Raw genomic sequence first — 57,203 nt, forward strand, 5'->3', positions numbered from 1 at the left:
TCCGTCGTCGGCAGCGTCAGATGTGTATAAGAGACAGGTCCTTGACGGGGACGACGACCCGCCAGGGCCCGGTGGCGGGGGCGGCTGTCGAGGCGTCCGGGGCGGTTGTCATGCTGACGCCCATCGTCCCACTCGCCGCGAGGCCGCTCGACACCGCGCCGCGAGGTGGACAAGATGAAGCCCAGCCACGCCGAGGGGCGGGCACGACGAGGAGGACGTGACGACGTGACGGGTGCCCGACCGAGGCGGCTGCCGTGGGCCTATCGCCTCGCCGCCCTGCTCCTGCGCCGGCCGCTGCTGCTGCTGACGAGACGGGACTGGCGCGGCGTCGAGAACATCCCCCGGCAGGGCGGGTTCGTCGTCTCCCCGAACCACATCTCCTACGCGGACCCGCTGCCGTTCGCGCACTTCCTCTTCGACAACGGTCGCGAGACCTACTTCCTGGCCAAGGACAGCCTCTTCGACATCCCGGTCGTCGGCATGATCCTGCGCCGTTCCGGGCAGATCCCCGTCTACCGCAACTCCGTCGCCGCCACCGACGCCTACCGCGCCGCCGTGGACGGCGTCCGGGCCGGCAAGGCGCTCGGCATCTTCCCCGAGGGCACGATCACCCGCGATCCCGACCTGTGGCCGATGCGCGGCAAGACCGGTGCCGCGCGCGTGGCGCTCGAGACCCGCTGCCCGCTGATCCCCGTGGCGCAGTGGGGCGCCCAGGAGATCCTGCCGCCCTACGCCCACCGACCGTCGCTCTTCCCGCGCAAGACGATGCACGTCATCGCCGGGCCGCCCGTCGACCTGTCCGACCTCTACGACCGGCCGCTCGACACGCGGACGCTGCGCGAGGCCACCGACCGGCTCATGGACCGCATCACCGAGCTGCTCGAGGAGATCCGCGGTGAGCGGTCGCCGCACGAACGCTTCGACCCGCGCCGCCACGGCCTGACCGAGTACGGGGACCCGCACCGCGGCGACGACGTCGGCGGCCCGAGCCCGTCCGGCCGGTCGGGGAGCGTCGAGGAGGACCCGTCGTGACCCGCGTCGCCGTCATGGGCAGCGGCAACTGGGGCACCGCGTTCGCCGCGATCCTCGCCGACGCGGGCTGCGAGGTGCGGATGTGGGCGCGGCGCGCCGAGCTCGTCGCCGGCATCAACGCCGGCCGCAACGCCGAGTACCTGCCCGAGCTGCGGCTGCCGCCGACCGTTCGCGCCACCGTCGACGCCACCGAGGCCCTCGACGGCGCCGACGTCGTCGTGCTGGCCGTGCCCTCCCAGACGTTGCGCGGCAACCTCGCGCAGTGGGGCGCCGCCCTGCCGGCCCGGGCGCCGGTCGTGTCGCTGATGAAGGGTGTCGAGCTCGGCACGACGATGCGGATGAGCCAGGTGATCGCGGAGGCCGGGGTCGGTGAGGACCGCATCGTCGTCGTCTCCGGTCCCAACCTCGCGCCCGAGATCGCCCTGCGACAGCCGGCGGCCGGCGTCGTCGCGTGCAGCGACATGGGCACCGCCGAGCTCGTCGCGTCGGCGTGCGCCACCTCGTGGTTCCGGCCGTACACCGACACCGACGTCATCGGGGCGGAGGTCTGCGGCGCGACGAAGAACGTCGTGGCCCTGGCATCCGGCATGGCCGAGGGTCTGGGCTTCGGCGACAACACCAAGGCCACGATCATCACTCGGGGGCTGGCCGAGACCACGCGGCTGGGCCTGGCCCTCGGCGCCCACCCGCAGACCTTCATGGGCCTGGCCGGTGTCGGCGACCTCATCGCGACGTGCATGTCGCCGCTGTCGCGCAACCACTCCTTCGGCGTCCGTCTCGGACGGGGCATGAGCGTCGAGGAGGCCACCGCCGAGATGCGCACGACGACCGAGGGGGTCAAGTCGTGCGAGTCGATCCTCACCCTCGCCCGCGAGCACGACGTCGACATGCCGATCTGCGAGCAGGTCGTCGCGGTCATCCGAGACGGCCACCCGGCCAGCGAGGTCGGCCCGCGCCTCATGTCGCGCGACCTCAAGGCCGAGAAGCACTGAGCTCGCAGGGGCCCCGGGCCCCAGGGGCCCCGGTGGCCCGGCGTCGTCAGGCGGTGCGCAGCGCCTGGTCGAGGTCGGCCCAGAGGTCCTCGACGTGCTCGATCCCGACCGAGAGCCGCAGCAGGGTCTCGGGGACCGACGTCGGCTCGGACGGGTGGCGCCGGCGGCGCTCGACCTGCGACTCGACGCCGCCGAGGCTCGTCGAGTGCAGCCACAGCCGCGTCGCCTCGCACACCCGCTCGGCCGCGGCGACGTCACCGGCCACCTCGATCGAGACGATGGCGCCCGAACCCGGGTAGCGGACCCGCGTCACCGACGGGTGGGTCGCGAGCCGCGTGGCGAGGTCGGCAGCGTTCGTGCACGCACGCTCGAAGCGCAGCGCGAGGGTCCGCAGGCCGCGAAGCGCGAGAAAGACCTCGAGGGGCCCGGCGACGGCACCGTGCAGCGTCCGGTGCCGCAGCAGGCGCTCGCCGATCGAACGCCCGCGCTCGGTGTCGGCCACCACCGTCGCACCGAGGACGACGTCGCTGTGGCCGGACAGGTACTTGGTGACCGAGTGCACGACGACGTCCGCGCCCAGCCCGAGCGGCCGGCACAGCAGCGGCGTCGGCAAGGTGTTGTCGACGACGCTCGTCACACCGAGGTCTCGGGCCCGGCTGAGGACGACGTCGAGCTCCGTGACGTCGAGCAGCGGGTTCGTCGGCGACTCGAGCCACAGGAGGTCGGCCGAGGGGAGCGCGTCGAGGAAACCGGGTGTGTCCGTGGCGTGCACGCGCACGACCGTGCCGCCCGCCTTCTCGAACGCGTCGAGCAGGTCGACGGTGCCGTTGTACGTCTGGTCCGGCGCGAGCACCGTGCCGGTGGCCGGGACGAGCGACAGCGCGGCGGCGACGGCGCCCATCCCGGACGCGTGCACGAGCGCGCGGCCGCCCTCGAGCCCGCCGAGGGCCTCCTCGAACGCGGTCCACGTCGGGTTGCTGAAGCGCGCGTAGCCGACCGGCCCGTCGGCGACGTACGTCGAGGTCAGCTCGACGGCCGGGTTGGGCGAGGCGCCGCCCTCGCGCGGCGGTCTGCCGGCGGCGACGAGGTAGGTGTCGACGTGGGGGTCCGGATGCGCCTCGGTGGCCATGCCTCAGCGTACGAGGGGGTCCCGGAGGTCGGGATAGAGTCTCGTCTGATGACCACGGACCAGCCCCAGCCCGCCCAGGACAGCCGCCGCCCGCGCGTCGCCATCGTCTTCGGAGGCCGCTCCTCCGAGCACGCCGTCTCCTGCTCGACGGCGGCCAGCGTCCTGCGCTCCATCGACCGCGACAGGTACGAGGTCGTGCCCGTCGGCATCGCCCGCGACGGCCACTGGGTGCTCGTCGACGACGACCCGGAGCCGCTGCGCCTCCTGCCGGGGCAGACGCCCGAGGTCGACGGGCACGGCGCGTCGGTCGTCGTGCCGCTCAGCACCGGGGACCGCTCGCTGACGGTGCTCGAGCCCGGCAGCCCGCCGCGCGCCCTCGGGGACGTCGACGTCGTGTTCCCGCTCCTGCACGGCCCGTTCGGCGAGGACGGCACGATCCAGGGCCTGCTCGACCTCGCGGACGTGCGATACGTCGGCTCGGGTGTCACGGCCTCGGCCGTCATGATGGACAAGGCGATGATGAAGGTCGTCTTCGAGGCCGCCGGTCTCAAGGTCGGCCCGTACGTCGTCATCACCGACCGCGAGTGGAACCGCGACCCCGAGGCGGCGCTGTCCCGCGTCGAGCAGCTCGGCTGGCCGGTCTTCGTCAAGCCGGCCCGCGCCGGGTCGAGCATGGGCATCGCCAAGGTCGATGACGCGTCGGACCTGCGGGCGGCCGTCGAGGCCGCGCGCGAGCACGACCCCAAGGTCGTCATCGAGGCCGCCGTCGTGGGCCGCGAGATCGAGTGCGGCGTCCTCGACGGGCACGGCACCGACGCCCCGCGCACGAGCGAGCTCGGCGAGGCCGTCGTCGTGGCCAACCACGCCTTCTACGACTTCGAGGCCAAGTACCTCGCCGAGGACGACGTGCGGCTCGAGTGCCCGGCCGACGTGCCGGTAGAGGTGGCCGAGCGCGTCCGCGAGATGTCGGTGCTCGCCTTCGAGGCCGCCGGCTGCGAGGGCCTGGCCCGCGTCGACTTCTTCTACACGCCCTCGGGCGACGTCGTCATCAACGAGATCAACACGATGCCGGGGTTCACACCGCACTCGATGTACCCGCGGATGTGGGCGGCCTCCGGGCTGGCCTACCCGGACCTCATCGACGAGCTCATCTCGCTCGCCCTGGAGCGCCGCACCGGCCTGCGCTGAATCGGCTCAGCTGCAGCGGCGTCCGGTCGCGGGCAGCGAGCGGGCGAGCTCGTCGAAGGCGGGCAGCAGGAGCGGCACCGGCCCGTTCGCGTTCGGCGCGAGCACCTCGAGTGCCGGGTCGCGGCCGTAGGTCGTGGCCATCGAGCCGTCGGACAGGCGGCGGACGACCCAGTCGACGCCGTCCACGGACACGCACTCGTCGGTCGTCGGCCCGAGCGGGTCCAGACCGCAGCGGGCGATGAGCGCCGGGTCACCCCAGGCGGCGACCGACCTGTCGTCGGGTGACGTGCCGACCCGGGCGTGGCCGCTGACCGTCAGCGGCCAGGTCGCGTCGCGGCACACCGGTGCGGAGGCCTGGGGGGCGAGTGCGACCTCGACCGGGCGGCTGCACCCGGTCAGCGCGAGCACCGCCAGGCCGGCGAGGAACAGCGCGACGGCGGCGCCGCGAGGCGCCGCCGTCGGGCGGTCGGTGGTGGTGCCGGTCCTGGTCACGGTGGGCGCCGTGGGCGCTGTGGACGCTGTGGCCGGAGCCGTCGGGACGGGACTGCTCAGGGTCGTCAGGCCTCAGACGTGCACGACGGTGCAGGTCAACGTCCGGGTGATGCCGGGGACGTCCTGCAGCTTGGCGATGACGAGCCGGCCGAGGTCGTCGACGTTCTGGGCCTCGACGCGCGCGATGACGTCGTAGGGACCGGTGACGTCCTCGGCGAGCGTCACCCCCGAGATGCCGGCGATCTGCTCCGCGACGCTGGCGGCCTTGCCGACCTCGGTCTGGATCAGGATGTAGGCCTGGACCACGTGTCACCTCACTGTGTTGGACGCATTGTGGCGGGGTGCCGCGGCACGCGGCGTGCAGGGCACCCTCGGTGTGACGGTGCCGCTGCCCAGACGCTACCTTGCCATGGGACCCACGTCCCGGGGAAAGCCGGCCCCTGCCCGGCGGTGAGACCGAGCGCCACGGCGCAGGGACGCCGGCGCGACGCCGGAGGACGAGGAGGGGTCGGGTGAGCGACCTGCACGCGAGCGCGCAGCCCGGGCGGCCGACCGTCGCCTCCGTGCCACCGGCCGCCGACCGCGCGGCTCGCGGCCCGATGCTGACCGGTGGCACCCCATTGCGCACGCTCGACGAGGACACGCTCCTCGAGCGCATCCTGCCGCTGTTCCCGGCAGGCCCCGACCTCGACGTCGCGCCGGGCGACGACGCCGCCGTGCTGCGCACCACGCCGCGGACGATCGCCACGACCGACACCATGGTCCTGGGCCGCGACTGGCTCGACGCGTGGTCCTCCGGGGCCGATGTGGGGCACAAGGTCGTGGCCCAGAACCTCGCCGACGTCGCGGCAATGGGCGGCCGGTCCACCGGTGTGCTCGTGACGCTCGTCGTCGACCCCGACGTCGGCGTCGAGTGGGTCCTCGACCACGCGCGGGGGATCGCCGACGCGTGCCGCGCGGCCGGCGTCGACGTGCTCGGCGGAGACCTCTCCTCGGCCCCCGCCGGGGTCGTCATGGCGTCGGTGACGGCGCTCGGCGCCCTCGACGGCGACCCGGTGCTGCGCTCCGGTGCGCGCCCGGGCGGCGAGCTGGCCGTGTGCGGCTCCCTCGGCCTGGCCGGCGCCGGGTTCCTCCTGCTGGGTCGGGGAGCCGGCGACCGGCTGCCGGAGGCCGTGGAGCGGCAGCGGCGTCCGCGGCCGCCGCTCGACGCGGGCCCGGCCGCCGCGCGTGCCGGTGCCACCGCGATGCTCGACCTGTCCGACGGGCTGCTGCGTGACGGCGGCCGAGTCGCCCGCGCGAGCGGCGTCGTCGTCGACCTCGACCCGGTCCTGCTCGAGCCGCACGTCGGTCTGCTGGAGGCGGTCCTGGGTCGCGAGGCCGCGCTCGACTGCGTCCTCGCCGGCGGCGAGGAGCACTCGCTGCTCGCCGCGTTCCCGCCCGGCGGGGTGCCGGACGGCTGGCACCGGCTCGGCGGCATCCGCACCCCGGCGCCGGGGGAGCGGCCGGGCATCCTCGTCGCCGGCCGCGCCGTGTCGCACACCGGCTGGGACCACTTCCGCGGCGAGCCGAGCTGACGCGTCCGGGGTACGCGCGTCCCCTCCGCATCCTCTCCGCCGCGTCGCGACCTCCCGGCGCCCCGGCGTCAGGGACCCGACCGCGGCCCCCTCCGAACGGCAACACACCGAGCAGCTGCCAACCACGGCAGGTGTACCCCGCACCGGTTGGCAGCTGCTCGGTGTGTTGCGGCGTCGGGTAGCGGACGCATCGGGTCGGGTGGCGGACGCATCGGGTCGGGTTGCGGACGCGTCGGGTACACGAAAGGCCGGCACCCGAGGGGGTACCGGCCTTCAGCGTTTGGGGTGTCGTGCGCTCAGCGCGCGACCTTGCCCGCCTTGAGGCAGGACGTGCACACGTTGAGGCGCTTCGGCGTCACACCGTTCACCAGCGTCCGAACGCGCTGGATGTTGGGGTTCCAGCGGCGCTTCGTGCGGCGGTGCGAGTGCGAGATGTTGTGACCGAAGCCCGGCCCCTTGCCGCAGACGTCGCAGTTGGCAGCCACGGGTATCTCCTGAAAGCTCGATGATGAGGAAGTGCTGACTCCGGCCCGTCCGCGGTGGACGCGCGAGAGCGCGCGTCACCCCGGTCGATGGACGGGGGAACCGGTCAAGAGTAGCCGACGACGTGGGCGGACGACAAAACGGCGCCGGCAGCGGCCGCCGCCCGCTCACGAGAGGGCACGCGCTGTCTCGACGAGCTGCGCGGCGTAGGCCCGTCCGTGCGAGGACGCGTGGGTGGCGAGCGGGTGCAGCTGGTGCAGCTCGATGCGGTTGCGCCAGCCGCGCTCGAGTCCGGCCGCCTCGGCATACGCGGCGGTGACGCGGTCCAGGCCCGGGCAGCCGAAGAGGGCGAGCATGGCGAGGTCGGTGAGCCCGTGGCCCCCGTGCGCCGCAGGGTCGATGACGACGGGACCCTCGACCGTGAACACGACGTTGCCCGACCAGAGGTCGCCGTGGATGCGGGCCGGCGGCCGGTCGTCGTCGAGCTCGCCCGCGGCGATCCGGTCGCACAGCCGCTCGACGATGCGCGCGCCGTCCTCGTCGAGGTGGCCGGCCCGCACCGCGCTGCGGACGAACGGCCGCACCCGCTGCTCGGCGTAGAACAGGCCCCAGGTCGGCGTGGGGTCGTTGGACTGCACCTGCCGGCCGATCCACGCGTCGCCCGTCCAGCCCGCTGGCGGCGCCCCGAAGGCCGGGGCTCCCGCGGCGTGCGTCGTCGCCAGGCCCCGGCCCAGGGCCTCGGCCGCCGCTGCCGACGGCGCGGCGGGGTGCAGGCGGGCGAGGTCGATGTGGTGCGGTCCGACCGAGCGGACCTCGACGACCCTGACCCCGCCGGCGGGCTCGGCCTCCGCGAGCCACCGCAGCCCGGCCGCCTCGACCGCGTAGAAGCCGTCGGGGGCGCCGTCCCAGGACTTGCGGTGGACGGCGGCGGAGGCACTCGACACAACGGCCAAGGTAGCCGGAGGCGGGGGCGCGGTGCATGCGACGGTCGGGGTGAACCGCTAGCCTGCCGAGCACGGTGGGGACGGTGGACGGGCCCGCCGGACGAGCACACCCACGAGCACACCCACGAGCACACCGACGACCACCACGAGATGGACCACGACGAGCACCAGCACGAGGACGAGCAGGAGGACCGTTTGTCCGGCGCCGAGCCGCAGCCCGACGGGCCGTTGACGCTCCTCGACCTCGTCGCGGTGCGCCGTTGGGCCGTGCTGACCCGGTCCCTCTACGCTGCCCGACGCGCCGAGATCGACGCGCTCAACGTCTTCCCGGTGCCCGACGGCGACACCGGCACCAACCTCTACCTCACCTTCGACGGTGCCGTCGAGCGCACGCTGTCCGGAGGCCAGGCCGACACGGCCGCGGCGCTGCTCGACACGTTCGCGCGCCACCTGCTCTGGACCGCACGCGGCAACTCCGGCGTCATCCTCAGCCAGCTGGCCCGGGGACTCGCCGAGGGCTGTGCGTCGGCCGAGCGCATCGACGGCGTCGTGCTCGCCGCCGGTCTGCGCCGCGCCGAGGAACGGGCCCGCCAGGCGGTGACCGACCCGAAGGAGGGCACGATCCTCACGGTGGCCAGCGCGATGGCCGATGCCGCGGACGCTGCCGCACGCGCCGTCGACGCGGGCTGCGGCGAGGATCCGGTGCCGGTCCACGTCGTGGCGACCGGCGCGCTCGGGGCCGCGCGCGTGGCTCTCGCGGCCACCCCCGACCAGCTCGAGGTGCTGGCGCGGGCCGGGGTGGTCGACGCCGGCGGGGCCGGGCTCGTCGTCCTGCTCGAGGCGCTCGAGCGGGTCTGTGCGGGGCAGCGCGGCCGACCGGAGCTGGACGCGTCCGAGCGGCGCTCGCGACTGCGACCCGGCCGCGCGCACCCGGTGCTGTCCGGCGCTGCAGACGACCAGCATGGCGCCGAGGGCTCCCCGCAGTACGAGGTCATGTACCTGTTGCGCGACACCGACGACGCGGCCGTCGACGCCCTGCGTTCCCGCCTCCTCGAGCTCGGCGACTCCGTCATCGTCGTCGGCGGTGACGACGAGTGGAACGTCCATGCGCACGTCGACGACGCGGGGGCCGCCGTCGAAGCCGGCATCGAGGCGGGCCGGCCGCACCGGGTGCGCATCACGTCCCTGGCCGATGCTCACCCCCATCACAGCGGGGCCGCCCCCGGCGAGACCGTGAGCGCGCGCGGATCCGCGCCGGCACACGCCGGGCCGCACGGGTCGGCGTCCGGGATCGTCGCGTGCGCGGCGGGCTCCGGGCTGGAGTCGCTCTTCGAGAGGGCCGGAGCCGTGGTCGTGCGCTCCGGGCCGGGCCGCCGTGCCTCGACCGGGGGCCTCATCGACGCCATCCGCTCCCAGCACGCGCGCGGTGCCGGCGGTGTCGTCGTGCTGCCCAACGACGGGGACACGCTGCTCGCCGCCGCGGCTGCCGTCCGGGCCGCCGCCGACGACGGCATCGAGGCCCACCTCGTCCACGTGCGCACCGCCGTCCAGGGCATCGCCGCGGTCGCGGTCTTCGAGCCCGACGCGGCCGCCTCCGAGAACGTCCTGGCGATGCAGGCGGCAGCCTCGGCCACCCGGCACGGCGCGGTCACCCTCGCCAACCGGGCCGCGCTGACCAGCGGGGGACCGTGCCGTCCGGGCGACGTGCTCGGTGTCGTCGACGGCGACGTCGTCATCGTCGGGTCCGACCAGCTGCGCGTGGCGCGGGAGGTCGTGCACCGCCTCCTCGCGAGCGGCGGCGAGCTCGTCACGGTCGTCGCCGGGGTCGACGCGCCCGAGGGCCTGCTCGAGGCCGTCACGGCCGAGGCCCGTGCCGCCCACCACGGCATCGAGGTCAGCCTCATCGACGGCGGCCAGCCCGTCTACAGCGTCCTGCTCGGGGTGGAGTGACGCCGTGGCCGCACTGACCGAGGACTCCCCGCTCACGAAGCTGCTCCAGAAGCCGGACGCCGCTCAGCTGGCGCGGACCAAGGGCCTGCACAGCGTCGGCGACCTCTTCGAGTTCGTGCCTCGGCGCTACGTGCGTCCCGGCCAGCTCACCGACCTCTCGTCGGTGCACGTCGGGGAGGACGTCCTCGTCGTCGCCGAGGTCAGGTCGGCCTCGACCCGGGCCATGCGCAACCGTCGGGGCAAGATGCTCACCGTCGTCATCGGCGACGACCTCGGCAACGAGCTCGACGTCACCTTCTTCAGCGCCTACGGGCACGAGAAGAAGCTGCTGCCCGGGGTCCGCGGCTTCTTCGTCGGCACGATCGGGGCCTACGGCCGCCGCCTGCAGCTGACGCATCCGGAGTACGAGCTCTTCGACGACGAGGACCAGGGCGAGGCGGCGGTGGAGTGGTACCGCACGCACCGGGTACCGGTCTACTCCACGACGGGGAAGCTCAACTCCCTGCGCCTGCGCAAGCTGGTCCACACCGCGCTCGACTCCGTCGACCGCGTCCGCGAGCCGGTGCCCGACGAGGTGCGCGACCGCCGCGGGCTCCTGTCGCGCCGGGAGGCGCTCGAGCTGGTCCACCGGCCGGCCTTGGAGGACCGGCCCTCCCGCGGGCTCGACCGCCTCAAGTACGACGAGGCGTTCGTGCTCCAGACCATCCTCGCCCAGCGCCGCAAGGCGGCCGAGGCCGAGCTGGCCACCCCGCGGCCGCCGCGCCCCGGCGGTCTGCTCGCCGCCTTCGACGAGCGGCTGCCCTTCGAGCTGACCCAGGGCCAGCGCGACGTCGGCGAGGTGCTCACGCGCGAGCTGGCCTCCGACCGGCCGATGCACCGCCTCCTCCAGGGCGAGGTCGGCTCGGGCAAGACCGTCGTGGCCCTGCGCGCGATGCTCGCGGCCATCGACGCCGGCGGCCAGGCCGCGCTGCTGGCCCCCACCGAGGTGCTCGCGGCCCAGCACCACCGCTCGATCACGGCCATGCTCGGCGACCTCGCCGAGGGCGGCCGGCTCGGCGGTGCGGAGCACGGCACGACGGTCGCCCTGCTCACCGGCAGCCAGAACGCCGCCACCCGTCGCAAGGCCCTCCTCGACGCGGCATCGGGGGAGGCCGGCATCGTCGTCGGCACCCACGCCCTCATCCAGAAGCACGTCCAGTTCGCCGACCTCGCCCTCGTCGTCGTCGACGAGCAGCACCGCTTCGGCGTCGAGCAGCGGGACGCCCTGCGCGAGAAGGGCATCCGGCCACCGCACGTGCTCGTCATGACCGCCACACCGATTCCGCGCACCGTCGCGATGACGGTCTTCGGCGACATGGAGACCTCGACCCTTCGCGAGCTGCCGCGGGGGCGGTCGCCCATCGCCACGCACGTCGTCGACGCCCAGCGGCCCGGCTGGGTCGAGCGGACGTGGCAACGGGTCGCCGAGGAGGTCGCCCGGGGCCACCAGGCCTACGTCGTGTGCCCCCGCATCGGAGGAGACGACGCCCCGTCGCGGGATGACGCCGGCGCGGACTCCGAGGACGCGTCCGACTGGGACACCGAGTGGGAGGGCGAGGGGGAGGACGCGGACGACACCCCCCGCCGCGAGCTCACCGGGGTCCACGAGATGCTCGACGAGCTCGCCTCCACCCCGGCGCTCGCGGGGCTGCGGCTCGGCCTGCTCCACGGCCGCCTCGACGCGGACACCAAGGACGCGACGATGCGCGCCTTCGCCGACGGCCAGGTAGACGTCCTCGTGGCGACGACCGTCATCGAGGTCGGCGTCGACGTGCCCAACGCGTCGGTCATGGTCGTCGTCGACGCCGACCGCTTCGGCATCTCGCAGCTGCACCAGCTGCGGGGGCGGGTCGGCCGCGGTGCCGTCCCGGGGCTGTGCCTCCTCATGACGAACGACCCCGGCGAGCGCGCCCTCGAGCGGCTCGAGCAGGTGGCGGCCACCAGCGACGGTTTCGAGCTGGCCCGGGTCGACCTCCAGCTGCGCCGCGAGGGCGACGTGCTCGGTTCGCGCCAGAGCGGGCGCGGCAGCTCGGTGCGCCACCTGCGACTCGGCCGGGTCGAGGACGAGCAGATCATCGCCGACGCGCGCGAGGACGCGTTCGCCCTCGTCGACGCCGACCCGCAGCTGCGCGAGCACCCGGCCCTCGCGGCCGCCGTGGCGATGCGACTCGACGACGAGCAGGCCGCCTGGCTCGAGAGGGGCTGACATGACGCGCGTCATCAGCGGCACGGCCGGCGGTCGGCGGCTGCGCACACCTGCGGGCTCGGGCACGCGTCCGACGTCCGACCGCGTCCGCGAGGCCCTCTTCAGCCGGCTCGAGCACCGTGGCCTCCTCGAGGGCAGGCGCGTCCTCGACCTCTATGCCGGTTCCGGTGCCCTCGGCCTCGAGGCCGCCAGCCGGGGAGCGTCGGTCGTCCTGCTCGTCGAGTCCAGCGCCGCGGCCGGCAAGGTCATCCGGGCCAACATCGGGGTCGTCGGGGCGCCCGGGGTCCGGCTGCTGCCGACGACCGTGGAGAAGGCCCTCGCCGCCGGACCGCCCGCCGGGGTCCGGATGGACCTCGTCCTGCTCGACCCGCCCTACGACGTCGCCGAACCCGCCCTCGCGGCCGTCCTGCGAGCCCTCGTCGACCACGGCTGGCTCGCCGATGACGCGTTCGTCGTCGTCGAGCGTTCGAGCCGGTCGCCGCAGCCGACGTGGCCCGACGGCCTCGAGCTGTCGGGCGAGAAGCGCTACGGGGAGACGACCGTCTGGTTCGCCGAGCCCCCCACCGGCGGCGCGGCCTGAGCCGGCACCCGTCCCGCCCCCGTCACGACGCCGGCCGGTAGGTTTGCCGCGTGAGCACCGTGACGCGTCGCTGTGTGTGCCCCGGTTCCTACGACCCCGTGACGAACGGGCACGTGGACGTCGTCACCCGCGCGAGCCGCCTCTTCGACGAGGTCGTCGTCGCGATCCTGCACAACCCCTCCAAGGAGGGCACCTTCTCGGTCCCGGAGCGCACCCGGCTGCTCGAGGCGTCGGTCGGTCACCTGCCGAACGTGCGCATCGGTGACTGGGCGGGCACACTCGTCGTCGACGTCTGCCGCGAGGTCGGGGCCGACGCCATGGTCAAGGGGCTGCGCGGCGGGACCGACTTCGCCTACGAGCTGCCGATGGCGCACATGAACCACCACCTCACCGGCGTCGAGACGCTCTTCCTGGCCTCCGACCCCACCCTCCAGCACGTGAGCAGCTCGCTGGTCAAGGAGGTCGTGCGCTACGGCGGCGACGTCACCGGCCTCGTCCCGGACGCCGTCCTCGAGGCGCTGCGCGGCCGTCTGGCCTGATTTGGGCGCCGGAGGAGCCTCCGGTAGCCTTGGACGTCGGTCCACGTCCGTCCTGGCGCGGACCGAACCTACGACCGTGCGCAGGAGACATGAGCCGCCCCGATCCCCGTTCACCGCTGGTGCTCGACACCAGGGACCTGAACAGGCGACCGGGGACGATGCATGAGCTCACGCGCACGGTGACGTTCTCCGACGACCTCGGCACCGACGTCATCGCGATCAAGGCCGGCACGCCGGTCGAGCTCGAGGTGCGGCTGGAGTCGGTCGTCGAGGGCGTCCTCGTCACGGGTTCGGTCGGCGGCACGGCGACCGGCGCCTGCGTGCGGTGCCTGGACCCCGTCGAGCTCGACGTCGACGGGACCTTCCAGGAGCTGTTCGCCTACGCCGACCGGGCGGCGCACCACCACGAGGTGGGAGCCGACTCGGACGAGGACGAGGTGCACGAGCTCGTCGGCGACCTCGTCGACCTGGAGCCCGTGCTCCGGGACGCGGTCGTACCGACGCTGCCGTTCAAGCCGGTGTGCCGGGAGGACTGCCCGGGCCTGTGCTCCGAGTGCGGAGCCAGGCTCGCGGACGACCCGGACCACCACCATGAAGTGATCGACCCGAGGTGGTCGGCTCTCGGCGGACTGCTGGGGGACGACCCGCAAGAGAAGAGGAACTGACGTGGCTGTCCCGAAGCGGAAGATGTCGCGCTCCAACACCCGTTCGCGTCGCGCGAACTGGAAGGCTACGCCGACCACGCTGACCACGTGCCCCCAGTGCGGTGCTGCCACGCAGCCCCACATCGCGTGCCCGTCGTGCGGCACCTACAAGGGCCGTCACTACGCCGCGGCCGAGCGCACCGAGCACCAGGCCTGACCTGCCCGTGAGCGGCCCCGTGAGCGACCTCGATGCCGGGGGTGTTCCGGCGGCGGTGACGCAGGAGCCGCAGCGGCCCGTCGACGCCCTGCTCGCCCACCTCGACGAGGTGGTCGGCCAGGGAGTCGACGAGCCGCTGCTCCTGCGTGCCTTGACGCACCGGTCCTACGCGTACGAGAACGGCGGGCTGCCGAACAACGAGCGCCTCGAGTTCCTCGGCGACTCCGTCCTGGGCCTCGTCGTCACCGAGACGCTCTACCGGGAGCACCCCGACCTCGCGGAGGGCCAGCTGGCCAAGCTGCGCGCGGCGGTCGTCAACATGCGAGCCCTCGCCGAGGTGGCGCGCACCTTCGACCTCGGCGGCTACGTCATGCTCGGCAAGGGTGAGGAGGCGACGGGCGGCCGCGACAAGGCCTCGATCCTCGCCGACACCCTCGAGGCCCTCATCGGCACCGTCTTCCTCAGCGTCGGCATCGAGCGGGCGGCCGTCTTCGTCCACCACCACTTCGACGCCCTCATCGAGGAGGCCGCGACCCTGGGCGCCGGCCTCGACTGGAAGACGAGCCTGCAGGAGATGGCCGCCGGCGCCGCGCTCGGGACTCCCGAGTACCGCGTCGCCGAGCAGGGCCCGGACCACGAGAAGGAGTTCCACGCGCAGGTCTTCGTCGGCGACGAGGTCCTCGGCGAGGGCCGTGGCCGCTCGAAGAAGGAGGCCGAGCAGAAGGCCGCCAAGCAGGCCTGGCACACGCTCGACGCCCGCAGCACCGAGGCGGCCGCCGACGAGTCTGCGGCCCCGCGTGTGTCCGGCCTGTCCGGCGACGTGTCCGGACCGTCCGGCCCCACCCGCGCGCTCGGCTGACCCCGACCCGCCCTCAGACGTGCCCGAGCTGCCCGAGGTCGAGGTCGTCCGCCGCGGCCTCGAGGACCACGTCGTCGGCCGCCACGTCACCCGCGCCCGGATCACCGGCGTGCGGGTCGCGCGGCGTCACGACGCCGGGCCCGAGGACCTCGCGGCGCGGCTGCACGACGTCACCGTCACGGCCGCCTCACGCCGCGGCAAGTACCTCTGGCTCGCCCTCGACGGCGAGGACGCCCTCATCGTCCACCTCGGGATGAGCGGCCAGATGCTCGTCGAGCCCGCCGAGGCGCCGCTGGAGAAGCACTGCCACGCACGGTTCGACTTCGCCGACGGCGGGCCGCAGCTGCGGTTCGTCGACCAGCGCACCTTCGGGGGCCTGCAGCTGTCGCCGCTCGGTCGCGGGGGCATCCCCGAGGTCGTCGCGCACATCGCCCCCGACCCGTTCGAGCCGGTCTACGACCAGGCCGCCGTCGTGCGGCGGATGAAGCAGCGCGACAGCGCCGTCAAGCGCGCGCTCCTCGACCAGACCCTCGTCTCGGGCATCGGCAACATCTACGCCGACGAGGCGCTGTGGCGTGCACGGGTGCACGGCGAGCGGCTGTGCTCCGCGCTGACCAAGCCGACGCTGTCGCGCATCCTCGACCACGCCCGCGAGGTCATGGCCGAGGCCCTGGGCCAGGGCGGCACGAGCTTCGACGCGCTCTACGTCAACGTCAACGGGGCGAGCGGCTACTTCGACCGCTCGCTGCACGCCTACGGCCGCGAGGGCACGCCGTGCGACCGGTGCGGTGCCCTGATCCGCCGCGAGCAGTTCATGAACCGCTCGTCCTTCTCCTGCCCGGTGTGCCAGCCCCGACCGCGGCGCCGCGCGAGCGCCTGAGGCCCGCGCGAGCGCCGAGGCCCGCGCGAGCGCCTGAGGCAGCTCGACGCCGGCCCGGGTCGACGGTCAGTGACCGCCCGCGCGACGCCTCGGCGCCGGCCGCGTCGGGTCGTCATGCGGCGGCGCGACGTGGTCGGGCACGACGATCGGTCGCAGCCGCGCCCAGGTCATGAAGACCGCTGCGACGACGACCATGACCAGGCCCGCCCAGAGGTTGGCGTTGACGCCACCGGTCTTGTCGAGGGCCCGGTCGCCGAACAGGCCCATGGCCACGAGGATGACCCCGTAGATGCCGATGAGGCCGCCGATGAAGTTGCGGATGTCGAAGGCGCCGGCGGTGTGCCGCTCGACACGGGCGTCGTCGGGCTCCGGGGCCAGCGGCTCCTCGTGCTCGCCGGGCGCGTGATCGGCGGACCGCCTGCTGCTGTCGGTCATGGCAGGACTCCTCTCAGAAGGCCACGTTGAGGATGACGACGAGCACCAGCGCGATGACCGCGAGCGGGATCGTGCGCTGGTACCACGGCAACCGCGACTCGTGCGGGTCGACGAGGTCCTCGCGCGGCGTCTCGGAGTAGACGAGCCCACGCAGCTCGCGTGCCGGCTTGGGCACGGTGCCCAGGCTGACGACGACGCTGACGGCGATGTCGACGACGAACGCCGTGGACGCCGCGACGAACGCCGCGCCCTGCCCCTCGAGCGGCAGGACGCCGAGGCTCACCGAGCCGAACGCGTCCTTGGACAGGAACGCGACGACCACCGCGGACAGCGTGCCGCTGACCAGGCCGGCCCAGCCGGCCGTCGGCGTCATGCGCTTCCAGAACATGCCGAGGATGAACGTCGCGAACAGGGGTGCGTTGAAGAACCCGAACAGCGTCTGGAGGTAGTCCATGACGTTGCTGAAGGAGCTTGCGACGACGGCGGTGCCGATGGCGATGAGCGTCGCTGCGACGGTGGCGAGGCGTCCGATGCGCAGGTAGTAGTCGTCGCTGTGGTCCTTGCGGATGTACCGCTGCCACAGGTCGTAGCTGAAGACGGTGTTGAACGCGGAGATGTTGGCAGCCATGCCGGCCATGAAGGCCGCGAGCAGGCCGGCGATGGCGATGCCGAGCAGGCCGTTCGGCAGGACGTCGCGCATGAGCAGCAGCAGCGAGTCGTTGTACTTGACGCCCTCGCCCGACGCGCCGCCGGGCGGCGAGCCACCGTTCTTCAGCTGCCCGATCTCCGGGACGAGGACGGCCGCGATCATGCCGGGCAGGATGACGATGAACGGCACGAACATCTTCGGGAACGCGCCGATGATCGGCGTCTTGCGGGCGGCCGAGATGGAGTTGGACGCCATGGCGCGCTGGACCTCGACGAAGTTCGTCGTCCAGTAGCCGAAGGACAGCACGAAGCCCAGGCCGAAGACGATGCCGACGACGGACCAGAACGGCGAGCTGAAGCCGGACAGCGCCTCGCCGGGCCACGAGTGCAGCTGCTGGTCGGCGGGCGGGACACCCGCCTTGGCGGGGGCCGACGTCGCGAGCTGGGTGATCTTGTCCTGCAGCCCCTGCCAGCCGCCGACGCGGTGCAGGCCGATGAGGGTCAGCGGCAGGAGGGCGGCGACGATGACGAAGAACTGCAGCACCTCGTTGTAGATCGCCGCCGACAGGCCACCGAGCGTGATGTACGACAGGACGATCGCCGCCGCCACGAGGAGCGCGACCCAGAGCGGCCAGCCCAGGAGGGCGTGGACGATCGAGCCGAGCAGGTAGAGGTTGACGCCGGCGATGAGCAGCTGGGCGAGGGCGAAGCTCAGTGCGTTGACGAGGTGGGCGCCGGTGCCGAAGCGCCGGTACATGAACTCCGGGACCGAGCGGACCTTGGAGCCGTAGTAGAAGGGCATCATGACGACGCCGAGGAACAGCATCGCCGGGATGGCGCCGACCCAGAAGTAGTGAACGGTGGAGATGCCGAGCTCGGCGCCGTTGGCGGACATGCCCATGATCTCGACGGCGCCGAGGTTGGCCGAGATGAAGGCGAGGCCGGTGACCCAGGCCGGCAGGGACCGGCCCGACAGGAAGAAGTCGATGGAGTCGGACACGGCGCGCCGGGCCATGAGCCCGATGCCGAGGACGAAGACGAAGTACAGCGCGATGATGACGTAGTCGACGGGGTTGGCACTGATGATGGAGTCCGCTGTCGGTAGACCCGCGAGTGAGCGCATGCGATCAGTCCCTTCGTTGGGCGACCCGTTCGACGCTAGCGCAGCCGGGCCCGCCGGTCGCGTCAGGACACCTCCTGGTTGGTCGGGTCGGGAACGGGGCTGATGGCGCGCTTCAGCGGCACGGTGGCATCGACCGCCGCCTCGACCGGGATCGTCATACCCTTCTCGAGCGCGCGCTTCACGGCCAGGTAGTCACCGCTGGCGTTGACGGCCTCGACGGCCACGAGCAGGCCACCGCGGTAGCTGAGCAGCGAGAACGACTCTGCCGCAGGGTCGCCGCGCAGGACCGTCGTGTCGGCACCGTGCGGCAGGCCCGCGATCTGGAGGCGCAGGTCGGCCTGGTCGCTCCAGAACCACGGCACGCTGTCATAGGGCTCGGGCCGGCCGGCCAGCGTCGCGGCGGCGGCCCGGGCCTGGTCGGTCGCGTGCGGCACGCTCTCCAGCCGGGTCGGGCCGGCGCGCCCGCGGGAGAAAGGGTTCGGGCCGACGGTGCAGTCACCGGCGGCGACGGTGCGACCGTCGGACGCGCGGGCGAACCGGTCGACCACGATGCCGCGCGGCTCGACCTCCAGGCCGAGCCGGCGGGCGAGGTCGGTCCGTGGCTCGACGCCCGTGCCGACGACGACGAGGTCCGCCTCGAGCTCGGTGCCGTCGGCCAGCACGACCGCCTCGGCGCGACCGGCGGTGCCGTGGATCCGCGTCGCCCGTGCCCCGAGGAGGACCCGGGTGCCGCGGCGTCGGTGGCCCTCGAGGTAGAAGGCCGACAGCTCGGGGGTCACCGCGCGCGACAGCAGGCGGTCGGCGACCTCGACGACCGTGACGTCCGCGCCGAGGGCCCGGGCGCTCGCCGCCACCTCCAGCCCGATGAAGCCGCCGCCGACGACGACCACCGACCGGGCGGCCCGGACCGCGGGAACGAGCGCGTCGGCATCGGCGAGGCTGCGCAGCGCCAGGACGCGGTCGAGGTCGGCGCCCTCGACCGGGAGGGTCCGGTTGACGGCCCCGGTCGTCAGCGCCAGGCGGTCCCAGACGATCTCGCGACCTGTGTCGGTGCGGGCGGTGCCCGCGATCTCGTCGCCGTTCCGGGAGAGGTCCACGACCCGCTCGCCGGTCAGCAGCTCCACGCCGTGCTCCGCGAACCACGAGGCGGGACGGAAGACCAGGGAGGCCCGGTCGTGCTCGCCGCGCAGGTAGGTCTTCGACAGGGGTGGGCGCTCGTACGGTGGCTCGGGCTCCTCACCGACGAGGACGACGGGGGAGTCGTCCCCGAGCTCGCGCAGCGCCGTGACGAGCGAGATGCCCGCCTGCCCTGCCCCGACGACGAGGATCGTGCGGTCGGCAGCCATGTCCGCCAGCCTAGGGTGGACGACATGACGTGGACGCCGACGACCCCGGAGACCGTCTTCACCTACGGCGCCCCGACGCTGAAGTTCGGCCCCGGGTCGGCGGACGAGGTCGGGCACGACGTCGTCGCCCTCGGCGCCCGCCGGGTCCTCGTCGTCACCGACCCCGGCGTCCTCGCCACGGGCGCTCCCGCCCGGGTCGCCGACGGCATCCGGTCCGCGGGTGCGGAGGTCGTCGTCCACGACTCGGCCCATGTCGAGCCGACCGACGCCAGCCTCGTCGCCGCCGCCGAGCGCGCCCGGGTCGAGGGTCCCTTCGACGCGTTCGTCGCGGTCGGTGGCGGCTCGGCGATCGACACCGCCAAGGCGGTCGACCTGCTGCTCACCGACGGCGGGGACCTCATGGACTACGTCAACCTGCCCGTCGGTGCGGGCCGGGCCCCGTCGCGGCCGCTCGCGCCCCTCGTGGCTGTGCCCACGACGACCGGCACCGGGGCCGAGAGCACGACGATCTGCGTCCTCGACGTCCTGTCCCAGCGGGTGAAGACCGGCATCAGCCACATCCGGCTGCGGCCCGTGCTCGCGGTGGTGGACCCCCGACTGACCGTGACCCAGCCGGCCGGCGTCACGGCGAGCGCCGGCATGGACATCCTCTGCCACGCCCTCGAGAGCTGGACGGCGCGGCCGTACACGTCCTTCGAGCACAGGACGCCGGGGGAGCGCGTGCCCTACTGCGGCGCCAACCCGATCTCGGACCTCTGGGCCCAGCGAGCGATGACGCTGCTCGCCGGCGCCTTCCGCACCGCCGTGCACGACGGCGGCGACGAGGTGGCGCGCGGCGAGATGGCCCTCGCGGCGACCTTCGCGGGCCTCGGCTTCGGCAACGCCGGGGTGCACGTGCCGCACGCCAACGCCTACCCGGTGGCCGGGCGGGTCCGCGACCACCACCCGGAGGGCTACCCGAAGGGCGAGCCGCTCGTGCCGCACGGCACCGCGGTCGCGCTGACGGCGCCCGAGGCGTTCCGGTGGACCTTCCCGGCCGACCCGAGCCGCCACCTCGAGGCCGCCAGGCTGCTCGAGCCCGGCGTCGACGTCGGCGTCGGTGACCCCGCCGACGTGCTGCCCGGCGTCCTGCGCCGCCTCATGCGAGACATCGACCTGCCCGACGGCCTGGCTGGGGTGGGCTACGGCGAGGGTGACGTCGAGGCCCTCGCCGAGGGGGCGATGAAGCAGCAGCGGCTGCTCGCGACGAGCCCGCGGCCGGTCACCGAGGACGACCTGGCCGGGATCATCCGCCGCTCGCTGCACCCGTCCGACCGTCCCTGACCCCCCGGACGCGGCACCCACCGCAGCACCGACCGCGTCACCGACCGCAGCACCGACCGCAGCACCGGACACGACGCCGGCACAGCAGTCGCCGCCGCGTCGGAGGACCGGCATAGGGTGCCTTACGTGACGACACCGACCCCGGCGCCCGTGGCGCAGCAGCACAGCACCCCGACGCCCCTGCCGATGCCCGGCCGCGGCGACTGGCTCGACTGGGTGGCCACCCGCGGTGAGCAGCAGCTGGCCCTCGTGCGCGACCTCGTCGACGGGCTCAAGGCCGACCCCCCGTCGGATGCCCTCGAGGTGCTCCGGGTCTGGAACGAGGCGCAGGTGGCGCTGTCCAACGCCGCGGCGGTCGGCTCGCTGTTCGCCGAGGTGCACCCCGACGCGGGGGTGCGCGAGCGCGCCGAGTCGGTGGCCCAGGAGGTCCAGAAGCTCGACACCGACCTCGGCCTCGACACCGACCTGTACGCGGTGTTCGCGCGGCTCGACGCCTCGGGCCTCGACGCAGATGCCGCCCGCGTCCTCGAGCGCACCCTGCGGGACTTCCGCCGGTCCGGGGTCGACCGCGACGAGGCGACCCGTGACCGGCTGCGGGCCCTGAGCGAGAAGGCGATCCTGCTCAGCCAGGAGTTCAGCAAGAACATCCGCGAGGACGTCCGCAGCATCCGGGTGACCCCGGACCGGCTCGAGGGCATGCCGCAGGACTGGGTCGAGGCCCACCCCGCCGATGACGACGGGCTCGTCACGGTGACGACCGACTATCCCGACGTCGTGCCGTTCCGCACCTTCGCCCGCGACGCCGAGGCGCGGCGCGCCATCACGACGGAGTTCCTCACCATCGGCTGGCCGGCCAACGACCGCGTCCTGCAGGACCTCTTCGCCGTCCGCCGCGAGCACGCGTCCCTGCTCGGCTACGACACGTGGGCCGACTACGACGCCGAGGTCAAGATGATCGGGAAGGGCTCTGCCATCGGAGAGTTCGTCGACCGCATCACCGAACTGTCCACCGAGAGCGCCGCGCGCGACAAGGGCGTGCTCCTCGAGCGGATGCGCGAGGACGTGCCGGCGGCCACCGACATCGACGGCGCCGACACGTTCTACTACGCCGAGCTGGTCCGCAAGGAGCAGCTCGCGGTCGACGCCCAGCGGGTGCGCACGTACTTCCCCTTCGAGCGGGTGCGCCAGGGCCTGCTCGACGTCACCGGGCGTCTCTTCGGCCTCGAATGGACGCCGGTGCCCGCCGGCGAGGCCGCGACGTGGCACGCCGACGTCGCGACGTACGACGTGTCCTCCGGAGGGGAGCGCATCGGCCGCATCCACCTGGACCTGCACCCGCGCGAGGGCAAGTACAAGCACGCCGCCCAGTTCGACCTCGTCCGTGGGGTCTGCGACACGCAGCTGGCCGAGGGTGTCCTCGTCTGCAACTTCAACCGGGGGCTGATGGAGCACGACGAGGTCGTCACGCTGTTCCACGAGTTCGGCCACCTCGTGCACCACGTCGTGGCCGGCCGGCAACGCTGGGTGCGGTTCTCCGGCGTCGCCACCGAGTGGGACTTCGTCGAGGCCCCGAGCCAGATGCTCGAGGAATGGGCTTGGGACGCAAAGGTGCTCGCGACCTTCGCCCGCAACGCCGACGGCGAGACCATCCCCGCCGACCTCGTCGAGGCGATGCGCCGGGCCGACGACTTCGGCAAGGGCTACCAGGCCCGGACCCAGATGTTCTACGCCGCCCTGTCCTACGACCTCCACGTCCGCCAGACCGACGACCTCACCGCCCGGCTGCGTGAGCTCATGGGGCGGTACTCGGTGTTCCCGTACCTCGAGGGCACCCACATGCACTGCGCCTTCGGCCACCTGGACGGGTACAGCTCCGGGTACTACACGTACATGTGGTCCCTCGTCATCGCCAAGGACATGTTCTCGGCCTTCGACCGCGAGGACCTCTTCGACCCCGAGGTCGCCGGTGCCTACCGCGACAAGGTCCTCGCGCCGGGTGGCCGGCGCGACGCCGCGGACCTCGTCGAGGACTTCCTCGGCCGGCCGTACACGTTCGACGCGTACGCCGCCTGGCTCGCCGAGTGAGGGGCCGAGGCGAGATGCGGGTCGTCTCCCTCCACGTCCACCCGGTCAAGCCGCTGGCCGGCGTCTCGCCCGTGCAGGCGCGCCTCGACGAGCGGGGGATCGGCGGCGACCGCCGGTGGGGTGTCGTCGACCCCGACGGTGCCAAGGTCACCGCGCGCGAGGAGCACGCGCTCCTCGCGCTGCGCGCCGAGCCGTTGCCCGGCGGGGCCGTCCGGCTCACGGACGCGTCCGGCGGCGTCCTCGACGTCCCGGCACCCGTGGACGCGGCCCCGGTCCCGGTGGCCTTCTCCGGTCAGACCCTGGCGCGTCCGGCGGGGGAGGCCTCCGACGCGTGGCTCAGTGAGCGCGTCGGGCGGCCGCTGCGGCTCGTGTGGCAGGACGACGACACGGTGCGTCCGGTGCGGCCCGACCTCGGCGGCCGCGCCGGCGACCGGAACTCGCTGTCCGACGCCGCCCCCGTCCACGTCACCACCGACGCGTCCCTGACGCGGCTCAACGACTGGCTCGTCGAGATCGCCCTCGAGCGCGGCGAGCAGCCGGGCGAGCCGATCGGTCACGACCGGTTCCGCCCCAACGTCGTGGTGGACGGTGACGAGCCGTTCGCCGAGGACGCGTGGCGCCACGTGACGATCGGCGACGTCCCGTTCCGGGCGACGATGGTGTGCGACCGCTGCGTCATGACGACGATCGACCGCGCGGAGCTGGTCACCTCCAAGGAGCCGATCCGCACCCTCGCCAGGCACCGCCGGTGGGAGGGTGCGACGTGGTTCGGCATCCGGTTGACCCCGGTGCTGCCCGTCGCCGCCGACGCCGTCCTGCACGTCGGCGACGAGGTCGTCGCGTCCTGACCGCGCGCGCCCTCAGGGGATCGGCAGCTCCTTGAGCACGACGGGACGGCCGGTGCTGCGCTCCGACAGCTGGGCGAGCGCCTGCCGCACCGTCTTGGAGAACAGGTGCGCGCCCGTGAGGGTCGGGTGCACCCGGTCGGACTGCACCTGGTCCGGGTGGGCCCGGACCGCGTCGGCCCAGTCGGCGACGACGACGTTGGGGTGGCGGCTCGCGACGAGCGCGAGGGCCGCGTTGTCACCGTCGATGCGTGCGAACGGCCCCATGACGTTGACGAGGACGACCATCCGGTTCGGGCCGAGCACGGAGAGCACGTCCTCGACCCGGTCGGCGTCGACGCCGGCGTTCGTCCCGAAGGCGAGCACGACCGCCCGGCGGTTGGCGTCGCCGCGCGCCCTCACCTCGGCGAGCCCGTCGGACCAGCGCCGGTTGGACTTGGCGTCGATGCGGATGCCGGGGAAGTAGTAGCGCAGCGCCTGCAGGCTGCCGACCATGATGGAGTCGCCGTAGGCGTCGATCTCGGGCCCGCTCGGCATCGTGAACGCGGCGTTGTGCGCCCAGGCCGCGCCGGAGGGCCCGCCCGACGGCACCCCGGTGGAGGCGGACGCCTGCGGCGAGGCGGTCCCGGGCACCCCCGCCTTGGACCCGTCGCCGGTGCCGGCCGGACCGGTGGCAGGTGCGTGTGCCGTCGGGGCGGCCTCGTCGGCGGCCGCCTCGTTGGCGGCGAGCATCCGTGCGGTCTCGGTCATGTCGGGCGCGGTGGCGACGACGACGGCCGTGCCGATGAGCAGGACCGTGGCGACACCGGCGACGACGCGTCGGCCGCGGGCCGTCAGCCCGGTGAGCAGACCACCGATCCGGCGACCGACGCCGAGGAACCCGAGGGTCCGGAACGGCGTCTCGACGAAGCGGAAGGTGAGGTCGGCCAGCGCCAGGGTGACGACGACGCACCACAGCCGGGTCAGCCCGTGCCACGTCGTGCCCGGGGCCGACGGGTTGTCGAGGCCGACGAGGAGCACCACCGGCCAGTGCCACAGGTAGATCGAGTACGACCGGGCACCCACCCAGGTCGCGGCCCGGTGGCGGACGAGGCGCTGGAACGGGTCGGGCCCGGTGGGACGCCGGTCGAGGACCCCCATGACGAGGACCGCCGTCGCGAGGGAGACCAGCACGATGCCGCCACGGAAGGTCCACGGCGACTGCTCGCCGAGGAGGACCATCGCGCCGACGAGCACGGCCCCGGCGACGGGGACCGCCCACGCGCCGTGCCGGCCCCATCGCGAGGGTGCCACGCGCAGGGCCAGCGTCGGGGTCGACCACGCGAACGCCAGCCCGGCGCCGGCCATGAGGCCGACGAGGTGCGTGTCGGTGCCGTAGTAGACGCGGGTCGGGTCGCCGTCGGGGGTGAAGAGGGCCGCCATGAGCAGGGCCGACGTGCCGCCCAGCGCCGCGGCCGCCCCGACGCGCACGCGCGAGGACCCGAGGGCGAGCAGGCCGAGGGTCAGGACGGGCCACACGAGGTAGAACTGCTCCTCGACCGCCAGCGACCAGAAGTTCATGAACAGCTGGGGGGCGGTCTGGTCGAAGTAGCTGGACCCCGCCGTGATCTCGACCCAGTTCGTCGAGAACGTCAGCGCGCCGACGATCTGGCGGCCGACGTGGACGAGCAGGTCCTGGCTGACGAGTCGTGCGATGAGCACGCTGGTCACCACGCACAGCACGAGGGCCGGCAGGAGCCGCCGGGCGCGTCGCAGCCAGAAGGCGCCGAAGGCGATGCGCCCCGTGCGTCGGTGCTCGCGCACGAGCAGGGTCGTGATGAGGAAGCCGGAGACGACGAAGAAGACGTCGACGCCGAGGAAGCCCCCGGGCAGCCACGCCGGGTCGAGGTGGTACGCGAGGACGCCGGCGATCGCGAGGGCGCGCAGGCCGTCCAGGCCCTCGATGCGGCCGGAGCGCGAGGACCCCCGGGCCGCGCCGGGCGCGCCGGCCGCACCGGCCGCACCGGCCGGCGTCCGCGCCGGCTCGTCCCGGACCGCGGCCCGGCCGCTCGCCTCGTTCATCGTCGACGTCGCCACGTCGCCTCCTCGTGGGGCTGCGGTGAGTGGAGTCACCGCTCGTGCCTGCTGTGAGCATAGGGACCGATGGTGACGCCGGTGCGACGCCACGCGGGCGACCCGGCTCCCTGCCCCTTCGGCCCGGACCGACCCGCGACGTACCGTGGCGCCATGGCCGGAACGGTGCGCGTGACGATGTTCGTGCGGGGGCAGGTGCAGGGCGTCGGCTTCCGGTGGTGGACCCGGGCCCGGGCGCTCGAGCTCGGCCTCGTGGGGCACGCCCGCAACACCGCCGACGGCCGCGTCGAGGTCGTCGCCCAGGGCCCCCGCGAGGCCGTCGACCGGCTCGAGCAGCTGCTGCGCGAGGAGCCCTCCACGACACGGCGACCCGGCCACGTCGTGTCCGTCGTCGTGCAGGAGGCCGTCCCGAAGGACGGGACCGAGGGCTTCGTGGAGCGGTGACCGACCTACGCTGACCGGGTGAGCCAGCAGCCGTCCCCGTCCGCCGACGACGCGACACCCGCCGAGCTCGTGCGCCTGCGCGGCAGCATCGACAACATCGACGCGGCGCTCATCCACCTGCTCGCCGAGCGCTTCAAGTGCACCCAGCAGGTCGGCGTCCTCAAGGCCGAGCGGCACCTGCCGCCGGCCGACCCGGCCCGGGAGGAGCGGCAGATCGCCCGGCTGCGCGTGCTGGCCGACGAGGCCGGCCTCGACCCCGTCTTCGCCGAGAAGTTCCTCGGCTTCATCATCGCCGAGGTCATCCACCACCACGAGCGGATCGCCAACGGCGCCGACTGAAGTCCCCGGCCGCGCCCGGTCGTGCCCGGTCGTGCTCGTCGCCGCGGGCTCGTCGTCCCGAGCTCGTCGTCCGGCTAGTACAGCGTCGCGTCCTGGCGGGCGTCGAGCGCCGCGTCGTACGCGTCCGCCTCCGCGTCCGACGCGAAGCCGCCCGCCTCGCGGGTCATCCGCCCGGCCGTCGGCACGGCGCTCCGGTCGACGTGGGCGTCGGGCTCCCACAGCCGGCTGCGCCTGACGGCCCGGGCGCACTGGAAGTAGACGCGCTCGACGGTGACGACGAGGACCGACGCCGGCAGGACGCCGCGCACCTCGTGCCGGGCCAGCTCGTCCGGGTCCGTGGACACGACGGCGGTGCCGCGTACCCGCAGCTCCTCGCCGATCCCGGGCACGAGGAAGAGCAGGCCGACCCGCGGGTCCGCGACGAGGTTGCGCAGGGTGTCGAGCCGGTTGTTCCCGCGACGGTCCGGGACGACGAGGGTGCGATCGTCGCGGACCCGGACGAACCCCGGGGCGTCGCCGCGCGGCGACTGGTCGAGACCGCCCCGGCCCACCGTCGCCACGACGAGGAACGGCGAGGCCGCGATGAGCTCCTGGTGGCTCGGCAGCAGGACGGTCGACTCCTTGGCGAGCGAGTTCGCGACCGGCGCAGTCGGGTAGACCTCGAGGAGCCGGTCGAGCGAGGTGACGGCGTGCGGGTCGGTGCGGGTCGTCGCGTCGGTCACGGGCCCACGCTACGCCGCCGGCCCCCGACGCCCCCGACGCCGCGGACGCCCGGAGGCTCACCTCCCGGGCCGGCGGCCGTGCGGCTAGTACGCTGACCGGGATCGCCGCCCGGCCGGACCACAAAGGAACGCCTCTTTCGTGTACGTCAAGAGCCTCACCCTGAAGGGCTTCAAGTCCTTCGCCTCGGCGACCCACCTGCGGCTCGAGCCCGGCATCACCTGCATCGTCGGGCCCAACGGCTCGGGCAAGAGCAACGTCGTCGACGCGCTCGCCTGGGTCATGGGCGAGCAGGGCGCCAAGTCGCTGCGCGGCGGCAAGATGGAGGACGTCATCTTCGCCGGCACCGCCGGGCGCGCGCCGCTCGGCCGCGCCGAGGTCGCCCTGACGATCGACAACTCCGACGGCGCGCTGCCCATCGACTACACCGAGGTCACCATCGCGCGGACGATGTTCCGCAACGGCGGCTCCGACTACTCGATCAACGGCACCCCCTGCCGCCTGCTCGACGTCCAGGAGCTGCTCTCCGACAGCGGCATCGGCCGCGAGATGCACGTCATCGTCGGCCAGGGCCAGCTCGACACCGTGCTGCGGGCCACGCCCGAGGAGCGTCGCGGCTTCATCGAGGAGGCCGCGGGCGTCCTCAAGCACCGCAAGCGCAAGGAACGCGCGCTGCGCAAGCTCGAGACGATGGAGGCCAACCTCACCCGCGTCCAGGACCTCACGAGCGAGATCCGCCGCCAGCTCGGGCCGCTCGGGCGCCAGGCCGAGACCGCGCGCAAGGCCGCCGTCATCCAGACCGATGCCCGCGACGCCCGGCTGCGCCTGCTCGCCGACGACCTCGTCCAGCTGAGGTCGACGCTCGAGCAGGAGGTCGCCGACGAGTCGGCGCTCATCGAGCGCCGCACGCAGGTCGAGGAGGCCATCGCCGACCTCGCGACGCGCCTGGCCGCGCTCGAGGCCGAGGCCGAGGCCGCGCGTCCGCGGCTGACCCGCGCCCAGGACGAGTACGTGGCACTCGGCCGGCTCGTCGAGCGGATGGCCTCGACGCGCTCGCTCGCGGCCGAGCGGGTCCGCCTGCTGTCCGAGGACGACGCCGGCAACGACGGACCGACGCGCGACCCCGACGAGCTGCGCGCCCAGGCCGCGGCGGTCCGCGAGCAGGAGGAGATGCTCCTCGCCGAGATTGAGGAGGCCGGCGCGGCCCTGGAGGAGGCCGTGCTCACCCGCAACGACGCCGAGCGGCGTCACGCCGAGGAGACCTCCCGGCTGGCCCGTGCCTCGCGCGCCGCGGCCGACCGCCGCGAGGGGCTGGCCAAGCTCGGCGGCCAGGTGGGCGCCAAGGCCTCCCGCATCGAGGCCCGCGAGGCCGAGCTGGGGCGGCTGCGCCACACCATCGAGCAGGCCGCGACCCGGGCGGCCGAGGCCGAGCGCGAGTTCGCCCGCCTCGAGGCCGGCGTCGCCCAGGAGGAGGAGGGCGAGCAGGGCCTCGACAGCGCGTACGAGGAGGCAGCCGAACGGCTCGAGGCCGTCGAGGCCGAGGTCGCCCGGTGGAAGGACGCCGAGGCGGCCGCCGACCGCACCCGCACCGGCGCCGCGGCGCGCGTCGAGGCGCTGGAGATGAGCCTGAGCCGCAAGGACGGCGCCGCAGCGCTCCTGGCGGCCGCCGACGACACCCACGACATCCTCGGGTCGGTCGCCTCGCTGCTGACCGTCGAGCCCGGCCTCGAGACCGCGGTGGCCGCCGCCCTCGGCACCGCCGCCGAGGCCCTGGCGGTCGGCTCACTCGACGGGGCCCGAGCCGCGGTGCGCTCCCTGCGCGACGACGACGGCGGGCGCGCGAGCCTGCTCGTGGCCGAGTCCGCCGCGCCCGTCGACCCCGCCGGCTGGCCGGTCCTGGCCGACGGGCAGCGCTGGGCCCGCGACGTCGTCTCGTGCCCCGACACCCTGCGTCCGGCCCTCGAGCAGGTGCTCGACCGCGTCGCCCTCGTGGCCGACGCCGGCGCCGCGTCGGTGCTGGTGCGCCGGCACCCGGGAGTCACCGCCGTGACGAGCGAGGGTGACGTCTACGGGCCGGGCTGGGTGCGCGGCGGGAGCCACGCGGCGCCCAGCCTCATCGAGCTGCAGGCGGCCCTGGACGAGGCCCGCGCCGCCGTCGCCACCGCCACCCGGCAGGCGGAGGAGTCCCGGTTCCGGCTCGCCGGCCTCGAGTCCACCCGGGCGGAGCTCGCCGAGGCCGTCGACGAGGCGCTCGAGCGACTCAACGAGAGCGACGCCCGCATGTCGGCGGTCGCCGAGAAGCTGGGATCCCTGGGCCAGGCGGTCCGCGCCGCGCGGGCCGAGGTCGAGCGCACCGAGCGCGCCATCGCGGACGCCACCGCCGCCCTCGAGGCCGACCAGGCCGAGCACGCCGAGCTGCTCGAGCGGCTCGAAGCCGCGAGCGGCGAGGGGGAGGTCGAGGACGAGCCCTCGACCGAGGAGCGCGACCGCCTCGAGGACCTCGCCCGCGAGGCCCGGGCCACCGAGACCGAGCTGCGCCTCGCCCTGCGCACCCGTGAGGAGCGCGCCCGCGCCCTCAAGGACCGCGCCGACGCCCTCGAGCGCAGCGCCCGGCACGAGGAGGAGGCACGCGAGCGGCTCGCCGCCCGGCAGGAGCGGCGCCGCCGCGAGGCCGCCGTGGCCGAGGCCGTCCGGGTCGCCGCCACGTGGGCGCACGGCCTGCTCGTCGAGTCGGCCGAGGAGGCGGGCCGTGCCCGGGCAGCCGGTGAGGCCGAGCGCACCGAGCGCGACGCGGAGCTCGCCGTCGTCCGCAAGGACGTCGCGACGCTGCAGGCCGAGCTGCGCGAGCTGACCGACTCGGTCCACCGCGACGAGGTGGCGCGGGCCCAGCAGCGCCTGCGCATCGAGCAGCTCGAGACGCGCGCGGTCGAGGAGCTCGGCATCGCGCCGGATGCGCTCGTCGACGAGTACGGCCCGCACCAGCCGGTGCCGGTCGTGCCCGACCCCGACGCCGACGCCGACGCCCCGCAGCCGGAGCCGGTGCCGTTCGTGCGCGACGCCCAGGAGAAGCGGCTGCGGCAGGCCGAGCGCAAGCTGAATGCGCTCGGCCGCATCAACCCGCTGGCGCTGGAGGAGTTCTCGGCGCTCGAGGAGCGGCACAAGTTCCTCACCGAGCAGCTCGAGGACCTCAAGAGCAGCAAGCGGGACCTGCTCGACATCGTCAAGGAGGTCGACGAGCGCGTCGAGCGGGTCTTCGCCGAGGCGTTCGAGGACACCGCGGTGCAGTTCGAGCGCGTCTTCCAGCGACTCTTCCCGGGCGGCGAGGGGCGGCTCGTGCTCACGGACCCGTCGAACATGCTGACGACCGGCCTCGAGGTCGAGGCGCGCCCGCCCGGCAAGAAGATCAAGCGGCTGTCGCTGCTGTCCGGCGGCGAGCGCTCGCTCGTCGCGGTGGCGCTGCTCGTGTCGATCTTCAAGGCCCGGCCCTCGCCCTTCTACATCATGGACGAGGTCGAGGCCGCGCTCGACGACGCCAACCTCGGCCGCCTCATCACGCTCTTCGAGGAGCTGCGCGACAGCTCCCAGCTCATCGTCATCACCCACCAGAAGAAGACGATGGAGATCGCCGACGCCCTCTACGGCGTCAGCATGCGGGGCGACGGCGTGACGACCGTGGTCAGCCAGCGGCTGCGCGACGTCGCCGACCAGCAGTCCGCCTGACGCGTCCGGCGTTGCCGAATCGTCACTCCCGCTGGTTTGCGTCCCTCGAGTAACATGCGTCACTCTTGTCACATGGTCTTCCTCGTCATCTCGATGCTCGTCGTCACCGTTCTCGGTGTGGCGGTCGTCGGCGTCGTCGCGGTGCCCGCGCACCGTGGTGGCCGAGACCTGCTCACCGCCAAGGGGGAGGGGGTCGCACGCGAGGCACGTCGTCGCGCGTCGGCCCTGGGAGGGACGCGACACACGCGCGCCCGCACGCACTGACCGGACGGCGAGCCCGCGTCCTGCGCATCGGTCGCGGCTCGCGGGGGTGGTCCGGCTGCGTGGTTGGATGACCGGGTGGACACAGTCTGGATCTACGTCATCATCGGCGCGCTCGTGCTCGTCGGTGGCATCGTCTACGGCGTCACGCTGACCCGAGGGCGCGGCCGCGACGCGACGCTCGAGCGTGAGGCGCCGCCCGCACCGGGCCTGCCCGTCGAGGACCTCGACCGCAGGCCGCCCGCTCCGAGCGACACGACGGCACCACCGGTCGACAGACCGGGGGCTCCCGCCGAGGTCGAGACCGTCGGCCCGGAGGCCGCGGCCGAGACCGTCGAGACCGTCCAGCCGGAGGTCGCGCCGACCCCCGTGATCGAGCGGCCCGAGTCGGCCCGCGGACGGCTCCAGCGGCTGCGCGCCCGGCTCGCCCGCTCCAACACCGCGCTGGGCAAGGGACTGCTCGCGCTCCTGTCGCGCGGCAGCCTCGACGAGGAGGCCTGGGAGGAGGTCGAGGACACCCTCATCGCCAGCGACCTCGGCGTCGAGGCCGCCACCGAGCTCGTCGACTCCCTGCGGACCAGGGTCAAGGTCGAGGGCACGAGCGACGAGGCCACCGTGCGCGGTTGGCTCCGCGAGGACCTCCTCGCCCTCGTCCAGCCGGACATGGACCGCCGCATCGCGAGCAGCCGGGTGGGCGACCGGCCGGCCGTCGTCCTCGTCGTCGGCGTCAACGGCGCCGGCAAGACGACGACCGTCGGCAAGCTGGCCCGGGTCCTCGTCGCCGAGGACCGCGAGGTGCTCCTCGGCGCCGCCGACACCTTCCGCGCCGCGGCCGCCGACCAGCTCGAGACCTGGGGTGCCCGGGTCGGCGTCGCGACCGTCCGCTCGGACCGCGACGGCGCCGACCCCGCCGCCGTCGCCTTCGACGCCGTGCGGGCCGGCATCGAGGAGGAGGCGGACGTCGTCATCATCGACACCGCCGGGCGCCTCCACAACAAGGTCGACCTCATGAACGAGCTCGGCAAGGTCAAGCGTGTCATCGAGAAGCAGAGCCAGATCGACGAGGTGCTCCTCGTCCTCGACGCGACGACCGGCCAGAACGGGCTCCAGCAGGCCACGGTGTTCTCCCAGGCCGTCGACGTCACCGGCATCGTGCTGACCAAGCTCGACGGCACGGCCAAGGGCGGCATCGTCGTCGCGGTCCAGCGCCAGCTCGGGGTCCCGGTCAAGCTCGTCGGGCTGGGGGAGGGCCCCGACGACCTCGCGCCGTTCGACCCCGACGCGTTCGTCGACGCCATCCTCGCCTGAGGCCGGAGGGTGCGCGAGCGGGCCCGTCCACGATCCGGACGGGCCCGCTCGGCGTAACTCCGGGCTAACACCGGGCGCGTGTTGTTGACACGGCCGTAACACGACGCGGCGTCCGGTGAAACCGCTCGTCCCCAGACTCCTCGCATGACACCAGCACTGATGCCCCTCGCGGCACAAGCTCCACAGATCAACGAGGCCGCGACCGCGTTCATGCTCGTCGCCTCCTCGATGGTCCTGCTCATGACGCCGGGTCTCGCCTTCTTCTACGGCGGCATGACCCGTTCGAAGTCCGTCCTCAACATGATGATGATGAGCTTCGGCGCCCTGGCCGCCGTCGGCATCGTCTACGTGCTCTGGGGCTACTCGATGTCCTTCGGCAACCTCCAGGACAAGACCGGTGACGTCGGTGGCATCTTCACCAGCCCGTTCCACCTCTTCGGCCTCGGGGCCCTGGCCGACGCCGACGGCGCGGCGCGCCTCGTCGACCCGTTCGGCGTCGGCGTCTGGATCCCCGAGTACATCTACGTCGGGTTCCAGCTGACCTTCGCGGTCATCACCGTCGCGCTCATCAGCGGCGCCATCGCCGACCGCGTCAAGTTCGGCACGTGGATCGTGTTCTCCGTCGTGTGGGTCACGGTCGTCTACTTCCCGCTGGCCCACATGGTCTGGGGCGGTGGGCTGCTGTCCAGCGCCGAGAACGGGCTGTCGGCCAAGCTGTTCGGCGTCGCCGACGGCGTGGCGTCGGTCATCCCCATCGACTTCGCCGGTGGGACCGTCGTGCACATCAACGCCGGTGCCGCCGGCCTGGCCCTCGCGATCCTCGCGGGCAAGCGGCTCGGCTTCGGCAAGGTCGCGATGCGACCGCACAACCTGCCGCTCGTCATGATCGGCGCCGGGCTGCTGTGGTTCGGCTGGTTCGGGTTCAACGCCGGCTCCGAGCTGGCCGCGGACGGCGTCGCCTCGAAGGTCTGGCTCAACACGACGGTCGCCACGTGCGCCGCCGCAGCCGGCTGGCTCCTCGTGGAGAAGCGCCGCGACGGCCACGCCACCTCGCTCGGTGCCGCGTCCGGCGTCGTCGCCGGCCTCGTCGCCATCACCCCGGCCTGTGGCGCGCTGACGCCGGTCACCTCCATCATCCTCGGCGTCGTCGCCGGTGGCCTGTCGGCCGTCGCCGTCGGCCTCAAGTACAAGCTCGGCTACGACGACTCGCTCGACGTCGTCGGCGTGCACCTCGTCGCCGGACTCTGGGGCACCATCGGCGCCGGCCTGCTCGCGACCGGGACGGGCCTGTTCCTCGGCGGCGGCTGGCAGCAGACCGTCCTGCAGGTCATCATCGCCCTGATCTCGGTCGTGTTCTCGTTCGTCCTCACCTACGTCATCGGTCTGGCCCTCAAGGCCACGCTCGGCTGGCGGATCGCCGAGGACGCCGAGTCCGAGGGCATCGACCAGGTCGTCCACGCGGAGACCGGGTACGAGCTCGGCGGCTTCCCTGCCTCCACCGGCCGCTCCGCCGCCGCCCGTCCCGTCGTCACCGCCTCGCAGGTCGAAGGAGCCAACGCATGAAGCTCATCACCGCCATCATCAAGCCCCACCAGCTCGACGAGGTGAAGGAGGCCCTCGAGGCCTTCGGGGTCGCCGGCATGACGATCAGCGAGGCCAGCGGCTACGGCCGCCAGCGGGGCCACAGCGAGGTCTACCGCGGCGCGGAGTACACGGTCGACTTCGTGCCGAAGGTGCGGCTCGAGGTGCTCGTCGACGACGTCGACGCGTCCGACGTCCTCGACGTCATCCTCAAGGCCGCCCAGACCGGTCGCATCGGTGACGGCAAGATCTGGTCCGTGCCGGTCGACGAGGTCGTCCGCGTCCGCACCGGCGAGCGTGGTATCGACGCGCTCTGAGCGCGACCCACCTCCAGCGGACGCAGCACCGGAGAAGTACAGCACCACAGCATCGTGCACACGCACCACAAGGGGACGGCGAGAACCTGACATGACGGATGTGACCACCCGACGTCTGGACCTCGCCGGCACCCGGACCTTCGCGATGCCCGGCGCCGGACCCACCCGGCGCCGGGCGCTCGCGGAGTTCGGGTTCGGGTGGCTCCAGGAGCTCTGGCGCGAGGCCTGCGCCGGGCGACGGCATGCCGGGGTGGCCCTCGCCGCGGTCGGCTCGCTCGCCCGTGGCGACGGGGGACCCCTCAGCGACTACGACCTCGTCCTCGTCCACCACCCGCGGGGGCTGTCGGGCAAGGAGGTCGGCGCCTTCGCCGACCGGCTCTGGTACCCGATCTGGGACGCCGGGGTGAAGCTCGACCACAGCGTCCGCACCGTGGCCGACTGCCGGGCGGTGGCCTCGGAGGATCTCTCGGCCGCGGTCGGGCTGCTCGACCTGACCCACGTCGCCGGCGACGCTGACGTCGTCAACGCGGCCCGCTCGACGGTGGCGCACGACTGGCGCGCCAACGCCCGCACGCGCCTCGGCGAGATGCACGAGTCCGTGCTCCAGCGGCACTCCCGACAGGGTGACCTGGCCCACCTCATCGAGCCCGACCTCAAGGAGTCGCACGGCGGCCTGCGCGACATGTCGGTCCTGCGCGCCCTGACGGCCGCCTGGCTCACCGACCGTCCGCACGGGGAGGTCGACGCCGCCTACGAGCGCATCCTCGACATCCGCGACGCCATCCACGTCGTCACCGGCCGTGGGCGCGACCGCCTCACCCGCGACGACCAGGACGCGTGCGCGGCGCTGCTCGGCCACACCGACGCCGACGACCTGCTCACCGAGCTGTCGACGTCGGCCCGGACCATCGCCTACGCCGTCGACGGCACGTTGCGCCGGGCCATGCAGTCCCAGCGTGCGCGGACGCTGCGCGTCGGGCCCCGCCGGCCCCAGCTGGCCCCGCTCGGCTACGGCCTCTACCGGCACGACGGCGAGGCAGTGCTGGGCCCGTCCGCCGACCTCGCCTCCGACCCGGTCATCCCGCTGCGGGCGGCCGTGGTCGCGGCCCGCGCCGGCATCCCGCTGTCGCCGACGACCCTGAAGAACCTTGCCGCACAGGCCCCCCCGATGCCCGAACCGTGGCCCGAGGTCGCGCGCAACCTCTTCGCCGACCTCCTGGCCACCGGTCCCGGGCTCGTCACCGTCTGGGAGGGCCTCGACCTCGCCGGTGTCATCGAGCGGTGGATCCCCGAGTGGGGCGTCGTCCGCAGCCGCCCACAGCGCAACGCCGTGCACCGCCACACCGTGGACCGGCACCTCATCGAGACCGTCGTGGCCGCGAGCGGCATGGTCCGCGACGTGTCGCGGCCCGACCTGCTCATGCTGGCCGCGGTGCTCCACGACATCGGCAAGGTGCCCGGAGCCCAGGACCACTCGGTCACCGGTGCGGGTATCGCCGACCGTGTGCTGGCCCGCATGGGTGTCCCCGACGCCGACCGTGCGGTCGTCGTGCGGCTCGTGCGCGAGCACCTCACGCTCGTCGACCTCGCGACCCGTCGCGACCCGGAGGACCCGGCCACGATCACGGCCCTGTCCGATGCCGTCGCCGGGTCGGCGACGACGCTCGACCTGCTGCGCGCCCTCACCGAGGCGGACGCGTCGGCTGCCGGCCCGAAGGCGTGGAGCGACTGGCGGGCCGGGCTCGTGGCGCGCCTGCACGACGCCTGCCGGTCGGCCCTCGGCGCCCGCACCGACGGAGAGGGGCCGCTCGTGGTGGAACCGATGGAGACCGTGCCGCTCTCGCCCGAGGCACAGGCGCGCGTCGCCGCCGGCGAGCCGTACGTCACCGTGACCTCGCTCGGCGGCGCGCACCGCATCGACATCGTCGACCGCGACCGTGCCGGCCTCTTCGCCGACACCGCCGGACTGCTCGCGGCGCACGGCTTCGTCGTCCGCTCTGCCATCGTGCGGACCCTCGACCGGCTCGCTGTCAACGAGTGGTGGGTCGACTCGCCGAGCAGCGAGACGCCGCTGCCCGAGGCGATCGCCCGTGACCTGACCCGGGTGGCGGCGGGGGACCGGTCACCGCTCGGCAGGCTCCAGCGTCGACGGTCCTCGAGCGTGCGCAGCCCCGGCTCGGGGTCGGTCGACTCAACGCGCGCCATGGTCATCAGCAGCGCGTCCGAGACCGCGACGGTCATCGAGGTGCGCGCCACGGACCGCCCCGGTCTGCTGCAGGACATCGGCATCACGCTGGCCAGGGCGTCGCTGTCGGTGCGGTCGGCCCACATCGCGACGTACGCCGGCCAGACGCTCGACACGTTCTACGTCACCGAGTTCGGCGGCGGCCAGCTGGCACCGGCCCGCGCCGCCCAGGCCGTCGCCATGATCATCGACACCTGCGACGCCGACTGAACCGGCGCCGGCCGAGCGCGGGGTCGGAGCAGGACGCCGGAGCGGATAGCCTTTGCGGGTGTTCGCATCCCTGTCTGACCGGCTGACCGCCACCTTCAAGAACCTCCGCGGCAAGGGGAGGCTCTCGGAGTCCGACGTCAACTCGACGATCCGCGACATCCGGCTCGCCCTGCTCGACGCCGACGTCGCGCTGCCCGTCGTCAAGCGTTTCACCTCGCGGGTGCGCGAGCGCGCGCTCGGCGCCGAGGTCAGCCAGGCGCTCAACCCGGCCCAGCAGGTCGTCAAGATCGTCAACGAGGAGCTCGTCGGGATCCTCGGTGGGCAGACCCGCACGCTGCGGCTGGCCAAGCAGCCGCCCACGGTCATCCTCCTGGCGGGCCTGCAGGGCTCCGGCAAGACGACCTTCGCCGGCAAGCTCGGGCGCCGCCTCAAGGACCAGGGGCACACGCCGGTGCTCGTCGCCGCCGACCTCCAGCGCCCCAACGCCGTCACCCAGCTCGAGGTCGTCGGTGAGCGCGCCGGCATCCCGGTCTTCGCCCCGGAGCGGGGCAACATGGGCGGCCACGACGCCGTCCTCGGCACCGGCGAGGGCACCCGCTCCTTCGGCGACCCCGTCGCCGTGTCACGGCTCGGCATCGAGCGCGCGCGCGCCAAGCAGTACGACGTCGTCATCGTCGACACCGCCGGCCGCCTCGCCGTCGACGCCGACCTCATGCAGCAGGCGTCCGACATCCGTGACGCCGTGCAGCCCGACGAGGTCCTCTTCGTCATCGACGCGATGATCGGCCAGGCGGCCGTCGAGACCGCCCAGGCCTTCCACGACGGCGTCGCCTTCACCGGCGTCGTGCTGTCCAAGCTCGACGGCGACGCCCGCGGTGGTGCAGCCCTGTCGGTCACCGAGATCACGGGCGAGCCGATCATGTTCGCCTCGACCGGTGAGAAGGTCACCGACATCGAGGTGTTCCACCCCGACCGCATGGCCAGCCGCATCCTCGACATGGGCGACGTCCTGACGCTCATCGAGCAGGCCGAGAAGGCCTTCGACAAGCGCCAGGCCGACGAGATGGCCCGCAAGTTCCTCGCCGAGGAGGACTTCACGTTCGAGGACTTCCTCGAGCAGATGAACGCCATCAAGCGCATGGGCTCGCTCAAGTCGATGCTGAAGATGATGCCGGGCATGCAGGGCATGCGAGAGCAGCTCGACGCCTTCGACGACCGCGAGTTCGACCGGGTCGAGGCCATGGTCCGTTCGATGACGCCCTTCGAGCGCACCCACCCCAAGCAGATCAACGGCTCCCGACGCGCCCGCATCGCCAAGGGCTCCGGTGTCACCGTCACCGACGTCAACCAGCTGCTCGAGCGCTTCGGCCAGGCCCAGAAGATGATGAAGTCGCTGGCCCGTGGCGGTGGTGGCGGTCTGCCCGGGATGCCGGGAGTCCCCGGCAAGGGCAAGCGCGGCAAGCAGCAGCCGCAGCGCAAGAAGAGCAAGAGCGGCAACCCGGCCAAGCGGGCCGCGGAGGAGCGCGCCGCCGCCGAACGCGCCGGAGCGCCGCGTCCGCTGGCGGGCAGCTCGTTCGGCGGTGCCGACGGCTCGGCCGACCCGCTCGCCGGCCTCGACCCGTCGAGCCTGCCGAAGGGCTTCGAGAAGTTCCTCGGCAAGGGCTGACGCCGGCCTCCCGGGCCCACGCGTCCGGTCGACCGGCCGGAACCACGGACGCCCGGGCCGGGCGCCCGTCCCCCTGGTCCGTCCTCCCGCCTGGCGCGTGTTCGCCTCGGGCGAAACCCCGCCGGCCCGGGAATGCCTCCAGCGGCCCGTTCGCTGCACGGGTGAGGTGCACCGCGCTCGCCGCGGTGGGGCAGCAGGAGGAGGAATGGCGCTCTTCGAGATGCCGGCGGCGCCGGAACCGGCCGACGACGAGGTCCTCGACGCGTACTCACGGACCGTGAGCTCCGTCGCCCGCCGGCTCGCACCGGTCGTGGCGAGCCTCCGGGTCCACCGGCCGGTCCGGGGCGGGACCGTCGAGGGCGGCGGGTCGGCCGTCGTGCTCACCGAGGACGGGCTGCTGCTGACCAACGCCCACGTCGTCGACGGCGTCGACCGGGGCACGGCCCACTTCGTCGACGGCACCTCCGTCACCGTGCACCTCGTCGGGACCGACCCGCTCTCGGACCTCGCGGTCGTGCGCGCCGAGTCGTCGCTCGCCCCGCCGCCCGAGTTCGGTGACGCCGACCGGCTCGAGGTCGGGCACGTCGTCGTCGCCATCGGCAACCCCCTCGGCCTCGAGGGGAGTGTCACAGCCGGCGTGGTCAGCGCCCTGGGGCGGTCGCTGCCGACCCGCTCCGGCACTGCCGGCCGGTTCGTCGAGGACGTCATCCAGACCGACGCGGCCCTGAACCCGGGCAACTCCGGTGGGGCGCTCGCCGACTCCCGGGCGCGGGTCGTGGGGATCAACACGGCGGTGGCCGGTGTCGGGCTGGGCCTCGCGGTACCCGTCAACGCCACCACCCGCAGGATCATCGAGGCGCTCGTCGACGACGGGCACGTCCGCAGGGGCTACCTCGGCCTGGTGACCGCGCCCGTCCCCGTGTCCGACGAGGTCGCGGCCAGACTCGGCCGACGCACCGCGCTGCGAATCGTCCAGGTGGTGCCGGGCAGCCCTGCCGAGGGCGCGGGGCTCATGCGGGGCGACGTCGTCGTCGCCGCGGACGGGCGAGCGCTGACCGACGCGCAGTCGCTGCAGCGGATCCTGCTCGACGAGGCCATCGACCGGTCGATGGAGATCACCGTCCTTCGCGGGTCCGCGCTCGTCGACGTCTTCGCGGTGCCCCGGCTCCTGCGCGGGTGACTCCTCGGTGACTCCGGGGCACACCGGCCTAGGCTCGTGCCGTGGTCACGACGAACGGGCTGCACCGCCTCGTCCTCGGCGACGGCCGCCGCGTCGACGTCTGGGAGGGCGGTGACCCGCGGGGCTCGCCCGTCCTGTACTTCCACGGCACCCCCGGTGGCCGCCTGCAGGGCGCCCTCGGCGACGGCGCCGCCCGGCGCGCGGGCGTGCGGCTGGTGTCGGCGTCGCGTCCGGGGTACGGCGGTTCGAGCGACGCCGCCACGACCCTGACGTCGGTGGCGCGCGACGCGGTCGAGGTCGCCGACCGGCTCGGGATGGGGTCCTTCGCAGCGCTCGGCGCCTCCGGTGGTGGGCCCTACGCCCTCGCGGCAGCGGCCGTCGCGCCGGGCCGCGTCGTCGCGGTCGGGGTCGTCGCCGGGGTCGGGCCGCTGGCCGAGCTCGAACCGGGGTCCGTCGACGCCGAGGCCACCGCTCTCCTGCGGGCCGGACGCGTCGAGTCCGCCGTGGCACGGGTGGACCGCCTGCACCGTGACGGTCGCGGCCACCTCGTCGGCAGGTTCGTCGTGCCGGAGCTGCTCGAGCCGTGGACCCCGGCCGGACGGCCCGGCGTGCCCGCCTACCGCGGCGTCTCGCGGGACGACCTCGCGCTCGGGCCGGGGTGGGACCTCGACCTGTCCGCCGTCCGGGCCCCCGTCCACCTCTGGTACGGAGACCACGACCGGGCGGTGCCGCTGGCCCACGGCGAGTGGCTCCACGCGCACCTGCCCACCTCGGTTCTCGTCGTCCGTGCGGGCGCCGGCCACCTCGCCACCCTCGTGGCCCACTGGGCCGACGTCCTCGCGACGCTCCGAGGCGCCCACCGCTGAGCCCGGCCGGAGGCCTTCCCGGTTAGGGTCGGTGCCATGACAGCACCGGTGCTCCATGTGCGTGGTCGCGTGCTCGTCGGACCGGAGGAGACGGTCGACCAGCTGTGGGTCGTCGACGGGCGCATCACCTTCACCGCCCCCGCCTCGACCGTGGACGTGCAGACGCTCGAGGGCTGGGTGGTGCCGGGCATCGTCGACGCGCACTGCCACGTGGGCCTCGGGCCGCACGGCGAGGTGCCCCGCGAGGTCGCCGAGCAGCAGGCGATCACCGACCGTGACGCCGGCACGCTCCTCATCCGCGACGCCGGCCAGCCGGGTGACACGCGATGGGTGGACGACCGTGCGGACCTGCCCAAGATCATCCGTGCCGGGCGACACATCGCGCGGACGCGCCGCTACCTGCGCAACTTCGGGCACGAGATCGAGGAGGACGAGCTGACGCGCTACGTCCGGCTCGAGGCCCACCGCGGCGACGGCTGGGTCAAGCTCGTCGGGGACTGGATCGACCGCGACGTCGGCGACCTCGCGCCGAGCTGGTCCCGGGAGGCGGCCGCCGCCGCCGTCGCCACCGCGCACGAGGAAGGGGTCCGCGTCACGGCGCACTGCTTCGGCGAGCAGTCGCTGCGCGACCTCGCGGATGCCGGCATCGACTGCGTCGAGCACGCCACCGGCCTCCAGGACGACACCATCGACACCTTCGCGGCCCAGGGCATCGCCATCGTGCCGACGCTCGTCAACATCGCGACCTTTCCGGCGATCGCCGAGCCGGCGCGGGAGAAGTTCCCCGGCTACCACCGGCACATGCTCGACCTGCACGCGCGGCGGCACGCCACGGTCGGCGCCGCCCACGAGGCCGGGGTGCCGATCTACGTCGGCACCGACGCCGGTGGCAGCCTGCCCCACGGCCTCGCGGTCCAGGAGATGGTCGAGCTGACCACGGCCGGCCTGACCCGGGTCGAGGCGTTGTCCGCGGGGACGTGGTCGGCCCGACGGTGGCTGGGCCGGCCCGGCCTTGAGGAGGGTGCCGACGCCGACCTGCTCGTCGTCGCCGGTGACCCGCGCGAGGACCTCTGCGCGCTCGCGGACCCGACGGGCATCGTCCTGCGGGGGCGCGTTGTCCGCTGAGGGGCCCCGTGAGCCCGAGCCCGCCGACCCGCCGCTGAGCGCCAGGGGCGAGCGCGTCGAGGTGCGCCCGCCCCGGCCGTCCGACACGGCGGCCTACGCCGAGGCCGTGACGCGCTCGCTGCGACGGCTGTCGGACTTCGCGATGCCGGACCCGACGAACTTCCCGATCGTCCTGCACAACCAGTCGCCGACCTACCGCACGTTCCTCGTCCTGGCCCGCGACCCCGGGGGCGACCACGGGCTCGTCGGACGCGTCAACGTCGCCAACGTCGTCGGGGGCGCGTTCCGCAGCGCCACGGTCGGCTACGACGCTTACGACCCCTACGTCGGGCGGGGCCTGTTCGCCGAAGGGCTCGAGCTCGTCGTCGGCCTCGCCTTCGCCGACGAGCCGCACGGCCTGGGCCTGCACCGGCTCGAGGCCAACATCCAGCCGGCCAACACCCGCTCGGCCGGGCTCGTGCGCTCCCTCGGGTTCGTCCACGAGGGGTTCTCCCGCGACTTCCTGCACCTGCCCGGCGTCGACGGCCGACGCGCCTGGCGCGACCACGACCGCTACACCGTGCTGTCCTCGGAGTGGCCCGCCCCGCCGTACCGGGCCCACGGGCTGCGGCGCCTCGCCTGCGTCGTCCTCGGCGGCGCGGGGTTCGCCGGGCAGGGTGGCCAGGGCCTCGCCTCGGCCCTCGCGGCCGAGCTCGAGGTGCCCCTGCTGTCGGCGTCGACGCTCACCGGGCCCGACTCCACGGGCGCGACGGTCACGCAGGACGCGCGAACCACCGCCATCCTCTTCGAGCTGCTGCGTACGTCACCGGTCGGTGGTGTCGTCGAGTGCCGCGCGACGCGGCCGGAGGTGCGGATGGGCCTGGCGCGCAGCGGTTTCGCGCCGTCGGTCGTCCCGGTCCTCGACGCGGCCTTCGACGTGCCGCGTCGTGAGGTCGTGCGGCAGGCCCTTGCCGTGCGGGCCGCGTTCGCCTGAGCGCGGTCGGGGCGCAGACACGGTTCGGAGCACCGTCCCGCGTCTGGCACAATGGACGGCTGTACCCGTCCGGCCGCAGCTCGGCTGGACCGGACGCCTACACCCGAGCCATGGCTCCCCGCCGATCCCGCGGCGGTCTTGCCGTGCTCACGATGAAGGAGACCACCAGACCGTGGCAGTCAAGATCCGACTTAAGCGCATGGGCAAGATCCGTGCACCGTTCTACCGCGTCGTCGTCATGGACTCGCGCACCAAGCGCGATGGCCGTGCGATCGAGGAGATCGGCAAGTACCACCCCACCGAGGAGCCCTCGCTCATCGAGATCGACGCCGAGCGCGCGAAGTACTGGCTCAGCCAGGGCGCCCAGCCGACCGAGGCCGTCGCCGCCCTGCTCAAGGTCGTCGAGGAAGGCAAGGTCCGGACCGCCGAGCCGAAGCCCTCCAAGAAGGACCTCTACGAGGCCGCCGTGGCCGCCGCCGGCAAGGGCTCCGACGCGGGTGCCTCCGGCGCCACGACCCCGAAGAAGAAGGCGGCCAAGAAGGCCGACGCTCCGGTGGCCGAGGCGACCGAGGCCACCGAGGCCGCTCCCGAGGCCGCCGAGGCCGAGAAGAGCGAGTGACCGTGCTCGAGGAGGCGCTCGAGCACCTCGTCAAGGGCATCGTCGACCACGACGAGGACGTCGTCGTGCGTCGCAAGGAGCTGCGTCGTGGCGAGCTGCTCGAGGTCCGGGTCCACCCCGACGACCTCGGCCGCGTCATCGGCCGCTCTGGACGCACCGCCAGCGCCCTGCGCACCGTCGTCAGCGCGCTCGCGGGCGGCGGGAACGTCCGGGTCGACATCGTCGACACCGACCGCGTCCGCTGAGCCGTCCGAGGACGGCCGCAGCCGCACCACCGACGCCGAGGGGCGTCCCGGGACCTCCCGGGGCGCCCCTCGCGGCGTCCGGGCCACCGCCAAACCTGAGAGGATCGGCGCCATGAACGTCGTGCTCGCGCGCATCGGCAAACCGCACGGCCTGCGGGGAGAGGTCACCGTCCAGCTGCACACCGACGACCCCGAGACGCGGTTCGCCGTCGGCACCGTCATCGAGACGGAGGCCGAGCCGGGAACCGGCGTCCCCCACCGGCTGACCGTGGCGAGCACCCGGGTGCATCGCGGCATCTGGTTGCTGCGTTTCGAGGAGGTGCCCGACCGCGTCGGTGCCGAGGGCCTGCGCGGCACGCGCCTCGTGCTGCCCGAGCCGCAGGCGGCCGCCGAGGAGGACGCCTTCTACGAGGAGGATCTCGTCGGGCTCGAGGTGCGCGACACCGCCGGTGCCCGCCTCGGCACCGTGAGCGGCCTGGAGATCGGCGCGGCCCAGGACCGGCTCGTCCTCGCCCTCGACGAGGGGTTCACGGCCTGGGTTCCGTTCGTGCGGCGCATCGTGCCGACGGTCGAGTCCGACCACGTCGTCGTCGACCCGCCGCCCGGCCTCTTCGACCTCTACCGCGAGGCGGGCGAGTGAGCCCTGCGCCCCCGACCGACGTCGCGCCCGGTGCCGGCCCCACCCTGCGCGTCGACGTCGTCTCGATCTTCCCCGAGTACCTCGCCGCGCTCGACCTGTCGCTCATCGGCAAGGCCCGCGCCGACGGCCTGCTCGACGTGCGCGTCCACGACCTGCGGGACCACGCGCACGACCGGCACCACACCGTCGACGACACCCCGTACGGCGGCGGCGCCGGCATGGTGATGAAGCCGCAGCCGTGGTCCGAGGCGCTCGACGCCGTCGTCGCGTCCGCGCCTGCCGGCAGCGCGGGACGGCCCCGGCTCGTCGTCCCCGGCCCGGGCGGCACCCCGTTCTCGCAGTCTCTCGCCCGTGAGCTGGCGAAGGAGCCGTGGCTGGCGTTCGCCTGCGGGCGCTACGAGGGCATCGACGAACGGGTCTACGAGTACGCTCGCGAGGACCTCGGGCTCGAGGTCTCGGTCGTCAGCCTCGGCGACTACGTCCTCAACGGCGGCGAGGTCGCCGTGCTCGCCATGGTCGAGGCGGTCGGGCGGCTCCTGCCCGGGGTCATCGGCAACGCCGAGTCGCTCGTCGAGGAGTCCCACGAGGACGGCCTGCTCGAGTACCCGATCTACACCCGCCCCCGGACGTGGAAGGGCCGCGACGTGCCGGACGTCCTGCTCTCGGGCAACCACGCCGCCATCGCCGCCTGGCGCCACCGGCAGCGGCTCGAGCGCACTGCGGCACGCCGTCCGGACCTGCTCCACGCCTCGCACGGTGCGGGCGAGGTCGAGATCCGGCTCGCGACGCCGGCCGACGTCCCCGAGCTGCACGTCCTGACCCGAGCCTGCTGGGTGCAGGAGGCCCTCGCCAACGACACCCTCGCGATCCCCGCGCTCACCGAGACCCTCGAGCAGGCCCGGGCCGCGCTCGAGGCCCACGACACGTGGGTCGCCGTCAAGGGCGGCCGCATCGTCGGCTCGGTGCGCACGTCGCGGCACGGCGACGAGTGGTTCGTCGGCCGCCTGTGCGTGGCGCCGGACCTCCAGGGCCACGGGCTCGGCCGGCGGCTGCTCGAGCACGCAGAGGCGACGGCCCCGGCCGACGTCCGCACGTTCGCCCTCGACACGGGCGAGCGCAGCACCGACAACCTGCGCCTCTATCGCAAGGCCGGCTACCGCATCGACACGTCGGCGCAGCCGGCCGTGCCCGGTGCCGTGCGGTTGCGCAAGCGGCGTCGCTGACGCGTCCGTCCTCAGGAGACGAGGGCGCCCCGGAGGTCGTCGGGCAGGATGCGCCGCTCGCGGATGAAGCGGGCCTCGACACCCGCGGTGATGGCCTGGGTGGCCATGATCGCGAAGAGGACGAGGACCTGGGCGGTGGCCGCCTGGATGGCGCTGCCGCCACCGAGCATGACGCCGATGAAGGCGCCCGGCAGCGTGACGAGGCCCGACGTGCGCACCTGGTCCAGGCTCGGGACGATCCCCTCGGGCACCCGCCGGGCGATGATCTCGTCGATGGCCTGGGCGGACGTGAGGCCGAGCGACAACGCCGCCTCGTACTGCCCGTGCTCCTCACGCAGGGCCGCGAAGGCGCGCCGGCCCACGAGCGTGTGCACGGTCATGGTGTTGCCGATGACGATGCCGGCCACCGGGATGAGCGCGATCCCCGTGAAGGGCACGGTGCCGCTGAGGACGATGACCGACACGACGGGCAGCACCCCGCTGGCCATCGCCACGGCGGCCCAGTGCCAGGACGCCGACGCGCCGACGCGCCTGGCGGTCGTGAGCACGGCGGTCGCGAACATGACCCCGACGGCGAGCAGCGACAGCCAGACCGACCCGACGACGACGGTGATGACGAGCGCGACCAGCGACAGCTGCACGACCGCGCGGAGGGCGGCGACGACCGCCTGGCGGTCGAGGGGGATGCGGCCGGCTCGCTGTGCCACGACGGTCACGGTGAGCAGCACGACGAGGGCGAGGGCGACGGACCAGCCGGGGGAGACGTCCACGGCGCCACCGTAGACGGCACCGTGGACCTCACCGTGGACGTGACCGTGGACGTGACCGTCGACGACGCCGGACACACGACCGGTGACGCGGCCGATGACGTGGCCGGTCGCGCCGCCGTGGTCGCGCCGCCCGGTGGGCGCTCGCCGATTTCGGGTCTGCGCGTGGCTCTGGCAGACTTGGTCCTTGCGTCCGGCACATGACGGCCCCTGCCACAGGGGGAGTCGGGTCACCACCACGCGGGTCCGTCCCGCCGGGTGGCCCACGTGGCCCGGCCGACGCGCACCATGACCTGCGAGGGGTGGCCTGTGGCACCCAGGAAAGCGATCCAACCATGCACACGTTCGACGAGCTCAACGCCGCCTCGATGCGCACCGACGTCCCGGAGTTCCGCGCCGGCGACACCGTGAAGGTCCACGTCAAGGTCGTCGAGGGCACCCGCTCGCGCATCCAGGTCTTCCAGGGTGTCGTCATCCGTCGTCACGGCGGCGGCGTCGGCGAGACCTTCACCGTCCGCAAGATCTCCTTCGGTGTCGGGGTCGAGCGCACCTTCCCGCTGCACACGCCGATCATCGACAAGATCGAGCTGGTCACCCGCGGTGACGTCCGTCGCGCGAAGCTGTACTACCTGCGCGGTCTGCGCGGCAAGGCCGCCAAGATCCGCGAGAAGCGCGAAACGGTCCCGGCCAAGGCCGACGCGAAGAACTGACGCACGGCGTCAGGTTGACCACCCGAGGCGCGGTGGGTCCCCACGCGGGCGAGCCGGCATGACAGCCGGCATCCCACCGGAGCAGGGGCCCGCCGCGCCTTCGTCGTCCCCGGGAGTGGCGCGGTCGCGCAGCGCCCTGCGCCGGCACCGCTGGATGATCGGCCCGGCCGTCCTGCTGCTCGCCGTCGTCGTCGTGCGGGCCTTCCTCGTGACGCCGTTCGGCATCCCGAGCGAGTCGATGGAGGACACCCTCCTCGTCGGCGACCGCCTCCTCGTCTCGCGCACCACCGCCCCCGAGCACCTCGAGCGCGGCGACATCATCGTCTTCGACGCCTCCCAGGCCTTCGGCCTGCGGGTCCCCGACCGGGGGTTCCTGCAGACGCTCGTCGAGGCCGCCGAGAGCATCGTCGGCAAGGGCCAGCCGACGGACTACGTCAAGCGGGTCATCGGGCTGCCCGGCGACCGCGTCCGCTGTTGCGCCGCGGACGGACGCCTCGAGGTCAACGGCGTCGCGATCGACGAGCCCTACCTCGCGCCGGGCCAGAAACCGAGCCTCGTGCCCTTCGACGTGCAGGTCCCGCGCGACCGGTTCTGGGTGATGGGCGACAACCGCGGGTCGTCCTCGGACTCGCGGGCGCACCTCGGCGATCCGGGCGGCGGCATGGTGCCGGGGGAGGACGTCATCGGCAAGGTCTGGGTGCGATACTGGCCGCTCGGTCGGCTCGGCCCGGTCGAGCAGGGCCAGATTGCCTCCGTCCCACGAAATGGTGAGTGATGTCGCAGTACACCGGACGCTCCGAGGACCCGACGCGCGGGCGTTCGGCTGACGACAGCGACGACGAGGACTATCTCGACGGTGACTACGACGAGGAGCCGCGTCGCGGCTTCGGGGCGACGCTGCTCGCGGGGATCAAGGAGATCGTCATCGTCGTCGTCCTCGCGATGGCCCTGTCGTTCATCGTCAAGACCTGGCTGTTCCAGGCCTTCTACATCCCGTCCGGCTCGATGGAGAACACGCTCGTCAAGGACGACCGCGTCATCGTCAGCAAGCTGACGCCCGGCCCCTTCGACCTCAAGCGCGGCGACGTCGTCGTCTTCGAGGACCCGGGCACCCCCTCGCCGTGGCTCTCCGGTCTCGACAACGCGCACAGCACCGTCGGCGGGCCGTTCCACGACGCGCTCGTCTTCGTCGGCCTGCTGCCCGAGGACGCCGAGAACCACCTCATCAAGCGGGTCATCGGCCTACCCGGCGACCACGTCCAGGCCGACGGCGGCACCGGCAAGATCAAGGTCAACGGCGTCGAGATCACCGAGTCCTACGTCAAGCCGGGCGACGCCCCGAGCCAGGGCAAGGCGTTCGACATCGTCGTGCCGCCGGGCAAGATCTGGGTCATGGGCGACCACCGCTCGGACTCCTCCGACAGCCGATGGCACGACGACGGGACGGGCGCCACCGGCTCGGTGCCCATGGACAGGATCGTCGGACGCGCACTGTTCATCGTGTGGCCCATCGACCACGTGACGTGGCTCGGCGTGCCCGAGCGGACCTTCGGGTCGGTACCCGCGCCCTCCGGCGCCACCCCCAAGGCGACGACGAACCCGACCCCCACCAGCAAGGCGACGACGGCGACGACGGCGTCCCGCTGACGCGCAGACGTCGTCCCGCCACCGCGCTCCGCCCCCGGACAGACTGAAGATGCCCCGACCCGCCCCCTCCAAGAAGCCCTCGCTCCGCGTGGAGCGTGCGCTACAGCGATCCGGCCACCGCCTCCTCGCCGGGATGGACGAGGTCGGGCGCGGCGCGCTCGCCGGGCCCGTCACCGTCGGCGTCGTCGTCATCGACGAGACCGTCCGCACCGCCCCCACCGGGGTCAAGGACTCCAAGCTGCTCACCGAGAAGGCCCGCGTCGGCCTGGTGCCGCGGATCCAGCGGTGGGCCGTCGCCTACGCCGTCGGGCACGCGTCGGCCGACGAGATCGACGCCATCGGCATCATGGCGGCGCTGCGCCTTGCGGGCACCCGCGCCCTCGCCGCCATCGACGTCGTGCCCGACCTCGTCATCCTCGACGGCAACCACGACTGGCTCACGGCTCCGGGCGAGGTCGGCCTGCTCGCCTTCGCCGGCGACGCCACGGGACCCTCGACGCCTCCGGTGACGACGATGGTCAAGGCCGACCTCAAGTGCTCGTCCGTCGCGGCCGCGAGCGTGCTCGCCAAGGTCGAGCGCGACACGATGATGGTCGGCCTGGCCGACGTGCACCCCGAGTACGGCTGGAACCTCAACAAGGGCTACGCGGCACCCGAGCACCTCGAGGCCCTGACCAGGGTGGGGCCGTGTGACCTGCACCGGCGCTCGTGGCGTCTGCCCGGGGTGGGAGACGACCCCGCGCTCGAGGTGTTGAATGAGATGACCGACGCGTCGCTGCCGCCGCTGGTGGCCGACGGCCAGGGCCAGCAGGGACAGCGCCAGCTGCACGAGCAGCACGAGCAGACAGGAGCGGCGATCACGTGAGCTCGGAAGACCTCGAGAAGTACGAGACCGAGATGGAGCTGCAGCTCTACAAGGAGTACCGCGACGTCGTCGGCCTCTTCACCCACGTCGTCGAGACCGAGCGCCGCTTCTACCTGGCCAACTCCGTCGACGTGAAGGTGCGCACCGACGGCGGTGAGGTGTTCTTCGACGTGACGATGTCCGACGCGTGGGTGTGGGACATCTACCGGCCTGCGCGCTTCGTCAAGAACGTGCGCGTCGTGACGTTCAAGGACGTCAACATCGAGGAGCTGCCCAAGCCCGACATCAAGCTCCCGGAGTCCGGCGACTTCTCCTGACGCCGCCCGTCCCGACGTCGCTCGGGCCCGTGTCCCGCCGGCGCAGGGCGGACGCCGTCCACATCCCCCTTCTCCGGCGCCCGTCGTCCACAGGCCGGCGGCGGTCCCTGGTCCGCTGCCGCGCAGACCGCCGACAGTGGTCGGTATGGACCTCCCGACCCGCGTCCTCGGTGACTACGGCGAGCGGCTCGCCGCGCGCTACCTCGCCGAGCACGGCCTGACCATCCTCGACCGCAACTGGCGCTGCGTGCGCGGCGAGATCGACATCGTCGCCGCCGACCGTGGCTGCCTCGTCGTGTGCGAGGTCAAGACCCGCACCAGCGAGGTGTTCGGGGCGCCGTTCGAGGCCGTGACCTGGCGCAAGCAGCGCAGACTCCGTCAGCTGGCAGGCCTCTGGCGCGACGCGCACCCCGACCACCCGGTCGCCGGGCCGCTGCGCATCGACGTCGTGTCGATCCTCTGGGCCTCCGACACCCGTCCCCGGCTCCAGCACCTGCAGGGGGTGTGCTGATGGGCCTGGGACGCACCCGTGCCGTCGGGCTGCGCGGCGTGCGCGGCTTCCTCGTCCGGGTCGAGGCGCACGTCGCTCCCGGGCTGCCCGGGTTCTCCATCAGCGGTCTGGGCGACTCCGCGGTCGGGCAGTCGGCCGACCGCATCAAGGCCGCCGCCTCCCTCGTCCAGGACATGCCCGTCACCCAGCGACGCGTCATCGTCAACCTCTCGCCGGCGGGCGAGCGCAAGGTCGGCACCGGGTTCGACCTGGCGATCTTCGTCGCGGTCGCGGCGGCTCTCGGCAAGATCCCGCCCGAGGTCGTGCGCTCCGTCGTCCACGTCGGCGAGGTCGGTCTGGACGGTACGGTCCGCCCGGTGCCGGGCGTGCTCCCGCTCGTGCACGCTGCGGCGCAGTCCGGGGCCCGGCACGTCGTCGTCCCGGTCGCCAACGCCGCCGAGGCGAGGCTCGTGCCGGGCATCCGGGTGCACCCCGCGGCCGAGGTCACCGAGCTCGTGCGGCGCTACACGGCGCTCCAGCGCGGCCGCCCGGTCGAGGAGGTCACCGTGCCCGACCCGCCGCCCGCCCTCGAGGAGGAGGTCAAGGACCTCTGCGACGTCGTCGGGCAGGCCGAGGCCAAGCTCGCCCTCGAGATCGCCGCTGCCGGCGGACACCACCTGCTCCTCGCCGGTCCTCCGGGCGCCGGCAAGACGATGCTCGCAGAACGGCTCCCCGGCATCCTGCCGCCCCTCGGCGCAGCAGAGTCCATGGAGGTCACGGCCATCCACTCCGTCGTCGGTGGCTTCCACGACGAGGACGCCGTGGCGGCGCGGCTCATCACGCGCCCACCGTTCGTGGCGCCGCACCACGGTGCGTCGCAGGCGGCGGTCATCGGCGGCGGCAGCGGTCGCATCCAGCCGGGCGCCATCACGCGGGCCCACCACGGCGTGCTGTTCCTCGACGAGACGCCCGAGTTCGACAAGCACGTCCTGCAGGCGCTGCGCACACCGCTGGAACGCGGTGTCGTCGCGATCGCACGGGCCCACGACCACGTGGTGTTCCCGTCCCGGTTCCAGCTCGTCCTGGCCGCCAACCCGTGTCCGTGCGGCCACGGCTGGGGCAAGGGCCTCGACTGCACGTGCACCCCGATGGCCCGTCGCGCCTACTTCGGCAAGATCAGCGGGCCACTGCTCGATCGCGTCGACCTCCAGGTGCATGTCCAGCCGCCGGCGTTGTCGATGGTGGGGCAGCCGCCGGGCGAGCGAAGCACGGCCGTTGCCGCCCGCGTCGCCCAGGCCAGGGACGTGCAACGGGCCCGCTGGTCCGACCGCGTGCCCGGACGCTCGCTCAACGCCGACGTGCCCGGCTCGGTGCTGCGCGAGGGGCCCTGGCGGCTGCCCCCGTCGGTCACCGCCCGCCTCGACCGCGCCCTCGAGTCCGGTGGCATCAGCCTCCGCGGCTACGACCGCACGTTGCGGTGCGCGTGGACGGTGGGCGACCTCTCCGGCCTGCAACGCCCCGGTGGCGACGAGGTGGAGCTGGCACTGTCGCTGCGGCGGCAGTCGGTGGCCGCGGCATGAGCGCCATGCAGCCGCAGCTGCCCGTGGACGGCCCGGACCCCGAACCGGACGACGTCCGGCCCGGCAGCGTCCCGGCCTCCGAGGAGGAACGTCGGGCACGCGCGGCCCTGTCCCGGGTCGTGGAACCGTGTGACGCAGAGGTCGCGGTGCTGGTGCACACACTCGGGCCCGTGGAGGCGATGCAGCGGGTGCGCTCGGGTTCCGGCACCCTGGCCCGGTTCGCCGGCCGGGTCCGCGCGCTCGACGTCTCTCGTGACCTCGAGGTGGCCTCGAAGGTCGGCGCGCGCCTGGTCGTGCCGGGTGACCCGGAGTGGTCCGAGCGGCTCGACGAGCTGCCGATCCCGCCGTGGTGCCTCTGGGTCGTCGGCCCCCTCGACCTGGTGGACGTGTGCGAGCGTTCCGTCGCGGTCGTCGGGGCGCGGGCCAACACCGCGTACGGAGAGCACGTCACCACCGACCTCGCCTCGGGGCTCGCCCGTCGTCGGTGGACGGTCGTGTCGGGTGCTGCCCTCGGCATCGACGCGGCCGCCCACCGAGGGGCGCTCGCCGTCGGCGGCTCCACCGTGGCCGTCGTCGCCGGCGGCGTGGACCGTCTCTACCCGGTGGCCAACGCGGCGCTGCTGCGGCGGGTCGCAGCCGAGGGACTGGTCGTGTCGGAAGCCGCACCGGGCGCCGCGCCGATGAAGTCGCGGTTCCTGTCCCGCAACCGCCTGATCGCGGCGTTGACCCGGGGGACCATCGTCGTCGAGGCGGACCTGAGGTCCGGCTCGCGCAACACCGTCACGCACGCCGAAGGACTCGCACGTCCCGTCGGTGCCGTACCGGGCCCGGTCACCTCCATGACGTCGGCCGGGTGCCACCAGGAGATCCGGAAGGGGCGAGCGGTCCTCGTCACCTCCGTCGACGAGGTCATCGACCTCGTCGGCACGATCGGGGCGGACGCGTGCGACGAGCCGCGCGCCGGCGACACCGAGGTCGACCGGCTCGCACCGGAGGACAAGGCGGTGCTCGAGGCCGTGCCGTACCGCCGTCCGGTCCCGCTCGACGTCATCTCGCGCGAGGCCGCGCGGGCACCGCTGTCGGTCCGGGCTGCGCTGGCCCGGCTCGAGGACGCCGGGCTCGTCATCGGTGAGGCCGGCACGTGGCGCAAGACCCCCACACCGCCCCGCCGGGTCCGGGCCGCCGAGTGAGCGCGCCCCGACGCGTCGCTTGCGGAGCGGCCGCTGATGCGTCATGGTGCCGGAGTGACGGGTGTGACCGCCGGGACCGCGGCAGGCGACGACGGCACCGTCACGCCTTCGGCGCCGCGTGGCGACGAGGGTCCGCCGTCGGTGGCCTCGGTCGAGGAGCTGCACGGTGAGGTGCTCCACGCCTTCTCCCGCCACCTCGGAGCCGAGAGGGGCCGCTCGGTCCACACCCGTCGGGCCTATCTGGGCGACGTCCGCCACCTGCTGGGCTTCGCGGCAGCTCGGGGCGTCACCGACGTCGCCGAGCTGCGGATCGGTGACCTGCGTGGCTGGCTCGGCGAGCAGGCGGACGGTGGCGCCGCGCGCGCCACGATCGCCCGCAGGGCCGCCGCCGCCCGCACGTTCCTCCGGTGGGCCGAGCACACCGGTCGGATCCCGTCGGACCCGTCGGTCCGGCTGGTCGCTCCCAAACGCACGTCCTCGCTGCCCGGTGTCCTCAAGCAGGGCGAGGCGAGCCAGCTGCTGAGCCTGGCCGCGACCCGCGCCGACGACGAGGACCCGATCCACGTCCGCGACCGTGCCGTGCTGGAGCTGCTGTACGCCAGCGGGATCCGGGTCGGTGAGCTCGCCGCCCTGGACGTGGACGACCTCGACCTCGGTCAGGGAACGGTCCGGGTCCTGGGCAAGGGCGCGAAGGAACGCATCGTCCCGTTCGGGGCGCCCGCAGCGAGCGCCCTCGAGGCATGGCTGACCGTCCGCCCGAGGCTCGCCGGCGAGCGCTCGGGGCCGGCCCTGTTCCTCGGCCGCCGCGGGCGGCGCGTCGATGCTCGGCAGGTGCGCAGCGTCGTCCACGAGCTGCTCTCGCACCTTCCCGAGGCCCCGGACCTCGGCCCGCACGGCCTGCGGCACAGCGCTGCCACGCACCTGCTCGAGGGTGGCGCCGATCTGCGCATGGTGCAGGAGATCCTGGGCCACGCCAGCCTGGCCACCACGCAGATCTACACGCACGTGTCGGTGGACCGGCTCCGGCGCAGCTACGAACAGGCCCATCCCCGAGCGTGACCGGCGTCCGACCGCCCCCTCAGCCGAGGGGAAGCAGGACGATGGGCGCCCGGCCGACGAAGGCCACCGGGTCGAGGTACTGCCGACCGCGCAGCACGCCCCAGTGCAGGCACGTCCGTGGCGAGCAGTGCCCGGGCGCGGCGGTCACCGTGCCGACCCGCTCGCCGCGAGCGACGGCCCCTCCGACCCCGACCGTGGCCGCGACCGGCTCGAAGGTGCTGCGCAGACCACCGGAGTGGGACACGACGACGACGCCCCGCCCGGCCAGCACGCCGGCCCACGTCACGGTTCCGGCCTCGGGGGACCGCACGGGCTGCCCGACCGTCGCTGCGAGGTCGACGCCGCGATGACCGGCGCCCCATGGCTCCTCGGGCGGGTCGAAGCGGCGCTCGACGACGGGATCAGGGTGCAGCGGCCAGGACCACGGGCCCTGGCGAACGGGCGCGGTTGCCGCCGGTGCGGGGGCCGACGTGGCGGCCGAGCGGGTCGGAGGCGGTGGGGCCGCCCAGGGTGCCGCACCCAGGGAGGCCGCGCCGACAGCGACGCCGGCCACGAGCGCGGACAGTGCAGAACCGAGGGCCATGCCTCCATCCTCGGCAGCGCACCGGCCGGCGCCCAGGCGCCGAGAGCCGGGCTGTGGACGACGTCCCGCCCGGCAGGTAGGTGTGGACGGCCGGCGGGGCTGGTGGTGCGGTCAGTGACCGGCGGCGGCGAGTCGGCGGCTGGCCTCGCGGAGCACCTCGTCCTTCTTGCAGAAGGCGAACCGGATCAGCGTCCGGGCTGCGTCCGCGTCGTCGTGGAACACCGAGACCGGCACGCCGACGACGCCGGCGAGGTCGGGGAGGCGTCGGGCGAACTCCAGTCCGTCGACAGCCCCCAGCGGAGCGGCGTCCGCGATGACGAAGTACGTGCCGCCAGGTCGGGCCACTGCGAGGCCCGACTCGGCCAGGGCAGAGCAGAGCAGGTCGCGCTTGGTCTGCAGCGACTCCCGCAGCGAGGCGTAGACGTCGTCACCGAGGCCGAGGGCCACCGCGACGGCGGGCTGGAAGGGACCGGACGCGACGAACGTGAGGAACTGCTTGACGGTGCGTGCGGCCGCCACGGCCGCGGCCGGTCCGGTGAGCCAGCCGACCTTCCAGCCGGTGGCGGAGAACGTCTTGCCCCCGGAGCTGATGGTGATGGTCCGCTCGGCCATGCCGGGCAGCGTCGCCATCGGCACGTGTTCGGCGCCGTCGAAGACGAGGTGCTCGTACACCTCGTCGGTGACGACCCAGGCGTCGTGCTCGCGCGCGAGCGAGGCGATGAGCTCGAGCTCGGCGCGCGTGAACACCTTTCCCGTCGGGTTGTGCGGCGTGTTGAGCAGCACGAGCCGGGTGCGGGCCGAGAACGCGGATCGCAGCGACGCCTCGTCGACCGCGAAGTCGGGGAAGCGCAGGACCGAGGTCCGACGCGTCGCGCCGGCAAGGGCGATCGTGGCGGCGTACGAGTCGTAGTACGGCTCGAAGGTGACGACCTCGTCCCCGGGCTCGCAGAGGGCGAGCACGACCGCCGCGATCGCCTCGGTGGCACCGGCCGTGACGAGCACCTCGGAGGCCGGGTCGACCCGTAGCCCGTAGAAGCGCTCCTGGTGGGCAGCGACGGCATCGAGCAGCTCGGGCACGCCCGGGCCGGGCGGGTACTGGTTGCGCCCGCCGTCGATGGCGGCCTTCGCCGCGTCGAGCATCTCGCGGGGACCGTCGGTGTCGGGAAAGCCCTGCCCGAGGTTGATGGCGCCGGTGCGAACGGCCAGCGCCGACATCTCCGCGAAGATCGTCGTACCGAACGGCGTCATGCGGGAGATCAGCGGTGAGCCCATGCGCCCGACCCTACCCAGCGCCGTGGTGGTCAGGAGCCGAGGCCGCAGGCGGTGACGCGGTACAGCGTGTAGTCGCCGACGGTGCGCACCTTCTCGACGCCGGGGTTGGCATCGAGGTCGGTGAGGCCCGAGGTGCGCTCGGGCAGGTCGAGCCAGTACACGTGCGGGGAGCCGATGGCCCAGCGGATGTCGTGCCGGGCGAGGGCGGCGCACACGTCCGGGCGGTGCTCGAGGTCGTCGAAGCCGGTCCCGATGACGATCTCGTCGCCCGTCGTCGGGATGGGCAGGGACCGGTAGAGCGTGTTCGTGCCGAAGAGGGCGAACATGAGCGGCGAGCCGTTCTCCGGCCGGCCGACGACGCCCTGCCCTGCGGGGATGTCGGCCGCGAGGCTGCGCAGCGCGTCCTGGGCCTCGAAGGACAGGATGACCTTCCTCGCCTCGCCCGGTCGGAAGAACCCGGCGAGCATCTGCCCACGGGTGTGCGCGCTCCAGACGACCGTGAGCAGGGGCAGGAGCGCGATCGCCACCAGGGCGGCGAGGGCCGGTCGCGTGCGCACCACCGGCAGCCGCAGCAGGAGCACCCGCAAGGCGGGTGCCGCCGCCGCGACGAGGACGACGCCGGGCACGGCCGCGAGCGACGCGAGCCGGACCTTGTCGTTGTACCAGTATCCGGTGATGAGCGCGGTCCACGTGGCGGTCGACGAGGCCGCCATGACGTAGAGCGCGACGGCGGCCAGCCACATGGCGACGACGGGGATCGCCGCACGCGCGCGCAGCAGGATCCACCCGATGCCGAGCACGATGAGCAGCAGGAGCCCCCAGAGCACCACGGAGATCTGCAGCCGTCCGCCGACGACCTCGACGAGGGCCGTCCAGACCGACACGCGCCCCGTCCACTCGTAGGACTGCGTCGACGCCAGCCGCGCCGACACCGTCGGTGCCACGACGAGCCCGCCCACGCCGACCGCGGCGACGACGACGAGGTCACGCGTCACGGTCCACCACGAGGCATGGCCGAGCCATCCGGCGCGCAGCCGCGCCGTGACGAACCACACGAGCGCGAAGACGACGAGCGCCACGAGCGCGTTGGGCTGCACGAGCGCCAGCCCGGGCAGGGCCACGGCGAACCCGAGCCACTGGCCGACGCGCCGGGACCGGGCCGCCTGGAGCATGAGGGCGAGCGCACCGGGCGTGAGGGCGTTGGCCATGAGGTTGGGCCACAGCACGCCCCAGCCGAGCAGGATCGTGGGGAAGGAGACGAACGCGGCGGACGCGAAGCCGGCCGCGTACGTGACGAGCCGCGAGGTTCCGAGCGCATGCCGCACGAGGGCGACACAGCCGAGCGGCCACACGAACGCGGCCAGCACGACGGTCGCCGCGTTGGTGCCGGCCAGGACGTGGGCTCCGCCCCACGG

General features: G+C 73.7%; 56 protein-coding genes (1 of these 56 running past the window's edge). 42 read left to right on the forward strand and 14 right to left on the reverse strand.

All coding sequences use genetic code 11. From position 1 onward, the window contains the following. Positions 1–225 precede the first annotated feature (225 nt). A complete protein-coding gene (locus ACR9ZK_RS01065) occupies positions 226–1,032 on the forward strand; it encodes a lysophospholipid acyltransferase family protein (protein ID WP_481339115.1) in 807 nt (268 codons plus the stop codon). After that, a complete protein-coding gene (locus ACR9ZK_RS01070) occupies positions 1,029–2,024 on the forward strand; it encodes an NAD(P)H-dependent glycerol-3-phosphate dehydrogenase (protein WP_481339118.1) in 996 nt (331 codons plus the stop codon). The genes ACR9ZK_RS01065 and ACR9ZK_RS01070 overlap by 4 nt, the downstream gene beginning before the upstream one ends. A gap of 46 nt (positions 2,025–2,070) precedes the next feature. On the opposite strand, the gene ACR9ZK_RS01075 is transcribed toward ACR9ZK_RS01070, so the two are convergent. Then, positions 2,071–3,153, reverse strand: a complete 1,083-nt coding sequence (locus ACR9ZK_RS01075; RefSeq protein ID WP_481339123.1) for a trans-sulfuration enzyme family protein — start codon at positions 3,151–3,153, stop codon at positions 2,071–2,073. A 48-nt stretch (positions 3,154–3,201) separates the two neighbouring features. Here ACR9ZK_RS01075 and ACR9ZK_RS01080 point away from each other — a divergent pair, with 48 nt between their 5' ends. Continuing rightward, positions 3,202–4,341, forward strand: a complete 1,140-nt coding sequence (locus ACR9ZK_RS01080; protein WP_481339127.1) for a D-alanine--D-alanine ligase family protein — start codon at positions 3,202–3,204, stop codon at positions 4,339–4,341. 6 nt (positions 4,342–4,347) lie between these two features. Here the strand turns inward: ACR9ZK_RS01080 and ACR9ZK_RS01085 are convergent, their stop codons facing one another. After that, the gene (locus ACR9ZK_RS01085; protein WP_481339130.1) at positions 4,348–4,833 is read right to left on the reverse strand and encodes a DUF3515 family protein; all 486 of its coding nucleotides are present in this window, start codon (positions 4,831–4,833) and stop codon (positions 4,348–4,350) included. Positions 4,834–4,905: 72 nt separating this feature from the next. Next, complete coding sequence (locus tag ACR9ZK_RS01090) at positions 4,906–5,139, reverse strand: Lrp/AsnC family transcriptional regulator (protein WP_323096899.1); 234 nt, start codon at positions 5,137–5,139, stop codon at positions 4,906–4,908. Positions 5,140–5,345: 206 nt separating this feature from the next. Between ACR9ZK_RS01090 and thiL the strand changes: the two genes are divergently transcribed. Then, positions 5,346–6,407 carry a thiamine-phosphate kinase gene (thiL, locus tag ACR9ZK_RS01095; RefSeq protein WP_481339134.1) on the forward strand — a complete coding sequence of 354 codons (1,062 nt, stop codon included), beginning with the start codon at positions 5,346–5,348 and terminating at the stop codon, positions 6,405–6,407. Positions 6,408–6,703: 296 nt separating this feature from the next. Here the strand turns inward: thiL and rpmB are convergent, their stop codons facing one another. Continuing rightward, positions 6,704–6,892, reverse strand: coding sequence for a 50S ribosomal protein L28 (gene rpmB / locus ACR9ZK_RS01100; RefSeq protein WP_076259851.1), 189 nt, complete (start codon positions 6,890–6,892; stop codon positions 6,704–6,706). Positions 6,893–7,057: 165 nt separating this feature from the next. Beyond that, entirely contained in the window at positions 7,058–7,834 is a 777-nt protein-coding gene (locus ACR9ZK_RS01105) for a fructosamine kinase family protein (protein ID WP_481339138.1), read from the reverse strand. A gap of 150 nt (positions 7,835–7,984) precedes the next feature. Between ACR9ZK_RS01105 and ACR9ZK_RS01110 the strand changes: the two genes are divergently transcribed. The 8 genes from ACR9ZK_RS01110 (at position 7,985) to mutM (ending at position 15,748) form a co-directional block, all read left to right on the forward strand. Beyond that, the gene (locus tag ACR9ZK_RS01110; RefSeq protein ID WP_481339140.1) at positions 7,985–9,784 is read left to right on the forward strand and encodes a DAK2 domain-containing protein; all 1,800 of its coding nucleotides are present in this window, start codon (positions 7,985–7,987) and stop codon (positions 9,782–9,784) included. Positions 9,785–9,788: 4 nt separating this feature from the next. Next, on the forward strand, positions 9,789–12,029 hold the full coding sequence (locus ACR9ZK_RS01115) for an ATP-dependent DNA helicase RecG (RefSeq protein ID WP_481339143.1): 2,241 nt from the start codon (positions 9,789–9,791) through the stop codon (positions 12,027–12,029). Between the two features lies 1 nt (position 12,030). Then, positions 12,031–12,609, forward strand: a complete 579-nt coding sequence (gene rsmD / locus ACR9ZK_RS01120) for a 16S rRNA (guanine(966)-N(2))-methyltransferase RsmD (protein ID WP_481339146.1) — start codon at positions 12,031–12,033, stop codon at positions 12,607–12,609. A gap of 50 nt (positions 12,610–12,659) precedes the next feature. Beyond that, complete coding sequence (coaD, locus tag ACR9ZK_RS01125) at positions 12,660–13,148, forward strand: pantetheine-phosphate adenylyltransferase (RefSeq protein ID WP_481339149.1); 489 nt, start codon at positions 12,660–12,662, stop codon at positions 13,146–13,148. Between the two features lie 89 nt (positions 13,149–13,237). After that, the gene (locus ACR9ZK_RS01130) at positions 13,238–13,813 is read left to right on the forward strand and encodes a YceD family protein (RefSeq protein WP_481339151.1); all 576 of its coding nucleotides are present in this window, start codon (positions 13,238–13,240) and stop codon (positions 13,811–13,813) included. A 1-nt stretch (position 13,814) separates the two neighbouring features. Then, positions 13,815–14,009: a 50S ribosomal protein L32 gene (gene rpmF, locus ACR9ZK_RS01135; protein WP_020142793.1), complete on the forward strand. Its 195-nt coding sequence runs from the start codon at positions 13,815–13,817 to the stop codon at positions 14,007–14,009. A gap of 19 nt (positions 14,010–14,028) precedes the next feature. Then, on the forward strand, positions 14,029–14,868 hold the full coding sequence (gene rnc / locus ACR9ZK_RS01140; RefSeq protein ID WP_481339153.1) for a ribonuclease III: 840 nt from the start codon (positions 14,029–14,031) through the stop codon (positions 14,866–14,868). 19 nt (positions 14,869–14,887) lie between these two features. After that, positions 14,888–15,748, forward strand: a complete 861-nt coding sequence (mutM, locus tag ACR9ZK_RS01145) for a bifunctional DNA-formamidopyrimidine glycosylase/DNA-(apurinic or apyrimidinic site) lyase (protein ID WP_481339155.1) — start codon at positions 14,888–14,890, stop codon at positions 15,746–15,748. 66 nt (positions 15,749–15,814) lie between these two features. Here the strand turns inward: mutM and ACR9ZK_RS01150 are convergent, their stop codons facing one another. The 3 genes from ACR9ZK_RS01150 to ACR9ZK_RS01160 all read right to left on the reverse strand — a co-directional run bounded on the left by ACR9ZK_RS01150 (position 15,815) and on the right by ACR9ZK_RS01160 (position 19,300). Next, complete coding sequence (locus tag ACR9ZK_RS01150; protein WP_481339157.1) at positions 15,815–16,183, reverse strand: hypothetical protein; 369 nt, start codon at positions 16,181–16,183, stop codon at positions 15,815–15,817. Positions 16,184–16,196: 13 nt separating this feature from the next. Continuing rightward, positions 16,197–17,954 (reverse strand): sodium:solute symporter family protein, encoded by a 1,758-nt coding sequence (locus ACR9ZK_RS01155; RefSeq protein ID WP_481339158.1) that lies wholly within the window; start codon positions 17,952–17,954, stop codon positions 16,197–16,199. A 62-nt stretch (positions 17,955–18,016) separates the two neighbouring features. Beyond that, entirely contained in the window at positions 18,017–19,300 is a 1,284-nt protein-coding gene (locus ACR9ZK_RS01160; protein ID WP_481339160.1) for an NAD(P)/FAD-dependent oxidoreductase, read from the reverse strand. Between the two features lie 24 nt (positions 19,301–19,324). Here ACR9ZK_RS01160 and ACR9ZK_RS01165 point away from each other — a divergent pair, with 24 nt between their 5' ends. The 3 genes from ACR9ZK_RS01165 to ACR9ZK_RS01175 all read left to right on the forward strand — a co-directional run bounded on the left by ACR9ZK_RS01165 (position 19,325) and on the right by ACR9ZK_RS01175 (position 23,556). Beyond that, positions 19,325–20,623 (forward strand): hydroxyacid-oxoacid transhydrogenase, encoded by a 1,299-nt coding sequence (locus tag ACR9ZK_RS01165; RefSeq protein ID WP_481339162.1) that lies wholly within the window; start codon positions 19,325–19,327, stop codon positions 20,621–20,623. Positions 20,624–20,749: 126 nt separating this feature from the next. Further along, the gene (locus tag ACR9ZK_RS01170) at positions 20,750–22,708 is read left to right on the forward strand and encodes a M3 family metallopeptidase (protein WP_481339164.1); all 1,959 of its coding nucleotides are present in this window, start codon (positions 20,750–20,752) and stop codon (positions 22,706–22,708) included. A 14-nt stretch (positions 22,709–22,722) separates the two neighbouring features. Further along, on the forward strand, positions 22,723–23,556 hold the full coding sequence (locus tag ACR9ZK_RS01175; RefSeq protein WP_481339166.1) for an MOSC domain-containing protein: 834 nt from the start codon (positions 22,723–22,725) through the stop codon (positions 23,554–23,556). 12 nt (positions 23,557–23,568) lie between these two features. Here ACR9ZK_RS01175 and ACR9ZK_RS01180 read toward each other — a convergent pair whose 3' ends face one another. Further along, entirely contained in the window at positions 23,569–25,629 is a 2,061-nt protein-coding gene (locus tag ACR9ZK_RS01180; protein WP_481339168.1) for an acyltransferase family protein, read from the reverse strand. Between the two features lie 150 nt (positions 25,630–25,779). Here ACR9ZK_RS01180 and ACR9ZK_RS01185 point away from each other — a divergent pair, with 150 nt between their 5' ends. Then, complete coding sequence (locus ACR9ZK_RS01185) at positions 25,780–26,070, forward strand: acylphosphatase (RefSeq protein ID WP_481339170.1); 291 nt, start codon at positions 25,780–25,782, stop codon at positions 26,068–26,070. A gap of 18 nt (positions 26,071–26,088) precedes the next feature. Beyond that, positions 26,089–26,409, forward strand: a complete 321-nt coding sequence (locus ACR9ZK_RS01190) for a chorismate mutase (RefSeq protein WP_481339172.1) — start codon at positions 26,089–26,091, stop codon at positions 26,407–26,409. 74 nt (positions 26,410–26,483) lie between these two features. Here ACR9ZK_RS01190 and ACR9ZK_RS01195 read toward each other — a convergent pair whose 3' ends face one another. After that, positions 26,484–27,131 carry an MSMEG_1061 family FMN-dependent PPOX-type flavoprotein gene (locus ACR9ZK_RS01195; RefSeq protein WP_481339174.1) on the reverse strand — a complete coding sequence of 216 codons (648 nt, stop codon included), beginning with the start codon at positions 27,129–27,131 and terminating at the stop codon, positions 26,484–26,486. 139 nt (positions 27,132–27,270) lie between these two features. On the opposite strand from ACR9ZK_RS01195, the gene smc reads away from it, so the two are divergent. The 15 genes from smc (at position 27,271) to trmD (ending at position 45,308) form a co-directional block, all read left to right on the forward strand. Then, complete coding sequence (smc, locus tag ACR9ZK_RS01200; protein ID WP_481339176.1) at positions 27,271–30,849, forward strand: chromosome segregation protein SMC; 3,579 nt, start codon at positions 27,271–27,273, stop codon at positions 30,847–30,849. A gap of 72 nt (positions 30,850–30,921) precedes the next feature. Next, positions 30,922–31,113, forward strand: a complete 192-nt coding sequence (locus ACR9ZK_RS01205) for a hypothetical protein (RefSeq protein WP_481339178.1) — start codon at positions 30,922–30,924, stop codon at positions 31,111–31,113. 75 nt (positions 31,114–31,188) lie between these two features. Continuing rightward, a complete protein-coding gene (gene ftsY / locus ACR9ZK_RS01210; RefSeq protein ID WP_481339180.1) occupies positions 31,189–32,418 on the forward strand; it encodes a signal recognition particle-docking protein FtsY in 1,230 nt (409 codons plus the stop codon). Between the two features lie 144 nt (positions 32,419–32,562). Further along, complete coding sequence (locus ACR9ZK_RS01215) at positions 32,563–33,981, forward strand: ammonium transporter (protein ID WP_481339182.1); 1,419 nt, start codon at positions 32,563–32,565, stop codon at positions 33,979–33,981. Continuing rightward, positions 33,978–34,316 carry a P-II family nitrogen regulator gene (locus tag ACR9ZK_RS01220; RefSeq protein WP_481339184.1) on the forward strand — a complete coding sequence of 113 codons (339 nt, stop codon included), beginning with the start codon at positions 33,978–33,980 and terminating at the stop codon, positions 34,314–34,316. The genes ACR9ZK_RS01215 and ACR9ZK_RS01220 overlap by 4 nt, the downstream gene beginning before the upstream one ends. A gap of 91 nt (positions 34,317–34,407) precedes the next feature. Further along, positions 34,408–36,771 carry a [protein-PII] uridylyltransferase gene (locus ACR9ZK_RS01225; protein WP_481339186.1) on the forward strand — a complete coding sequence of 788 codons (2,364 nt, stop codon included), beginning with the start codon at positions 34,408–34,410 and terminating at the stop codon, positions 36,769–36,771. A gap of 58 nt (positions 36,772–36,829) precedes the next feature. Then, positions 36,830–38,437, forward strand: a complete 1,608-nt coding sequence (ffh, locus tag ACR9ZK_RS01230; protein ID WP_481339190.1) for a signal recognition particle protein — start codon at positions 36,830–36,832, stop codon at positions 38,435–38,437. 205 nt (positions 38,438–38,642) lie between these two features. Next, entirely contained in the window at positions 38,643–39,617 is a 975-nt protein-coding gene (locus tag ACR9ZK_RS01235) for a S1C family serine protease (protein WP_481339193.1), read from the forward strand. Positions 39,618–39,658: 41 nt separating this feature from the next. Then, positions 39,659–40,483: an alpha/beta fold hydrolase gene (locus tag ACR9ZK_RS01240; protein WP_481339196.1), complete on the forward strand. Its 825-nt coding sequence runs from the start codon at positions 39,659–39,661 to the stop codon at positions 40,481–40,483. 36 nt (positions 40,484–40,519) lie between these two features. Then, positions 40,520–41,608, forward strand: coding sequence for an amidohydrolase family protein (locus tag ACR9ZK_RS01245; RefSeq protein WP_481339201.1), 1,089 nt, complete (start codon positions 40,520–40,522; stop codon positions 41,606–41,608). Then, positions 41,598–42,581, forward strand: a complete 984-nt coding sequence (locus ACR9ZK_RS01250; RefSeq protein ID WP_481339203.1) for a GNAT family N-acetyltransferase — start codon at positions 41,598–41,600, stop codon at positions 42,579–42,581. The genes ACR9ZK_RS01245 and ACR9ZK_RS01250 overlap by 11 nt, the downstream gene beginning before the upstream one ends. A 172-nt stretch (positions 42,582–42,753) precedes the next feature. After that, positions 42,754–43,200, forward strand: coding sequence for a 30S ribosomal protein S16 (gene rpsP / locus ACR9ZK_RS01255; RefSeq protein ID WP_481339205.1), 447 nt, complete (start codon positions 42,754–42,756; stop codon positions 43,198–43,200). A gap of 2 nt (positions 43,201–43,202) precedes the next feature. Further along, positions 43,203–43,445, forward strand: coding sequence for an RNA-binding protein (locus ACR9ZK_RS01260; RefSeq protein ID WP_481339269.1), 243 nt, complete (start codon positions 43,203–43,205; stop codon positions 43,443–43,445). Between the two features lie 112 nt (positions 43,446–43,557). Next, complete coding sequence (gene rimM / locus ACR9ZK_RS01265) at positions 43,558–44,085, forward strand: ribosome maturation factor RimM (protein WP_481339207.1); 528 nt, start codon at positions 43,558–43,560, stop codon at positions 44,083–44,085. 44 nt (positions 44,086–44,129) lie between these two features. After that, on the forward strand, positions 44,130–45,308 hold the full coding sequence (gene trmD, locus ACR9ZK_RS01270; protein ID WP_481339271.1) for a tRNA (guanosine(37)-N1)-methyltransferase TrmD: 1,179 nt from the start codon (positions 44,130–44,132) through the stop codon (positions 45,306–45,308). Between the two features lie 11 nt (positions 45,309–45,319). Here trmD and ACR9ZK_RS01275 read toward each other — a convergent pair whose 3' ends face one another. Continuing rightward, positions 45,320–46,078, reverse strand: a complete 759-nt coding sequence (locus ACR9ZK_RS01275; RefSeq protein WP_481339209.1) for an ABC transporter permease — start codon at positions 46,076–46,078, stop codon at positions 45,320–45,322. A gap of 21 nt (positions 46,079–46,099) precedes the next feature. On the opposite strand from ACR9ZK_RS01275, the gene ACR9ZK_RS01280 reads away from it, so the two are divergent. From ACR9ZK_RS01280 to ACR9ZK_RS01325, 10 genes are all read left to right on the forward strand, one after another. Then, positions 46,100–46,279, forward strand: a complete 180-nt coding sequence (locus ACR9ZK_RS01280; protein WP_481339211.1) for a hypothetical protein — start codon at positions 46,100–46,102, stop codon at positions 46,277–46,279. Positions 46,280–46,410: 131 nt separating this feature from the next. Continuing rightward, positions 46,411–46,785, forward strand: coding sequence for a 50S ribosomal protein L19 (gene rplS / locus ACR9ZK_RS01285; protein ID WP_481339213.1), 375 nt, complete (start codon positions 46,411–46,413; stop codon positions 46,783–46,785). A 58-nt stretch (positions 46,786–46,843) separates the two neighbouring features. Beyond that, positions 46,844–47,560: a signal peptidase I gene (lepB, locus tag ACR9ZK_RS01290; RefSeq protein WP_481339215.1), complete on the forward strand. Its 717-nt coding sequence runs from the start codon at positions 46,844–46,846 to the stop codon at positions 47,558–47,560. Continuing rightward, positions 47,560–48,432 carry a signal peptidase I gene (gene lepB / locus ACR9ZK_RS01295; protein WP_481339217.1) on the forward strand — a complete coding sequence of 291 codons (873 nt, stop codon included), beginning with the start codon at positions 47,560–47,562 and terminating at the stop codon, positions 48,430–48,432. Before lepB (ACR9ZK_RS01290) ends, lepB (ACR9ZK_RS01295) begins: the two co-directional genes overlap by 1 nt. Before the next feature lie 49 nt (positions 48,433–48,481). Beyond that, entirely contained in the window at positions 48,482–49,297 is an 816-nt protein-coding gene (locus tag ACR9ZK_RS01300; protein ID WP_481339219.1) for a ribonuclease HII, read from the forward strand. Continuing rightward, complete coding sequence (locus ACR9ZK_RS01305; protein ID WP_076259797.1) at positions 49,294–49,614, forward strand: DUF2469 domain-containing protein; 321 nt, start codon at positions 49,294–49,296, stop codon at positions 49,612–49,614. Before ACR9ZK_RS01300 ends, ACR9ZK_RS01305 begins: the two co-directional genes overlap by 4 nt. 145 nt (positions 49,615–49,759) lie before the next feature. Next, positions 49,760–50,125 carry a YraN family protein gene (locus ACR9ZK_RS01310; protein WP_481339221.1) on the forward strand — a complete coding sequence of 122 codons (366 nt, stop codon included), beginning with the start codon at positions 49,760–49,762 and terminating at the stop codon, positions 50,123–50,125. Continuing rightward, complete coding sequence (locus ACR9ZK_RS01315) at positions 50,125–51,684, forward strand: YifB family Mg chelatase-like AAA ATPase (protein ID WP_481339223.1); 1,560 nt, start codon at positions 50,125–50,127, stop codon at positions 51,682–51,684. The genes ACR9ZK_RS01310 and ACR9ZK_RS01315 overlap by 1 nt, the downstream gene beginning before the upstream one ends. Further along, complete coding sequence (gene dprA, locus ACR9ZK_RS01320) at positions 51,681–52,874, forward strand: DNA-processing protein DprA (RefSeq protein WP_481339225.1); 1,194 nt, start codon at positions 51,681–51,683, stop codon at positions 52,872–52,874. Before ACR9ZK_RS01315 ends, dprA begins: the two co-directional genes overlap by 4 nt. A 54-nt stretch (positions 52,875–52,928) precedes the next feature. Beyond that, complete coding sequence (locus ACR9ZK_RS01325; RefSeq protein WP_481339227.1) at positions 52,929–53,933, forward strand: tyrosine recombinase XerC; 1,005 nt, start codon at positions 52,929–52,931, stop codon at positions 53,931–53,933. 19 nt (positions 53,934–53,952) lie between these two features. Here the strand turns inward: ACR9ZK_RS01325 and ACR9ZK_RS01330 are convergent, their stop codons facing one another. From ACR9ZK_RS01330 to ACR9ZK_RS01340, 3 genes are all read right to left on the reverse strand, one after another. Next, on the reverse strand, positions 53,953–54,516 hold the full coding sequence (locus tag ACR9ZK_RS01330; RefSeq protein ID WP_481339229.1) for a murein hydrolase activator EnvC family protein: 564 nt from the start codon (positions 54,514–54,516) through the stop codon (positions 53,953–53,955). A gap of 111 nt (positions 54,517–54,627) precedes the next feature. After that, the gene (locus tag ACR9ZK_RS01335) at positions 54,628–55,788 is read right to left on the reverse strand and encodes a pyridoxal phosphate-dependent aminotransferase (RefSeq protein WP_481339231.1); all 1,161 of its coding nucleotides are present in this window, start codon (positions 55,786–55,788) and stop codon (positions 54,628–54,630) included. 29 nt (positions 55,789–55,817) lie between these two features. Beyond that, positions 55,818–57,203 carry the 3' portion of a DUF6541 family protein gene (locus ACR9ZK_RS01340; RefSeq protein ID WP_481339233.1) on the reverse strand. 561 nt of this gene lie beyond the right edge of the window, so 1,386 of the gene's 1,947 nt are visible here — the last part of the coding sequence; the start codon falls outside the window, past its right edge — the gene reads right to left on this strand; it ends in the stop codon at positions 55,818–55,820.

It is taken from the genome of Monashia sp. HAY1-5C (assembly GCF_056755255.1).

Bases quoted from the DNA above. Each gene is read 5' to 3' on its own strand.
- ACR9ZK_RS01075 (WP_481339123.1), bottom strand. From the start codon at position 3,153: ATGGCCACCGAGGCGCATCCGGACCCCCACGTCGACACCTACCTCGTC.
- ACR9ZK_RS01080 (WP_481339127.1), top strand. From the start codon at position 3,202: ATGACCACGGACCAGCCCCAGCCCGCCCAGGACAGCCGCCGCCCGCGC.
- ACR9ZK_RS01110 (WP_481339140.1), top strand. From the start codon at position 7,985: ATGGACCACGACGAGCACCAGCACGAGGACGAGCAGGAGGACCGTTTG.
- rsmD (WP_481339146.1), top strand. From the start codon at position 12,031: ATGACGCGCGTCATCAGCGGCACGGCCGGCGGTCGGCGGCTGCGCACA.
- ACR9ZK_RS01130 (WP_481339151.1), top strand. From the start codon at position 13,238: ATGAGCCGCCCCGATCCCCGTTCACCGCTGGTGCTCGACACCAGGGAC.
- ACR9ZK_RS01150 (WP_481339157.1), bottom strand. From the start codon at position 16,183: ATGACCGACAGCAGCAGGCGGTCCGCCGATCACGCGCCCGGCGAGCAC.
- ACR9ZK_RS01155 (WP_481339158.1), bottom strand. From the start codon at position 17,954: ATGCGCTCACTCGCGGGTCTACCGACAGCGGACTCCATCATCAGTGCC.
- ACR9ZK_RS01160 (WP_481339160.1), bottom strand. From the start codon at position 19,300: ATGGCTGCCGACCGCACGATCCTCGTCGTCGGGGCAGGGCAGGCGGGC.
- ACR9ZK_RS01165 (WP_481339162.1), top strand. From the start codon at position 19,325: ATGACGTGGACGCCGACGACCCCGGAGACCGTCTTCACCTACGGCGCC.
- ACR9ZK_RS01175 (WP_481339166.1), top strand. From the start codon at position 22,723: ATGCGGGTCGTCTCCCTCCACGTCCACCCGGTCAAGCCGCTGGCCGGC.
- ACR9ZK_RS01185 (WP_481339170.1), top strand. From the start codon at position 25,780: ATGGCCGGAACGGTGCGCGTGACGATGTTCGTGCGGGGGCAGGTGCAG.
- ACR9ZK_RS01205 (WP_481339178.1), top strand. From the start codon at position 30,922: ATGGTCTTCCTCGTCATCTCGATGCTCGTCGTCACCGTTCTCGGTGTG.
- ACR9ZK_RS01215 (WP_481339182.1), top strand. From the start codon at position 32,563: ATGACACCAGCACTGATGCCCCTCGCGGCACAAGCTCCACAGATCAAC.
- ACR9ZK_RS01220 (WP_481339184.1), top strand. From the start codon at position 33,978: ATGAAGCTCATCACCGCCATCATCAAGCCCCACCAGCTCGACGAGGTG.
- ACR9ZK_RS01225 (WP_481339186.1), top strand. From the start codon at position 34,408: ATGACGGATGTGACCACCCGACGTCTGGACCTCGCCGGCACCCGGACC.
- ACR9ZK_RS01235 (WP_481339193.1), top strand. From the start codon at position 38,643: ATGGCGCTCTTCGAGATGCCGGCGGCGCCGGAACCGGCCGACGACGAG.
- ACR9ZK_RS01245 (WP_481339201.1), top strand. From the start codon at position 40,520: ATGACAGCACCGGTGCTCCATGTGCGTGGTCGCGTGCTCGTCGGACCG.
- rimM (WP_481339207.1), top strand. From the start codon at position 43,558: ATGAACGTCGTGCTCGCGCGCATCGGCAAACCGCACGGCCTGCGGGGA.
- rplS (WP_481339213.1), top strand. From the start codon at position 46,411: ATGCACACGTTCGACGAGCTCAACGCCGCCTCGATGCGCACCGACGTC.
- lepB (WP_481339215.1), top strand. From the start codon at position 46,844: ATGACAGCCGGCATCCCACCGGAGCAGGGGCCCGCCGCGCCTTCGTCG.
- lepB (WP_481339217.1), top strand. From the start codon at position 47,560: ATGTCGCAGTACACCGGACGCTCCGAGGACCCGACGCGCGGGCGTTCG.
- ACR9ZK_RS01300 (WP_481339219.1), top strand. From the start codon at position 48,482: ATGCCCCGACCCGCCCCCTCCAAGAAGCCCTCGCTCCGCGTGGAGCGT.
- ACR9ZK_RS01310 (WP_481339221.1), top strand. From the start codon at position 49,760: ATGGACCTCCCGACCCGCGTCCTCGGTGACTACGGCGAGCGGCTCGCC.
- ACR9ZK_RS01315 (WP_481339223.1), top strand. From the start codon at position 50,125: ATGGGCCTGGGACGCACCCGTGCCGTCGGGCTGCGCGGCGTGCGCGGC.
- dprA (WP_481339225.1), top strand. From the start codon at position 51,681: ATGAGCGCCATGCAGCCGCAGCTGCCCGTGGACGGCCCGGACCCCGAA.
- ACR9ZK_RS01330 (WP_481339229.1), bottom strand. From the start codon at position 54,516: ATGGCCCTCGGTTCTGCACTGTCCGCGCTCGTGGCCGGCGTCGCTGTC.
- ACR9ZK_RS01335 (WP_481339231.1), bottom strand. From the start codon at position 55,788: ATGGGCTCACCGCTGATCTCCCGCATGACGCCGTTCGGTACGACGATC.